The following is a 57307-nucleotide window of genomic DNA, read 5'->3' as shown; positions in this document are numbered from 1 at the left end:
TTTGTTCATTCAATTCGTTAAGTGTCAGTCGGTCACTTGATTGTTGCCTATATTGTGTAATAAGCTGATTTAATTTTAGAAAAGAGCGATGAAGAGTTTGAAATTCATACTTGCATAAGATAAGTTTAGTTTCATTATTATTGATATTTTGAAAATAGGGGGCAATTTGCGGACTTGCATGCTCACTTTTGATCATCGCATATGCTTTGTCGCTCATAATTTTTAAGAATTCAGCTATTGCGTTTTTCTTACATGCCTCTAATACAGCTTTATATTTTTCAAGATCAAGATAATCAAGATATTGGTTAATCATAAGATAATCCAAATTATTAACGCGCTGTCATTGTAAGTGATAATACTTAAGTTAACCTTAAGAAGACAGTTTTTGATCAACTATTTTGATAGAAAGCTCAAGGATAAACTCTGCTACCTTATTGGTTTGCCCTGGATAATCGGTATAGGCATCGATACGAATAGGGTTATTTACACGCATCTTGGTCTTTTGGGTTTCTTGAATCATTGCTTTAACTACATCGCCCTCAGAGCAAACAAAATATACATCTGATTCTGGACGGCGTAAAAATTGGGCTTGGAAGGATTTAAATACCAGGGAAATCTTGCACTTTGCTAAATCTGCATGATAAAAGCCATGTAACCCAGCGGCTAAATCGGCGCCAACTGATAAAGCACCAAAATACATAGAGTTTAAATGATTCCGGCTACGTCTTTTTAAAGGTAGACGAACGACAAAGCGTTGTTCAGATAATTCAATTAATTGTGGTTTTAAATAGCCGATCATCACTACCTTAAAATGGCAGAAGTACCAGAAAAACAGTTTAAAGCGAAACATTGAACTCATGGATTCACCTGTGGATTTAGGGTTATGCTATGAACGAGATAAGGATCTTTAGGGGATGATTTAGTGGCGAGAACAATAAGAGAAAAAAACACTTTTTTGTTAATTTCAGGGAGTATGATTTCTGCATTAATACGCCAAAAAGGGATATTGGCGGCTGTTCCTGAGTCCACTATTTTAGGCCCAATAAGAAAAGCAGGGTGAAGTGTTAATTGTTTGTCGCGCATTTGGGGCAAATAGTTTTCTATAAAAGCAGCGACACTACTCCAAGCAGCGGGGGTTAGACCAATGCTATGTTGCTCATTATCCGTACTGGTATCGTTATAACGGATGGCTAAAGTGTTTAACAAGGTTTTTTTGGTCCAGTGCGTGACTTTAGTTGTATCGTCAGCATGGGTTACAGTAGAAAAAATTAAGAAGAGTCCCAAAAGAAAAGCGCTCATTATTAAAATCCTTTTTAATTAATAGGTTATCTTTATTATTGTAACAGAGTCTATTGAGGTTCTCTAATTCGGAGAAAAAAATGTCTATACGACCTGCTCTTTTAAGTTCATAATTCGCCTATAATTAAAAATTTACTGCCCTATTTTGTGCGCAGTGTAAGCTAGTTATCGAGTTTTATGCATACTATTAGTATTCGTGGAGCCAGAACCCACAATTTAAAAAATCTTGATTTGGATTTACCTCGGGAACAACTCATTGTGATCACCGGTTTGTCTGGGTCTGGGAAGTCTTCGTTAGCTTTTGATACCTTATATGCTGAGGGCCAACGACGCTATGTTGAATCTTTGTCTGCTTATGCCCGTCAGTTCTTATCAATGATGGAGAAGCCCGATGTGGATTCTATTGAAGGTTTATCACCAGCAATTTCAATTGAACAAAAAGCGACTTCTCACAACCCGCGCTCAACAGTGGGAACTATTACCGAAATTTATGACTATTTACGATTGCTTTATGCACGCGTGGGGGAGCCTCGTTGTCCAACACACCATATCAGTTTGCATGCACAAACAGTCAGCCAGATGGTGGATCAAGTTTTAGCGTTACCTGCGGATGCGAAGGTTATGATTCTAGCCCCTGTGGTGCGTGAGCGTAAAGGCGAACAAGTGCACTTGTTGCAGCAATTGCAGGCTAAAGGATATGTGCGCGCACGTATTGATGGTGCACTTTATGAATTAGATTCGCCTCCTAAATTAGGGTTACGTACCAAGCATACCATTGAAGTAGTCGTCGATCGCTTTAAAGTACGGCCTGATATTGCCCAACGCTTAAGTGAGTCATTTGAAAATGCTCTAAATCTTGCAGAGGGGCTGGCGGTAGTTGCTTCAATGGATGGAAACTTTGCTGATTTGATTTTTTCTTCAAAATTTGCTTGTCCTGAATGTGGCTATAGTTTAAGTGAATTAGAGCCTCGACTCTTCTCTTTTAATAATCCAGTAGGTGCTTGTCCTGGATGTGATGGTTTGGGCGTGGATCAGTTTTTTGACCCTGAACGGGTAGTTCATGATGCTACTGCAAGTCTTGCCGAAGGGGCAATTCGCGGTTGGGATCGTAAAACCAATTATTATTTTTCGATGCTGGAATCCTTGGCAAAGCATTACGGTTTTGACGTCGATACGCCATTTTGCGATTTACCTAAGGACATGCAAAAAGTTATTTTATACGGAAGTGGGCGCGAATCAATAGAATTTCACTACCATCGTCCAAGCGGTGGATATATGGTAAAGCAGCATGCATTTGAAGGAGTGATTCCTAATATGCAACGCCGTTATCGCGAATCAGAGTCAGGCATGATGCGCGAAGAGTTAGCTAAATATTTATCTTCACGTCCCTGTGAGGCCTGCCAAGGTGCACGTTTGCGCGAAGAAGCACGCCATGTTTTTGTTGATGATAAAAATTTACCTGAGATTACCGCGTATTCAATTGAAAAAGCTTATGAATTTTTTAGAAATTTACGCTTGACAGGCTATCGTGGAGAAATTGCGGCTAAGATTAACAAAGAAATTGTCGAGCGCCTTGGTTTTCTAGTCAATGTAGGTTTAGATTATCTTTCTTTAGCACGTAGCGCAGAAACTTTATCAGGTGGAGAAGCACAAAGAATTCGTTTGGCAAGCCAAATTGGTTCAGGACTCGTTGGCGTCATGTATATTTTGGATGAACCTTCTATTGGATTGCACCAACGCGATAATGATCGTTTATTGAAGACGTTGATGCACTTACGAAATCTTGGAAATACTGTGATTGTGGTTGAGCATGATGAAGATGCGATTCGTAGTGCTGATTTTGTGCTGGATATTGGCCCTGGTGCGGGAGTTCATGGTGGTAAAGTGGTTGCTTATGGTACGCCTGAAGAAATCATGAATAATTCTGCTTCGCTTACAGGGCAATATCTATCTGGAAAGCAAGCAATTCAGGTTCCTAAAGAGCGTTTGCCCATTAATCAAGAACGCATGATTCATTTAAAAGGAGTAACTTGTAATAATTTAAACCAAGTGGATGTCAGTATTCCTTTAGGTGTTATGACGTGTGTTACTGGTGTTTCTGGTTCTGGAAAATCCAGTTTAATCAATGACACTCTGTTTCCTATTGCCGCCAATATGCTCAATAGAGCAAGCTTATTTACCGCGGGTCAAGTAAAAGAGATTCAAGGCTTAAACTGGTGTGATAAGGTGATTGATATAGATCAAAGCCCGATTGGGCGTACGCCACGCTCAAATCCTGCAACCTATACTGGTTTATTTACGCATATCCGCGAGTTATTCTCCAGTACTCCCGAAGCGCGTGCCCGTGGTTATCTGCCTGGGCGTTTTAGTTTTAATGTTCGCGGGGGGCGCTGCGAAGCATGCCAAGGCGATGGCATGATTAAAGTGGAAATGCATTTCTTGCCGGATATCTATGTTGCTTGCGATGTGTGTCACGGCAAACGTTATAATCGAGAAACTTTAGACATTCAATATAAGGGCAAAAATATTCATGAAGTTTTAGACATGACAGTTGAAGAGGCATGTAATTTTTTTGCGGCAATTCCTGTTTTGGCGAGGAAATGTCAAACCCTCATGGATGTAGGTTTGGCTTATATTAAGCTTGGGCAAAGCGCGACCACCTTATCAGGAGGAGAGGCACAACGAATTAAATTAGCCCGTGAGTTATCAAAGCGTGGTACAGGTTGCACCTTATATATTCTCGATGAGCCGACAACAGGGTTGCATTTTCATGATACGCGCCAATTATTGTCAGTCTTATATCGCTTACGGGAACAAGGAAATACCATTGTCATCATTGAGCATAATTTAGATGTCATTAAGACCGCTGATTGGATTATTGACCTAGGCCCTGAGGGTGGAAGTAAAGGTGGACAAATTATTGCTGTGGGTACTCCAGAGCAAGTTGCACAAAACAAACATTCTTACACTGGACAATTTTTACGTCCCATGCTCAAGCCCCACCGGCCATAAGCAGGAAGCAATCCTGGTTTAGGATTATTTTTTGTCATCAGCGGCTTTGTTTACCTGTTTTTTTTATCATTTTCAGCTATAACTAATGTTAAGGCATCTTTCAGAGGACGAAAAAACATGGGTAAATTCTTGTTAGTGCTTTTAATTATTGTGGTGGTCTTAGGATTATGGGCTGTTGGAGTCTACAACCAGCTCATTCAATTGATTGAGACGATTAATAACGATAAAAAACAAATCGATATTCAATTGGACCGGCGTTTTAAAGTATTTGAATCCTTGATTGACACAGTCAAAAAATACATGGACTACGAACAAACTACATTAAAAGATGTAGTTGCTTTACGTAATCAAGCTCAAGCTGCTAAAGCTTCAGGTGATGAACAAACCCGCATGGCAGCGGAAAATGGTATTTCTAAAATTGCTTCAAATCTTAATGTAGTGTTTGAAAACTATCCTGATTTAAAAGCAAACCAAAACGTCCTGCAATTGCAGGAAGAAATTGTGAATACGGAAAATAAGTTAGCATACGCCAAGCAAGCTTATAATGATGCTATAGAGCGTTATAATGCAACGAAGAAATCGTTTTTTCAATCCATGATTGTGAAGTACTTCTCTGCTGCATTAGATAAAGAGTTTGTGTATTGGGGGCTACCTGAAGAGCAAATTCAGGCTAAAGAAGACTATACTGTAAAACTTTGAGATAAATTATGAGTCTTGCAGACTATCATGGCAGTGCGGGTGACTGGCGTGAGCAAATAAAGAAAAATCAACGCAAGACCCGTATGGTAATTGCGTTCTTTATCGGCGTTTATTTTGTTGTGGGTTTTATTGCGGATGTGGTGGTGTTGCAAGCACGATATCCGCATATTACCATAGAACAAAGTGTCTACGCACTTACTCACTTATTAGTTACTCCGTATGCCACCTTAATCATGGTAAGCATTGCTGCTTTGTCTTTATTCATTACTTATGCGATGTATGACCGCATTATGTTGTTAGGGACGGAGTATCATGAAATTACTCCGCAAACCGCACAAAACGTGCAAGAGCAGCAATTGTATAATGTAGTTGAAGAAATGACCGTTGCTGCTGGCCTGCAGTATGTGCCTAGGGTATTTATTATCGAAGCAGATTATATGAATGCTTTTGCCAGTGGTTACAGCGAAAAATCGGCGATGGTAGCAATTACTCGTGGTTTAATTGATAAATTGGACCGTGCTGAGCTGCAGGCGGTTATGGCTCATGAATTAAGCCATATTCGTCATTATGATATTAAATTAACGCTTACCGTTGCGGTTTTAAGTAATATTTTATTAATCGTAGTGGATATGCTCTTTTACACCATGCTCTTTCGTCGTAATGACGACCGTCGGGATGATAATCGTTTAGCGATGGTGATCATGATTTTACGTTATGTTTTGCCCTTATTAACCGTTTTATTAACATTGTTTTTGAGTCGGACACGTGAACTTATGGCGGATGCTGGTTGCGTTGAATTAATGCGTGATAATGAACCTTTAGCACGTGCGCTGTTAAAAATTAATTCAGATCATGAGCAAAATGCAACTTATTATGCAGCAGAGTATGGTAATACGCCGCATGAGCAAGTACGACAAGCTTCCTATCTTTTTGACCCTTCAGATATAGACCCTGTTAAATCATTAAGTAGTGCCTTTGATACCCATCCATCAATTGAGCAACGCTTAAAAGCGTTAGGGTTTATCCATAAATAATAAGCATTCTTTTCTTGTTTAAATCCCTGTTTTTTGTTTATGATAATGAATAATTTTAATACCGTTGATTTATACAACAGGGAATTTAGGTGCAATGAAAATTAAATGGATTTTTTTATCAATTGCTCTTCTATACAACGGACAAATAGCATGTGCTGATGCATTTTCTCGAATCAGAAATGAAAATGTACGCGCAGTCAACGGACATTTTGGCTTTTTCCATAAAATAACGCCGGAAATGATGTATGGTTATACGGATTTCGATTTTAACTCAGTACAAACAGAGAATTTTAACCGTTTTAAAGGTCATTCAAATCTTTATTCTGCAGGCGCCGATCACCTTTCTTTAGGGGCAAATATGATGGTTGGTGTTTATTACTTTAGAATAGATACCGCTTTAGCTTCACAATTTTCTTTTTTACCATCGCCGATTATCACTTCTGGGCAAACGATTAAAAACAATACGATCTTCACTCATTTGTTAAAGATTTTTACTCCACAACTATATGTAGATGTTGCGGGTGGTTATGGCTACAACCAATTTGATACTTATACAAAACTTATGATCGAACCCGATGCGTTGTTTGCACATGCACGTAACAACAATGATAACTGGTTTGTGAGCGTGAATGGAATTTATAGAAAAAACTGGCAAAAATTTTTATTGCGTATGAATTTGGGTGTTTTATACAGCCAAATTGATACGCCACGTTATAATTATCTATTTCCAGCATCCAATATATTCCTGGTTGTTGAACCATTAACCAACAAAGCAACGTTATTATTAGAAAATGCTGAATTTGGTTATTTTATTAATCCCAAACTCATGGCATTTATCAATGGTGGTTTAATCCAAGTCGCTCAATTTACCAATAGCCGCCCACTTCTTAATCAAGCAATTGTGATTAATGGCTCCTTACCGCAATTGAATATGAATAAGGATGGTTTTCGTTTAGGTGCTGGTGTGACTTATTCTTATAAAAATGTCACCGTGAGGGTTGAAGAGAAATATTATAACGCCAGTTCTACGTTCCACAGTTATCAAACACTTGCGGCATTAGAATATCAGTTTACTTAAATTAAGAATTAATCACTCGGATGAAGCTTGTTTTCATCCAATATGATCGCTATTTTACTGAGTGTGCAGGGACTATATGAAAACAATAATTTGGATAGGATTTTTACTTGCAACGAATCAAGTGTTTGCTGAAGCAGCAAAAGTGTTATACACCCAAAATAAGGTTACGCTCATTCATAATGACAGTGTGAGAATACTAAGTCGTGGTGCTACTGTTGATGCGGGTGATCAAATCCATACAGGAGATGGTGGTGTAGCTCATATCCAATATACTAATGGGACATTAGTGAACATAGGGTCTAATTCATCATATAAAATTTTGACCTACTCTCCTAAATCTGACATCCAAATTAATGCAGAAGTACATCACGGAAAGGTTGAGATTGAGAACCTTGGTAAAATCAAAGAAACGTTAAAAACTCCCATCGTTTCTTTAGCTATTTTAGGTACTCACATCAATGTGTATGTCCCTTCAGCCAAAATGACCTATATTCGAGTCATTAAAGGTTTGGTTTTAGTACGTAATGAGTATTTGCGTCCTGGAGATAGTGTCCGTGTTACTGCAGATAGTATTAAGAATGCTCCATTCCCGAAAGATGGTCTTGTGATTTCTCCTGTGAACGCTCCTGGCAAAATTGAGGATATAACAGCAGGAGTTACTCTTGATTTAGGAGCTGGTGGTCTCATCGGAGCGCAAATTGTGACTTATGTTTCGACAAATCAAAATATTGGTATGGGAACAACGGTCAGCATGGAAGCACTTACTAGCGCTACTGCTACAGCTGAGATCAGTTTAATTTGTGATGGCACATTTTAAAAGAATATGCGCGAAATTTTATTCGCGCAAGCCTACGCCTTTCTTTAATAAAATCATATTAGTTATCGTTAATAAAACTAACATGATGCTAATAATACTCATGGTCAGACCTAAACTTACTTCACTTTGACCAATCATTGCCTGCCTTAAGGCATTCACCATATATAAGATGGGGTTTAACCAGGATATTTTTTGCCAGAAGTTTGGTAACATGCTGGTACTGTAAAAGACACCACCTAAATAGGTTAAAGGAGTGAGTACAAAGGTTGGAACAATCATAATGTCATCAAAATTGCGTGCGACCATTGCATTGGTAAAGCCAGCTAATGAGAAGATGGCAGCAACCAGCAATACGACGAGTAAGGTCATTGGTAAATGATGCAAATCAATAGATAAGAAAAGGCTGGCAATGATAAATACTAAAATGGCAACAATAAATCCACGCAAGACTCCGCCAAGTACATAACCCAAAAGCAGCACACCATCACGCATGGGACTAATCAGCATTTCTTCAATACTTTTTTGAAAGCGGACACTAAATAATGAGGTGGATACATTACCATAAGAGTTCACAATAACAGACATCATAATCAAACCAGGAGCAATAAACGTTGGGTAATCTACCCCATCAATTTGGCCAATACGTGGTCCAATCAAGCTACCAAAAATTAAAAAATATAATGTAGTAGTGATGACTGGGGGTAAAAAAACTTGGCTTGCAATGCGAAACATACGTACCATTTCGCGACGTACTAAAGTATAAAGTGCTACAGTTTGTTGTTTAATTGCCATTTTTTATTAGATCCAAAAAGAGTTCTTCTAAACGATTAGTTTTGTTACGTAAGCTATGAATATTAATGCCATATTTAGATAAAGCTGCAAAAAAATCATTTAAGCTTAAATTATTGTCGATGCGAACTTCGATGGTGTTGCAATCGATTAAAGTGGGTGCAAAGGGGCTGAGATCAGGTAAGCGCTCCATTGCTTTTTCCGTATTAAAAACAAAAGTTTGATGGCGTAAGGTGTGCAACAAAGCCTTCATGGATGAATTTTTAATTATTTGTCCTTTATCAATAATGGCAATGTTTTTACAAAGTTGTTCTGCTTCTTCTAAATAATGCGTTGTCAGGATAATCGTAGTACCTTCCATATTGGCACGTGTTAAGAATTCCCACATACTATGGCGAATTTCAATATCTACTCCTGCAGTTGGCTCATCAAGAATTAATACTCGAGGCTGATGTACTAAGGCACGTGCAATCATTAAGCGGCGCTTCATCCCGCCTGATAGATGGCGGACAATAGAATGGCGCTTGTCCCATAAACCTAGCTGTTTTAAAAGCTCATTGGCTTGGAGCAATGCTTTTTTTCGTGGGATACCATAATAGCCTGCTTGACTGAGTAAGATTTGTTCACATGTTTCAAAAATATTCAAGTTGATTTCTTGAGGCACTAAACCAAGGCTAGACTTAGCTTGTTCTGTTTCATGGTCTAAGTCATAACCACAAATTTTAATACTTCCGGAGGTTTTATTAAGTAAGGTGGTAATTAAACCAATAGTCGTTGATTTTCCTGCACCGTTGGCTCCTAGTAAGGCAAAAAAATCACCTGTTTTGATGGTTAAATCAATGTCTTTTAGTGCATGTACTCCATTCGCATAGGTTTTCGATAATTGTTTTATTTCTAAGGCATTCATAGAAGATTTAAGAAGATTAAAAGCTTATTATACACAAAACTATTGCGGTTTCGATAAGGGTTTGTTTTTAACGCCTTTGCCATGGCATCAATTATTTTGATAAGCTTAGCTTCTCATAAAAGAGAAGCTAAACCTTCATTAAAACACAGGAGTGATAAATTATGGTTTGAAATGATTGACTGCTTGGTTATAAAGCTCTGTGCCCTTCACCATCAAGCCAGCAGCCACGGTGGTTGTTACTGCACGTGGAAAACATGCTTTAAAGAAAAATCCTACTCGTGCAGTTTTGGTAGCTTTAGGCTCTTGATTAAAGATATCTTTGGCGTGTTCTAGATAACTTTTGTTTCTGGTCTGTTCCGTTAATCCCTGTTGCTTTTTGAAGCGTAGTTGATTTAATGGTGAGCTAAACAAACCATAAACACCTGCTACCGTCAGCACTGCAAGAAGCTCTGCTTGTTGTTTTTTAACCCCTTGCTTTTGTAACGATGCGGACATCATAGGGATGGCGCTCATATAAACAGTTGACCAAAGTCCTTCGCGCATCATGACCATTGCTCCTCCTTGAAAGAAGGCTTTGTATCCATGAGATACACGCATTTTTTGCGCCGTGTCTTTATACGATGAATTGTTGGTCAATTGTTTATTTTGAGCCAAAGCTTCAAACGGTGTACCTACTAACCCAGAAAAGCTTCCTGCTGCAAATGACGTGAATAATTCATGCCATTGAGAGGTTTTATCTGATTGTTTGTTCAGTAAGGCTTTAAAAGCAAATGTTGCTGCATATCCAGGAACTGCTGATGCAGCATATGATCTTGCACCTGACATGGGGTTGCGAAATGACATTTTCTCGCCATTTAGGCTATGATTCGTCCATTTTATTAAAGGGGTAAGTGATGCCATGAGCCCCGCACCAAGAACAGGACCTTGTACCCAAGGAGTTTCGGCCACTTTAGCCAAAAATGGTGTTGTTTGCTCTGCTTTATTGTTCATGAGTGTATCCTCCAATATGTAATTGAATTAAGTGAGTTCATCTGACAGATGATCAACGCCTGGGAAGGCGCAGATGTAATTCCTACCAGGCGAAATACTCGTAGAGGATAATCACAAGAAGAATAGATAATAGAAGACCAATTACCTGGGAAGGCAAGACAGCGATGTCTTGGTAAAAGGTTGAATTGATCATTTAATATCTTTAATGTTTTTATATAGAGCTTACAGTGTACCATTAGTAGTTTTTTTTGCAATATCACTTAGAATAAGGATAAGGTGCGCGTTTTCATCCAACCGGTAATACTGTATCGAGGATGGTGGGTAATTAATACCTCATGCGGTAAATCACTATTAAAACAAATAAAGCGGTTTTCTTGAGGGAGTACTTGCTGAATTAATTGATCCTCGCTGTTATAGAGGTTTAGCATGCCGCCATATTGTGGTTGCCAATTTTTATTTAAATAATAAACAAAAGAAATACGTCTGGTTTTTTGTGCAGTAAATTGGTCAATATGTTTTTTATAAAAAGTACCCGGTTGGTAATTAGCAAAATGAGTTTCAAATTCATTTAAACCAAGAAAGAGTGTTTGATTTAATGCATGTGCCAATTTTTGAATAGCTGCTAAAAATAATTGAATTGCAAGGTGGTGTTCATTGCCTTCAATCCATAAGATTTTATCTGTACGAATCGTTTTATTTTGATGAGAATCTACCTTAAGTCCAATTTTTGCGCTACGAAATAAATCTTGCTCATAGAGTTCCTGGGCAAGTATTTGTAAGGCTTGGCATGATTCAAGTGCCAACCAGTTATCAATAATATGAAAACCTTGGTGGCAGATGTTTTGAATAAGTAATTCGAAATTCATCGTAGTTTTCGTCCTTCAAGAAGATATTCATATTCGCGCCATTGCGGCATAAAGGTAGTCATTAGCTGATAAAATCGTTGATTATGGCTGGCCTCTAAAAGATGTACTAACTCATGAACGAGTACGTATTCCAGGCAAATCGCGGGTTTTTTCATGAGGTTTAAATTAAGCCAGATGCGTGCTGCCTTGGTATTGCAAGAACCCCAGCGTGTTTTCATTTTTTTTATGCCCCATTCTTTAACCCGCACACCAATAATAGCTTCCCAATGTGTAATTAATTCGGGTAATAAAGAGGTCATTTGTTGTTTATACCAATTATCAATCATTGCTTGTCTTTGTGATTGCGAGCTATTGGGTTTGGTATAACAAAAGAGCATTCCACCTCGTAGTTGTACCTGAGATGGGCCATTATGCTCTTCAATGATTAATAAATAATTTTGTCCTTGAACGGGGATAGCTACTCCTGTGGTGAGGCATGATTCCTGTGGGACACTACGGCGAATTCGTTCTCGTTGTTCATGAATCCATGTTTTCTTTTGTTCTAAAATGTGCCATATGAGCTGTTCGCTGTATTTGAGTGGCACACTTACCTTGACAAGACCATCGGGTGGGTAAATACGTAAGTTCATATTTTTAATCGGCTTTCTTGATAATTTGATGGGAATGCCGTCAAGCTCAATAATCATACAAAAAGATATAAAAAGTAGTTGTTGTTATTCTACTACCTTTCTGCACCGATACAAGGACTGTCTATGTATTCACCATTAATATCCAAAACCATATTTACATTAGCTCGTTGATAGCGCATAAGAATGTCATACTGCTCTTTAGTAATATAGCCATAAGAGTGGTTGCAATAAACCAGAGAATGGGCGGCGGCACTTGGGCTTACTTGTAGAGGCAAATCGCATTCCCAACGAAATTGGGTGAGATCACAGTTCGCCAAAGCACTGTTGAATGGGAGGGATGCATATATAAGAATGAGATATATTCTCTTTTTTATCGTCATGGCTGCCTGCAGTTTATTTTTTCTAAGTATAGGATAATATCCCTAAAAATACAGACACTTCAATGAGGATTTTTATGCGCTCATCGAGTTTTGATTATCTGATGGCTTTACGTGCAGGAGATTATCTTCACAAAAAATTATCCCACTTACTTTTGCGGAAACAACGCTTGGTTTGGAATACTATAAGCCGAGGTTTACATTGACGATTCATTTTTTAATCACATTCATTGAATCATTGTCTTGTTTCGAGGTTTTCTGCTGTTTTTGAGATTTTTGGGATGGAAAAAAATCACAACGATCCATACTTTTTCTTTTGGCGTGAATCGGTATTTCGTTTGATTTTGAGAGATTATCTGACAACTCTATTAGAGAATTTTGTGCATCAGCAAGTTTTTTTTCTAACGTAGCAATTTGTTGTAGCTGGCCAGCCATTAATTGTAAAACGAGCGGTTTATCTCCTGCCTGCAATGCTGCTTCTGTATATAAAAACTTTAATTGCTTTAGTTCTCCTCCAATTGAAGAAAAGCTATGTGGCAAAGAAAATACTTGTAGTGCTTTTCGTAAAAAGATGCCAGGACAATGGGGGGGAATAAATTGTAATAGCAGATGAGCTTTAGATAGCTGAGCATTTTGATAATAGAGGCTATCATTGGGTATTTGTTCAAGCAATATATTATAATGTTGAAGAGCCGACTCTAATAAAGGAAGTACTTTGTTAATGTATATAGTATTCGTGATTAAACTATTTATTGCTATTTCTTCTTTTCTAATTTTTATCCAAGTAATCAACTGCTTAAATCGTAAGTTATGGATATCTTGGTTTTCTAAATTGAGTAAATAGATGTTTGCATCATTTACGTTCATTGACTCCAAATTCTTTTCAACAAATTTTTCAATCAGCTCCCACTGGCCAGAGCATATTAGTAGATTAAGTAGAGTCTGTGACTTATTTGTTTTCTTGAATGCTGCGTTTAAATCAATCGCAGGACTTTTGTCTGCTAATTCATTGAGTAAATCCCATTGGCCATAAACTCCTAGATAGTAGGCAGCTGTGCAGCCATAGTCAGCATATTGTTCTTTGCGTGCCCCTGCGTTTAAATTAATCTTTAAATTTGGGGTCGCTAATTTGCGGATTAAATCCACTTGGTTATTAGCTGCTAGCCAATAAATAATGGTAGTCCCGTAGTCGGAATGCTCTTCATTTTGTGGTCCTGCATTTAAATCAATCTCAATCTTGGGGTGTGAAGTTGCTAATTCATTGAGTAAATCCCATTGCCCATGAGTTACTAACCGATAGGCAACAGTGTTGTCGAAATCAGGATGTTCTTCGTTTTCTGATGTTGATTCAAGAGGGTTCATCATTTTTAAGCAAAATTAATATTGACTAAATTGAATTATTTTGAATCAATTTGTTTAAAAATTCAAGATTACCGCTTATTATTTTAGAGTGGGCAGATTTTCTGTGGCTCATTTCACCTACTTAAAGTTTGCGTTTTAGCACTCGAAAATCTGCTTGTTGAGGTTCGGACTAGCGAAAAGAAAACAGTATCTATCTAATTAATCTGCTTTTTTAGTAGTTAATTTTTCTTTGATGCGTGCAGCACGACCTGCTAAATTACGTAAGTAATACAGTTTGGCGCGACGAACATCACCACGTCTTTTTACAGTAATGCTTTCAACAATCGGACTGTAAGTTTGGAATACACGTTCAACACCCACGTTGTGAGAAATTTTACGGACAGTAAAAGCAGAGTTTAAACCACGATTACGTTTTGCGATTACAATACCTTCAAAAGCCTGTAAGCGCTCACGGTTTCCTTCAATTACTTTTACTTGAACCAGAACAGTATCACCTGGACTGAACTCAGGGATTTCTTTACCTTGCATTTGCTCAGCGTTTAGTTGGTCAATAATATTAGTCATGGACTACTCCTCAAATTGGCTTTTCCTTGTTTAGGAAAGACCGTGTTCATACTTAAATTCAGCAAGTAGTTGCTGGTCTATTTCATTTAATTCTATTTTTGCTAGCAAATCTGGACGCTTAAGCCAGGTTTTACCCAGTGATTGCTTTTTACGCCAACGCTCTATGCTCTTATGGTTACCTCCCAGTAAAACCGGGGGAACATCCAAACCGTTTATAGATGCTGGCCGAGTATAATGCGGGCAATCGAGTAATCCATTCATGAATGAATCTTGCTCCGCAGAACCAAGATGCCCTAAACTGCCGGGTATCAAGCGAATAATCGCATCAATGAACACCGTAGCAGCCAACTCACCACCACTTAAAACAAAATCACCAAGAGACCATTCCTCATCGACATAATGTTGAAGAATGCGTTCATCAATTCCTTCATAACGCCCTGCGATAAACAGCAAAGGTTGCATATCATTTGCCACTTGATTTAAGTCGTGCTGGCGAATTACTTTGCCCTGAGGACTAAGATAAATCGTTTTGCAGTGACTTGGCATCTGACTGCGGGCGTGCATGATTGCACCTTGCAATGGTTCATACATCATCACCATGCCTGGCCCACCACCATAGGGTTTATCATCAACTTGCCTATAAGGTCTTGATGCCCAATCACGTGGGTTCCAGTGGTCAATTCTAGCTAAGCCTTGCTCTAAGGCTCTACCCGTAATGCCGTAATTTAGAGCATTTAATATTTCGGGTATTAATGTGATTACTCCAATATGAAGTGTCACTTAAAAATCCATATCCCAGTCAACTGTAATCAGCTGCTGAGCATTGCTTATATCTAATATAAATTGGCCTGGCAAATAAGGAATTAAATGTCTTTTTTCGCCTTGGACCACCAGCACGTCGTTAGAACCTGTAGGAATGATCTCGGTAACTTTACCAAATGGTTTACCTTGGGTATTTACGACATTCATTCCTATAAGTTGATGCCAGTAATATTCGCCAGGTTTCAGTTCATCAAGCTGTTCTTGAGGAACTGAAATTTCTAAATTAGTAAGACGGGCCGCCGTTTCGCGCTCAGGATAACCTTCAATTTGGGCGATTATCGATTTGTTTTGTACTTCTGCACACAACAGTTTGATAGGCTGCCATTGATTGTTGATTGGAACATGCCAATTTGTATACCGCAAAATGTTATCACGTGGCTCTGTAAAGGAATGAACTGTAACAGAACCTTTAACACCATGAGGTCGACCAAAACGACCAACAACAATCCAGTTATCTTGATTACTCACGTTATTAAGCCGCTGTGTTTTCCTTATTATATTCTTTTACAAGAGCGCTCACACGATCAGATAACTGAGCCCCAATTTTTTGCCATTGACTTAATTTTTCTATATCGATATGTAAACGAATTTCTTCTCCACGTGCAATTGGATTGAAGTAACCAATGCGCTCAATATAATTACCATCACGTCGTTTACGGCTGTCGGTAACTACCATGTGATAAAAAGGACGCTTTTTAGCGCCACCTCGTGATAAACGAATAACGACCATTATGTTCCTCTGCTTTAAAGAGTGTTTACGTAAAAATGCCGTGTATTGTACGAAAATTAACTCGGCATGGGAAGTAATTCTTACGAATTATCTTAAAAAAAATGCTTAGATATAATTTTTCAGTAAATCCAGCCAGTTAATGTACTGGCTTTGATGTTGGTTAGGGTGAGTCCTCATATGATTTTAAGATATTATTGACGTCGATAAGCGCGAGCTCTATCTTATTGAAAATCATCAGGAATAATACCTTTTAACCCAGCCATGCCGCCAAGACCGCGCATTATCTTTTGCATGCCGCCAGGTTTGGTAAATTTTTTCATCATTTTTTGCATTTGTTCAAATTGTTTCAATAACTTATTCACATCCTGGATTTGTGTTCCCGAACCTAAAGCAATACGTTTTTTTCGAGAACCAACAATTAATTTGGGAATGCGGCGTTCTTTAGGCGTCATTGAGTTAATGATTGCAATTGTGCGCGCCATTGCTTTATCACCTGCTTGCTTCATTGCTTGCTGTGGCAGCATTTGAGTCATTCCAGGAAGCTTACTCATCATTCCAGAAATACCACCCATGTTATTCATTTGCAGTAACTGTTGTTTAAAATCTTCCAGATCAAAGCTTTTGCCTTTTTTCAATTTTTTAGCTAATTTTTCACTGGCTTGCTTATCTGCTTTGCGCTCGACCTCTTCAATTAGGGTGAGAATATCGCCCATACCTAGAATTCTTGAGGCAATTCGTTCGGGATGAAAAGGCTCTAGAGCGTCAACTTTTTCACCACTACCAATGAATTTAATTGGTTGTCCGGTAATGTGTTTTACTGACAAGGCAGCCCCACCACGCGCGTCACCATCAGTTTTAGTTAGAATGACCCCGGTCAGTGGTAGTGTCTCATGGAATGCTTTTGCTGTGTTAGCAGCATCTTGTCCGGTCATGCTGTCGACAACAAATAATGTTTCTATAGGTTTTACGGCTTGATGTATGGCTTTAATTTCTGCCATCATTTCAGTATCAACGTGCAAACGACCTGCGGTATCAATGAGGAGTACATCCATATATTGTTTTTTCGCATTTTCTACTGCTTTTTGTGCGATATGTATGGGATTTTCATGCTTTTCTGTGGGAAAGAAAAGCACTCCCACCTGTTCAGCCAGTACTTTTAGCTGCTGAATTGCTGCAGGACGGTACACGTCAACACTGACAACCATTACTTTTTTATTTTCAGTTTCTTTCAAATAACGTGCAAGTTTTGCAGTGCTGGTGGTTTTACCAGAACCTTGCAAACCAGCCATTAAGAATACAGCAGGAGGCTGTGTTTTAAAGTCTAATTCAGCACGCTCACCGCCAAGAATGGTTACCAATTCATCGTGAACAATTTTGATAAAGGCCTGGTCCGGATTTAAATTATTTAAAACTTCTTGTCCAAGTGCTTTATGCTTGACATGGTCAATAAATTCTTTAATTACTGGTAAAGCGACATCAGCTTCAATAAGCGAAAGTCTGACTTCACGCAATACACTTTGTACGTTTTCTTCAGTAAGTCGACCCTGACCGCGTAAATTTTTAAAGGTACGGGTCAATCGTTCAGTTAAGGTATCAAACATGGTGGGGTACCTTGAAAAAAATAGTGACTATAGCATAGAGATATCAAGTTTTACTACTTCTATTAGTATAGAAGAATATACGCACAATTTAGGTTCTCATTGTAGTCGTAAATTTTAAAATCATTAAGAATAATAGAAGCTCTAATAGATTGATTTTATTTCTCATAGAGCTCATTGTTTGCACTAAGAACGATAAAAATGCAGAGATTTTCTATTTAAATCGTGGTATTTTACATGATGTACTTTTATCTGTGGCTTTAAGTGAGAGCAAAAATAACAGAAATCTGTGTATTTATTACGCTATTATTAAGGGTTTCTTAAGCTTGATGTTAGTATAATTAATTTTTGCAAACTCAACACTGCAATGAAGGAATGTGATGAGCAATAACAAACAACCATTAACTATTTTTAGTTTGACAATGATCACTGTTGGTTCCGTAGATAGTATACGTAATTTACCCGCTACTGCTTTATTTGGTAGCCAACTCATCTTTTATTTCGTTTTAGGGGCTTTATTTTTTTTAATTCCCACAGCCTTAGTTTCTGCAGAATTAGCATCGGGATGGGCAAAGCAGGGGGGAATTTACGTTTGGGTGAAGCAGGCTTTTGGAAAAAAAATGGCCTTTCTAGCCATTTGGTTGCAATGGATTGAAAATGTGATTTGGTATCCGACCATTCTTTCTTTTGTTGCTGGAACTATTGGCTATTTACTTAATCCAGCATTAACCAGCAATCCTTATTTTCTATGGGTAGTGATTGTGAGTTGTTTTTGGGGAGCGACATTTCTTAATTTACGTGGTATGAGTTCTTCTGCATTATTTAGCAACTTGTGCTCTTTAGCTGGTTTATTATTGCCTATGTCCTTGATTATCGGTTTAGGTGTGGTATGGATTGTTCAAGGAAATCCCTTGCAAATTCAATTCGATATCCCCAGCATTGTGCCACATCCCTCGGATCAATCCATGTGGGTTTCGTTAACAGCGATTATTATGTCATTTTGTGGAATCGAAATTGCCACCGTGCATGCTAATGATGTGGCTAATCCTCAACATGCCTTTCCTAAAGTTTTAGTTTATTCCGTAGGGATTATTTTAAGTACCTTAATTCTTGGTTCCTTAGCGATTGCTGTAGTATTACCACAAAGCAATATTAATTTAGTTGCAGGAATTATGCAGGCTTTTGAAGCTTTTTTCTCCAGTTATCAAATGCATTGGATGATGCCAGTTGTTGCCGTAATGCTTGTTTTAGGTGGCTTAGGTGGGGTTAGTAACTGGATTATTGCTCCTACTAAAGGCTTATTGGTTGCAGCAGAAGATGGCAACTTGCCTGATTTTTTCCAACGTACTAATGCCAAAGGTGCACCTGTGGTGATGTTGTTTGCGCAGGCCAGCATTGTGACTGTACTGTCTGGATTGTTTTTATTTATGCCAAGCGTGAATGGTTCTTATTGGTTATTAACTGCTTTGGCTGCGCAATTATATATGTTGATGTACTTTATTATGTTTATTGCTGCAATTAAATTACGTTTTTCTGAGCCTAATCATCCACGAACTTTCAAAATTCCTGGTGGCTTACTGGGCATGTGCTTTATTGCTGGTGTAGGAATTGTGGGGGTAATTGCTACGCTTGCAGTAAGCTTTATTCCTCCAGAAGGAATTGATGTGGGTAGTTTGGTGCGTTATGAGTTTACTCTGATCATTGGTCTCGTGCTGATGTGCTCCCCACCGTTCATCAGCTCTTGGTTGCAGAAATCGCCCAATATGGAACCTGCTGTTTAATTGCATTTCATTTGGGATTGTCTCTTTTAGATGTTTACAAAGAATGAGAAGTCATGGAATCCAATCAATTACTCAATGATTTAAGTGCACGTCTTCCGGAGCTTGAATGGAAAATTAATGAGCTGGGGGCTGCTTTTTCAGCATATCGTTTACCTCGGGGCTTATTTCGTACACGCAATGAAACTAATGGTTCCATGTATATTGCTGAAATAAATGCCGATATATATGCTTTATCTCAGCAAACCAATGAGCGTGGCGCCAATTATTTAGCGCAGCGCATTCTGCAAAAGGTGAATGTCTTAGTTTCTTTATGCCAAATATTCAGTAACAAAATACAAACTGGAGAAAAAAACTATTTTGGTGTTAAAATGCTCAGTACACGTCAACAGTGGATACACGATTTGGAAGTGGAAATTCAGACTATGGAAGCTCAACGCCAAGCCATGAATCGTACTCTAGAACAAATGCTGTGTCGTACTCATCATCCTGATGCTGTTTTACAATTAAAAGCGGACATAGGAAAAATTGAACAACGACTTACGCTTGCTCAAGAAACACTTGATCGCGCAATTTCTTAGTTTCCTCACTAAGTATCTTTTTATGAGCATGCGAATGCGATACATTAGATGATGTCATCAAAACTTAGCTGAATAGGAGCACGATAATGTCAAGTAAATTTACTGAGGTAACTAAAGACATTAGTACCCAATTAGCCAAAATGCGTAAAGAAATGCCCGAAGTTATGGCGGGATTTTCTGCTTTGGCACAAGCTGCAACTAAAGACGGTGCTTTAGATAAAAAAACTAAAGAACTTATCGCCATGGCATTAGCTGTTGCTAATCATTGTCCGGGCTGTATTGGTTTTCATTCTCAAGCATTAGTTAAATTGCAAACTTCAAGAGAAGAATTATTAGAAACTTTAGGTATGGCTGTATACATGGGGGGTGGTCCATCTTTGATGTACGCTGCTGAAGCTTTAGAAGCGTTTGAAGAATTTAGTCAATAATCATTCTTACAAGATAGAATTTACGCCGGAAGTTCCTTCACTGAGTGGTACCAATAGCCGCCACTCAGGATGCGCAATGAAGAGGATCTTAACAAGTGAAGATACCTATGAGACCTCTCGTTAATTTATCCTTATTGAGCTTGCCCACCCCAGGCAGCCGCAACATGAGCCATTTCTTGATGAGCAATATTATTTTTGCAAGGATAATTTTTGGTAACACCAACCCAGGCAACTTGCGATACGGTCATTGCATCTTTATCAGTTGCTTCGTTGGTCATTTCTTTGTAAGTTAGTTGAATTAAATCATTTAGTTGTAGTGAATTGAGCTGTACACCAGGAGGCAGACAAAAAATAGGATTTCCCTGTTTTTTCGCTATTTCATTTGCTTGAATTATGGTTTCTGCAATACTTTCACTAGTAATTGTCAATACATGGCGTGCCGAACGCGCCCAGGCTTGGGCTTGTGGGTCAGCTTTTACTTCCATTTGCGGAATTTGATTCGCGATTCCCATATAGCTACGGATAGTATCTGCATGCCCATAGTGAGCAATGAGAATAAAAAAAGTTAAGAATATTCGCATCATAATAAATCCTTAAATATTTAAAGACCATGTGGCTTTATTAATCCAAGTTTAAAAGCAATTAATAAAAATATAAATAAACTCAACGAGATAGCGATTCTAATTGTTAATGCTTTAACGGTGCGTTTCGTGTTTCCCGTATCTCGAATTAGAAAAAATAAACCACTGGCTAAGGAGCCAGCAATAATAATCATGGTAAAGATGATGATGAGTTTGGTGATCATTTGTTATACTCCACAATTGCAGATTGATACAGAAAAAAATTGAGCAATTAGTAAACTATGCCTAGTGTAACCTTTTTTAAATTTCGTTTCACCCCAAGTTGGATAATGCTGGTGCTTACTGCAGTCTTTTTTGCATTATTTGTACGCTTGGGTTTTTGGCAAATACATCGTGCTGATGAAAAAGCCAATATGTTGGCTGCGCAAAAAATGCGTAAGCAATTAAATCCAGTGCCTTGGAACTCTAAGTGCCCATTGCCGGTGCAATATGAACGTATTCAACTTGAAGGCCTCTACTTGTCGCAAGTTTTTTTATTGGATAATCAACATTATCAACACCAATTTGGTTATGATGTGCTCTCGCCCTTAGAACTTGCTGATGGCTCTATAGTCATGATTGATAGGGGATGGTTGCATGGCGATAATACGCGACGCATTTTCCCTAAGATTAAAAATCCCGAACATTTAGTTAAATTACAGGGTACAGCTTATTTTCCTAATAAAAATCAATGGGTTTTAGGCGCGATTTTTGAAAAAAAAGGTGGAAAAACAGTTATTCTTGAGCGTTTTGAAGAACAATTAGTAAGTCAACTTTTGCAAAAAACAGTCTATCCGTTTATTATTCGCCTCGACAAGCAAGACACACATGGATTTGTGCGTGAATGGGAAACTGTATCCATGCCTGCGCAACGACATTTGGGCTACGCGCTGCAATGGTTTGCAATGGCTGTGGTGGTCCTGATTATATTTGTTGCATTAAATCTGAAGAAGAGAAATGAAGAAACAGTCCTCTAAGTATTATATTTTACTGTTATTGATTGTGATGTTTGCGACTCCAGGCATTGCTGCGTACGTATTTTATCAACATCCGAATTGGTTAGGCGCTAAAAAGATAAATAAAGGAACCTTACTCACGCCACCTGTTGCGATAAATATCTTTACAGGGAAGGCAACATGGCGGGTGGTCTTTTGGGCACCCACCGCGTGTGAAGCTTCTTGCATGCAACAATTAGAAACTTTAGCCAGAATGCGCTTGGCTTTAGGGCGTAAACTTTATCAAGTGGATCAATGGTTAATTATTGCTAACAAGACCAAAGCAATTGCCCCTGAGATACAAATTGTACTCAAAGAACTTGATTTCCATGTTGCACCATTGGCTTCTATCGATACTAATGTACAAGAAATTTTATCTTCTGAACCCAAAGTATTTTTGGTAGATCCCAATAATTACTTAATCCTTAGCTATAAGGCTCCTGTGAATCCTAACGATATCTATAAGGATTTGAAATTATTACTTAATACAACAGAAAAAAATGGTTGATTAGAATGCAGAACAAATTAATTCGCTATCAGGCTACTGCTGCTTTACTTTTATCATTATTGGTTGTCATGTTAGGTGCTTATACTCGTCTGACTGATGCAGGTTTAGGCTGTCCTGATTGGCCTGGTTGTTATGGGCATATGGTTTTGCCTAGTGCTCACGATGATTTAATTAATGCGCAGAACACTTATCCGCAAATCCCTATTGAATCGAAAAAAGCTTGGACAGAAATGGTGCATCGTTATGCAGCAGGTACTCTGGCTTTATTAATTTTTTTCATCAGTTTTTTCTTATTGCGTCAGCGTATAAAGAGGATTAATGTGCCTTGGCATTTACCTGTAGCTTTATTGCTGTTGGTTATCTTCCAGGCAGCTTTAGGGATGTGGACTGTTACTTTGAAGCTATTGCCTGTGGTGGTTATGGGGCACCTTTTGGGAGGAATGCTAATCGTAGCTTGTTTGAGTCGATTACGTTTGCAAGTTAGCTCCGTACAAGGTAGGAATTTACCGCAATGGCGTCCCTGGTTGTGTTTAGCAGTAATCATCGTATTTTTGCAAATTGCTTTGGGTGGTTGGGTGAGCTCAAATTATGCAGGTATCTCCTGCATTGGTTTCCCTTTATGTAATGGAGAGTGGCTACCTAAATTATATTTTGCCCAAGGTTTTAATTTATTTTCTCCTGTAGGTGCGAATTATCAAGGTGGTTTGTTAGATCATGATGTGCGTGTCACTATTCAGTTCATTCATCGAGTGGGAGCAGTTATCACGATGTTTTATATTTTAACACTGTCCCTCATCATGCTTGTGAGGGAGCGTTTTAATTATCTAAGAGCAGCAGCAATGGTAATGGGGCTACTCGTTTTATTACAGTTTACTCTTGGAATTTTGAACGTGATTTATCTATTGCCAATTGATGTGGCTGTTGCTCATAACGGAATTGCCGCATTGTTACTGGCTACAGTATTTAGCTCACTTCATTTAACACGCAAGGAGCTGAATAATGCAGGCTAAGCCTATGGAACAAGTGCCAGTGAATTGGCGTGACTATGTTGAATTATGTAAGCCTCGTGTTGTGCTGTTAATGTTACTTACTGTGTTGGTGGGTGCTTATCTTGCCGCACCAGGATGGATTAGCTTATCTTTATTGTCTGCTTCATTAGTAGGGATAGGCTTGTGTGCCAGTAGTGCTGCGGCAGTTAATCATTTAGTAGATCGCCATATTGATTCAATAATGGCTAGAACCAGGAAACGGCCAGTTGCTCATGGCCGGATATCGGTAATGCAAGCAGCAGGATTTGCTTTAGTTATAGGAATTTTAGGACAAGTTGTACTGGTTGTATTTGTAAATAAATTAACCGCCTTACTTACATTTATTACCTTAATTGGTTATGCAGGTATTTATACAGGATATCTTAAACGTGCTACACCACAAAACATCGTCATCGGGGGTTTAGCTGGTGCCGCTCCTCCTTTACTTGGATGGACTGCGGTGACTAATCAGTTAGATCCTCAGGCTTTATTACTGGTTTTAATTATTTTTACTTGGACACCACCGCATTTCTGGGCTCTTGCAATTTATCGCCATGAAGAATATCAAAATGCCGAAATTCCTATGTTGCCGGTAACTCATGGCATTGAATTTACCAAATTGAATGTTTATCTGTACACCATTTTGTTGTTGGTGGTTAGTATTTTACCTTTTGTTGTGGGCATGAGCAGTTTATTTTATTTACTGGGAGCTTTGGTATTAGGTATGCGATTTTTATACTGGGCGCACAAATTATATCGCTCCGATAAGGCAATTGTGGCGATGCAAGCTTTTCGCTTTTCTATTGTTTATTTGATGTTATTGTTTGTATTTTTACTAATTGATCACTATTTGTAAGTGGGAGAGCCAATGAATCTAAAAACTAAAGGAGTTACCTTTACTGTTGTTATTTTACTAGCGTTTGCTGGACTATTTTCGGGAATTTTTGTTGGTCAACATATGCATTTTAAGAAAAAAATCAATGTGGCTAATTTTCATGGTACTTATCTTGAAAATCCACGAACAATAAATCAATTTAGTTTAATTGGCACAGACCAAAAAGTATTTGATAACGCCAGTTTACAGGGACAATGGACTTTAATCTTTTTTGGTTTTACCAATTGCGGTTATTTATGTCCTACGACTATGGCTGAATTAGGAAAAATGTATCGTATTCTGGAAACAAAGAACGTAAAAAATTTACCGCATGTAGTGATGATTTCAATTGATCCAGATCGTGATGTTCAAGAAAAATTAGCAAGCTATGTCACCTCTTTCCATCCCAATTTTTATGGAGCACGAGGAGATGAACGCTCTATTAAAGCAATGACACGAGAGATGGGTATTGCTTATGCGAAAATTTTGGATAAAAACAACCCTGAGCTTAAAAATTATGATATTCAACACAGTGGGGCAGTGATGTTATTCAATACACAAGGTGAGTTGAATGCATTTTTTACCACGCCGCACCGTGCTGACTTGTTAGCAAAAGATTATATGTTACTGGTTTCATAAACCGCTTAGATCAAGCGCTGTCACTGATGAAAGCAGTAAATTCATTGGCCCTTATTTTTAGGTGATTTTTAGATTTATGGGCTAGGCTTTAGTTAGTACTTTTCGAAAAGTATAAAAATAATTGAGGAACACTTTATTCATGAAAATCGCAATCTTGGCCACTAACCCACAATTATATTCACATAAACGCTTAAAAGCAGAAGGGGAAGCTGCTGGCCATGAGATTAAAATTATTAATCCATTATATTGCTATATGAATGTAGCTGCTTCTTGTCCTAAAGTTCATTATCGTGGGGGTGCTCCTTTGCCCCATTTTGATGCGGTAATTCCACGTATAGGTGCGTCAATGACATACTATGGTACTGCTGTTTTACGCCATCTAGAAACAATGGGGATGTATACAATCAATGAATCTATTGCCATTGCTCGTTCACGCGATAAATTTCGTTCTTTGCAAGTATTGGCACGTAAAGGAATTCCTATGCCATTGACCAGTTTTGCGCAATCACCTGATGATACGGAAGATTTAATTCGTATGGTTGGTGGCGCGCCTTTGGTCATTAAGTTGTTGGAAGGAACTCAAGGAAAAGGAGTAATTTTAGCAGACAGTCATCAATCTGCAGTGAGTATTATTAATGCATTTAAAGAAATGCATGCCAATATTTTGGTCCAGGAATTTATTGAAGAATCGCGAGGCACGGATATTCGTTGTTTTGTTGTTGGTGAAAAGGTCGTCGGTGCTGTAAAACGTCAGGCCAAAGAAGGGGAGTTTCGTGCTAATGTGCATCAAGGTGGTAAAGCCATGAAGGTTAAATTGACCCCACAGGAACGTGCAATTGCTGTAAGCGCAGCTAAAACTATGGGACTCAAAGTTGCAGGAGTAGATTTGATTCGTTCAAATCATGGTCCCTTAATTTTAGAAATTAATTCTTCGCCAGGTCTGGAAGCTATTGAAAAAGCAACAGGCGTGAATATTGCTGGTAAGATCATTGAATATATTGAAAAACATGCGAAACCCATGAATTTAAGCCATCGTTTTCATGGGTAATGCAATAACCTTCTTAAAAAAACACATGACAACTTAGATGAAATGTCTAGGTTGTGTCATGTAACTGTTTCAAATTTAATTTTTTCTTCCAATTTAAGAATTAATATTGATTTATGGTTTCTATTAATGAGCAGATTCATCCTTGCCTACTAACCAATCAGTACTGACTTCAAATTCTTGTGCCAGTTGGTTTAATAGTTTTTCATCAGGATGGGTTGCTCCATTCAATAATGCTTCTGCTTTAAACTTAGGAATTTTAATTAATTTTGATAATATTTCGATGCGTTCATGATTCGATTCAGGGACACCTATATTATCTAATTCTCTATTTAGTCGTTCTGAAAATCTTTTGCTCGCCATTTATTGCTCCTAATAAATGAAAAAGGGAAACTGATCTTCTTAATTTGATATAGCATAAAAATTTAGATTTGCAATTAAGATGGGCTAATGTCTTTAATTCAGGTTGATCTAGCTTATCTTTCAATTTAGTATTAATGCTCCATGAGACAAGAGGAGGTTGGGATAATATAATATGATTGAAGATGTCGCAGTAAAGGATCCTTGTGATTTAATTGTGTTTGGAGCTTTAGGAGATCTCTCTTGTCGTAAATTGCTCCCAGCATTGTATCAGCTTGAACGTGCTTATCTGCTACATCCAGGAACACGTATTATTGGATGTGCTCGTGAAGAGTTATCATTATCGGCTTATCTTGCGCTGACGAAGAGTAAAATCCAAACTTTTATTGGTGAGGATTTAGAAGAGCTTGTCTGGTCACGTCTAGAACAACGACTTGCTTATTGTTATTTGGATCTAAGTCAGCGTGAGGCTTATGCCAAGTTAATGGAGTTTGTTCAACCTCATGAACGGATAACAATTTCCTATTTTGCAATACCACCTTCATTATATTCTCAAGCCTGTCAAGGTTTGCATCATATTGGACTTACTGCTAAACCTGCACGAGTGGTGCTTGAAAAACCCATAGGCCATGATCTTCCTTCCTCTATTGCAATTAATAATGAAGTAGCACATTTTTTTTCCGAGGAACAGATCTATCGTATTGACCACTATTTAGGTAAAGAAACTGTATTAAATCTCTTGGTTTTACGCTTTGCTAACGCGATTTTTTCCTTGAATTGGGATCAACGAGTTATTGATAAAGTCGAAATTTCTGTCGCAGAAGAGGTGGGAGTTGAAGGACGTTGGTCTTACTATGATAAGTCTGGCCAAGTAAGAGATATGTTGCAAAACCATTTGCTGCAAATCGTTGCTTTAGTGGCGATGGATCCGCCTATGAGTCTCTCTGCAGATTGCATTCGCTCCGAAAAATTAAAAGTTTTAAGATCACTGCGATTTATTGATGATGCGAATGTACATGATCAAACGATACGAGCCCAATATGTGGGCAATGTTATCAACGGACAAAAAGTACCAGGGTATCTGGATGAAGAAGGAGCCAATAAAGGCTCTACCACCGAAACCTTTGTGGCCATTAAGGCTTTTATTGATAACTGGCGTTGGGCCGGAGTACCTTTTTATTTATTAACTGGAAAGCGCTTATACAAGAAACAAAGTGAGGTAGTGATTTATTTCAAGCCTCAACCTTATAATGTGTTTAATGAGTTAAAACAGGAATTATTACCAAACCAATTGATTATTCGTTTACAACCCGAAGAAGGTGTTGAGTTGCGTATGATGAATAAGGTGCCTGGTTTAAGTGATTGCATGCAGTTACGTGACAGCAAATTAGATTTAAACTTTAATACTCATCGCATTGCCGATGCCTATGAGCGTTTGTTGCTGGAAGTGATGTTGGGCAACCAATACTTATTTGTTAGCCGTGAAGAGGTCGAGCAAGCATGGAAATGGATTGATGCCATTAAAAATGCTTGGGAAAAGCAAGAAACACCTTTATATACTTATCCCTCAGGTACTTGGGGGCCTTTGGAACTTATTCATTTGTATAATGGCAAGGCGCATGTATGGGGCGAGCAAAATGCAGTTACATAGTTTTGATAATGCCAGTTTATTGACTCAGGATTTAACGACGCGTTTAGTAGGAATTCTAAAGCAAGCTATTGCTCAACGAGGACGTGCCTATTTGGTTGTTTCCGGAGGTAAAACTCCTATCGATTTGTTTAAATCCTTAGCGCAGACTGAATTACCCTGGGATAAGGTAACTATTACTTTAGCAGATGAACGTTGTGTGCCTTTGCAGGATGAAAATCGCAATGAGCGTTTAGTAAAGCAATTTTTAGTGCAACACCATGCTGCCCACGTCCATTTTTTAAGTTTATTTGATGAGCACTTGCAAAGTGTAGCATCAATCGAACACGAAATTGCCTCTTTACCTAGTTTTGATGCTGTAATTTTGGGGATGGGAGAGGATGGACATACCGCGTCTTTATTTCCTGATGCGAGTGAATTGCGCATGGGCTTAGATGATAATGCGGCATCCGTACTTTTTGTGACACCAAGAACCACCCGATATCAACGTGTTAGTTTATCAAAAAAACGATTATTAAATAGTCGAGTTATTTTTTTACATTTATTGGGGCAAAAGAAGTTGGCAGTATTGCACCAAGCGATGGCGCAGCCTGATCCAATGATTATGCCTGTGAGTGCTTTCTTACATAATCAGCAGGTTAATGTACAAGTAATGTACGCACCATAAGGAATTAAAATGCATTCAGTGGTTGAACAAGTAACCGAGCGTATCCGCGAACGAAGTATATCCAGACGGGCAGCGTATCTAGAACATATAGAGCAAGCCAGAGTAAAAGGACCGCAACGCAGCCTGTTGCATTGTGGCAATTTAGCACATGGTTTTGCCGCTTGTCTTCGTCAAGACAAAGCAAATTTAAGTGGAGTGACTAAAGCCAATATTGCTATTATTTCTGCGTATAATGACATGCTTTCCGCGCACCAACCTTATTTAGAGTATCCGACATTAATCAAAGAGGCTGTTGCGGCTGCAGGTGGAGTTGCCCAATTTGCTGCTGGAGTTCCTGCCATGTGTGATGGCATTACTCAAGGGCAACCGGGTATGGATTTAAGTCTCTTAAGTCGTGATGTGATTGCGATGTCTGCTGCAATAGGCCTGTCTCATAATATGTTTGATGGTGGCTTAATGTTGGGCATTTGCGATAAAATTGTCCCCGGTTTATTGATGGCGGCATTAAGTTTTGGCCATTTACCCTTTGTTTTTGTGCCAGCAGGGCCAATGCCTTCAGGTATTTCTAATCAGGAAAAAGCACGTATTCGCCAATTATATGCGGAAGGAAAGGTTGAGAAAAGTGCTTTATTAGAAGCAGAAGCAGCTTCATATCATTCTCCGGGGACCTGCACTTTTTATGGTACCGCTAATTCAAATCAAATGATTGTTGAGGTGATGGGATTACAGTTGCCAGGAGCTTCATTTGTTAATCCAGGAACACCATTACGTGATGCGTTAACGAAAGCAGCGGCAGAGCAAGTGCTCACTTTAACTGATTTAGGTGAGAGTTACTTGCCGATAGGTCAGTTGATGGATGTGAAAAATATAGTTAATGGCATCGTTGCTTTGCTTGCTTCAGGTGGTTCGACAAATCATACTATGCATTTGATTGCGATTGCTTCTATGGCTGGTTATCAAGTCAATTGGGATGATTTCTCGCAATTATCAGCAGTGACTCCCTTGATTGCCAAGATTTATCCCAATGGCTATGCTGATGTGAACTCTTTTCAACGTGCAGGCGGAGTAGCTTATTTCATCAGTACCTTATTGGATGCGCGGTTAGTTCATCAAGATGTATTAACCGTGATGGGATATGGTTTAGAGCGATATACGCAACAAGCGTCTTTAGATAATGATACGCTTATTTGGCGTCCAGGCCCAACTGCATCCAGCGATGAGTCAGTTTTGACTTCAGCAGCCACACCTTTTAAACTTCAAGGTGGTTTGCAAGTGCTCAGTGGTAATATTGGGCGCGCAGTGATTAAAACTTCTGGGCTTGCGGTTGGTAAAAGTAAAATTAAAGCACCTGCTATTGTTTTTGAAAGTCAGGAAGCGTTTGAGCATGCTTTTGAGTTAGGATATTTAAACCGGGATTGCGTGATTGTGGTTCGCTTTCAAGGGCCTAAAGCCTGCGGTATGCCTGAATTGCATCAGCTAACGCCTAAATTGGGAGTATTAATGGATAGAGGCTACCAAGTTGCTTTAGTAACAGATGGCCGAATGTCCGGAGCCTCGGGTAAAGTACCTGCTGCAATTCATGTGACTCCAGAAGCATTAGATAATAAGGTCTTAGCATCTATTGAAACTGGAGACATTATTGCCATTGATGCAGAACAAGGATGGTTGAAGCTTTTGGTTTCTGAGGATGCGTTAAATCGACGTAAAGCAGCAAAATTCGATGCAAAAGGAGTTCATTTAGGTACAGGGCGTGAACTTTTTGGTAGTTTAAGAGCGCAATTTACGGGAGCAGAGCAGGGGGCTTGCAGTTTATTTCAGGGAAATGAGTCTTGTTATGATGTTTGATGATTTGAGTCCATATGCAATTGTTGCCGATATTGGTGGTACTTTTGCACGTTTTGGCCGTGTCAATTTAGATACGTTGTTAATTGATAAGATAGCAGTTTATGCCTGTGCAGAATACCGTAGTTTAGAGGATGCTTTATTGGTTTATCGCTCCCACCACCTACTTACAACAATTAATAAAGTAGCCATTGCAATTGCATGCCCAGTATTAGATGACTTAATCTGCATGACAAATACACATTGGCGTTTTTCAATTAAGGAATTAAAACAAAAATTAGGTTTATCCGAACTTCGAGTTTTAAATGATTTTAATGCCATTGCGATGAGTCTTCCCGTACTTTCTGAACTGGAATTAGTTCAAGTAGGTAAGGGCATTACCGAGCATAATAAAGCTCGAGTAGTTTTGGGAGCAGGCACTGGTTTAGGAGTTGCCTCATTAATAATTCATAATCATGGTTATTGTGCTCAGGCTGGTGAAGGTGGGCATGTTAGCTGGGGAGCAAAAACAGAGCAAGAATGGTTTATTTCTTGTTATCTAAAAAAAATGTATGCTCATATTTCTTATGAGCGTTTGCTTTCAGGACATGGTTTGGAAAATTTATACCGTGCTTTTGTCGCATTTTATCAGAAAGAAGACATTCCATTGTCTGCTGCACAAATTATTGCTTTGGCTTTAGCGCAGCAATCTGAAGTTGCCGAAGCAGCAGTTGCCCAGTTTTTTTCTATTTTGGGGGCTTATGCCGGAGATTTAGCGTTGATTTTTGCTGCTTTTGGTGGTGTTTATATTGCTGGTGGTATTGTGCCGCGTTTGCTTCCTTTGCTGCATCGTAGTAATTTTCGGGCAAACTTTGAAGAAAAAGGGCGTTTTAGTGGGTTTAATGCTCAGATTCCTACTTATGTAATTACTGCAGAGCAGCCAGGTATTTTAGGCGCAGCAGTTTATTTAAAACAATGTTTACAAGCTCAGGTTGAGCGTGTTGGATCGTAAAACAAGGAGAAGTCAATGTCATTTTCTAATTGGATCTTACAGCCAGAAACGGTGTTATGTGCTTCACCAGTAATGCCTGTAGTACAAATTAAAGAAATCAACCACGCAATTCCTTTAGCAACGGCAATACTTGCTGGTGGCATCAATACACTTGAAATTACTTTAAGAACACCTATGGCTTTAGAAGCGATCAAATTGCTCAGACAGACCTTCCCTGAGGCATTGATTGGTGTTGGTACTATTGTAACCCCAGAGCAATTAGAAGCTTCCATTACTGCAGGTGCTCAATTTGCTTTTAGCCCAGGAACAACAAGTGCCTTGTTGACTGCTGGGCGAGATTTCAATATTCCCTTTATTCCTGGTGTGAGCAATGTTTCTGATCTTATGGAAGGCATTGCTATAGGCTATACCCATTTTAAATTTTTCCCTGCAGTTGCTGCTGGTGGTATCTCTCTATTGCAGGCTTTGTATGGGCCTTTTCCGCAAGCACGATTTTGTGCTACTGGTGGTTTGAATGAACGAAATTATCGTGAGTTTTTGGCATTGCCTAATGTGATGTGTATTGGTGGTTCCTGGATTATTCCTGAGGATTCTGTTAAAAAGGGCGACTGGGCAGAAATTACGAAATTATGTCGTGCTGCCTGTCAAAATGTAGTGAGTTGGGGGTTCCCAAATGGAACAGCACGGCAGTTAAGATAGTATTTTCAAGGAGTATATAATGACGTGGATCGTTGCAATTATTGGATCTATTGCAGGTTTTTTATTTGGCTATGATGAAGGGATCATTGCTGGTTCATTAGAATTAGTTAAAGGACATTTTGATCTTAATCCTACTCATATTGGGGTTATAGCCTCTGCTTTGCCCTTCGGTGCCTTATTTGGTTCTATGCTTATTGGTGCGGTGATGGCCTCCAGAGGTCTCAAACGTTTTGGCCGGCGTTCCTTACTTGCGGTTTCAGGGCTCTTATTTTTCTGTGGCGCTTTAGGTGCAGGATTTGCAGATTCCATTGCGATTTTAGTTTTATCGCGCATAATTCTTGGATTAGCAATCGGCGTGGCTTCAGTGATGGCACCTTTATATTTAGCAGAAACGGCAACCATGCAAGCACGTGGAGCGGTAGTGGCAATTTATCAGTTGGCATTGACCATAGGGATTGTGTGTTCATATTCTGTAAATTACTTATTGCTGGAAAGTCACGCTTGGCGATTAATGTTTGCTTCAAGCGCAATACCTGCTTTAATTCTAGGTATTGGTATTTTATTTATGCCGGAGTCACCACGCTGGTTATGCAGTGTTGGTCGGCGTGATGCGGCAATTAATGCTTTAAAGAAATTGCGTCAAAACCAATCCATTCAGCATGAATTGGAGGAAATTGAAATCACTTTAGCACATGAACCTAAACGAGGAAACGGGCGTTTACTGTTTAAAAAGCCTTTAGTTCCTGTATTGCTTCTTGGAACAATGCTCTTCTGCTTGCAGCAGCTTAGTGGTATTAATGTGATTATTTACTTTGCTCCTGAGATTTTTAAAAATTTGGGATTAAGCAGTACTACTGGTCAAATATTGGCAACTATTGGCATTGGGATGGTGAATCTATTAGTGACCATTCTCGCTATTCTTTTTGTTGATAAAATTGGTCGGCGCAAGCTTTTATTATTTGGTTTTGCGGGGACTTGCTTGAGTTTATTGGCACTTAGCTTCTTTTCACTGAATCATGTGGTATGGCTTCCTTTGTTATCGGTGCTATGTCTGATTTTGTATATTTTTTCATTTGCGATCAGTGTAGGACCTATACCGCATATTGCAATGGCGGAGATTTTCCCCTTACATGTACGTGGAGCAGGGATGGGTTTATCAGCCATGAGCAATTGGACGTTTAACACGTTGGTTATTTTTAGCTTTCCATTACTGGAGAAAGGCTTGGGGATAGAATATACTTTTGCCCTGTATGGGTTAATTTGCTTTTTAGGGCTAATTTATACTTATTTCTATATGCCAGAAACCAAGAATATGAGTTTAGAACACATTGAAAATTATATTATGACAGGTAAACCTTTACGTTACTTGGATCAGAATGGAATTGTACTCTCTACAGATGAGCCAGCATTATCTAAAGCAAAGGGTGTTGGGCCATTAAGAATAGCCCAATAGTAGTGTTTCTTATACGTCTACCTCAGAAATGATTCATTGGGCTTGATATAAGTCCAAGTGCTTTTATTTGCTGTTCATTAAATTACGGATCAAACCGACCACAGCAGTTAAAACACCGCCACTGACAAGACCTGTTCCTGCTTGGCCGATGAGACTACCAATAGTTGAGTCTGCCAAACCTAGATTATTTAGTAGGTTTACACCTTGTAAAATGTATCCCCCTAAAGCCCCACCTACAACACCAGCTATGGTATTACCCAGCGTACCAAGACTAAGGTTTTTTAAACCAGCACCGGTAGCAGCACCACCAACACCACCACCTATTAAGTTTGTTATTAGTCCAATGATATCCATAATAAGCACTCCTGTTAGGTCCTTTCTCTAAATAAATTAGCAAATGAATTTAATTTAATCAAGTTATTGTTTTTGTATCTGTTTATGGAGAGCTAATTAAGCAACCTAGTAGGATGTGATTAATGCCAGTTTCATTGCCTGTCAAAGCAGTTATAGAAATTTTGCCTGCTTTATTATTTCAGTAATCGCGTTTATCCAGACAGGATGGTCGTTTAAACAAGGAACCAAGGTGAATTGTTCTCCACCAAGCGCCAACCACTGTTGTTTAGCGCGTATGCCAATTTCTTCAAGGGTTTCTAAGCAATCAGCAACAAACGAAGGACAAACAATGACTAGTTTTTTTATACCTTGAGCGGTTAACTGAATAAGCATTTCATCGGTATAAGGTCTTATCCATGGAGTTCTGCCTAAACGTGATTGAAATGCTGTACTGTATTGCGTTGGCTTGAGGTGTAATTCTTGCGCTAATAAAAGACTGCTTTGATGGCATTGTGCTTTATAACAATTTTTATTTTGTTCATTAAATATTGGGCATTCATTGAGACAGACGATGTTACATTCATTCTTAGTGATTTGTCGTTGAGGAATGCCATGATAACTAAAGAGGACATGTCCTTGATTTTGTAAATATTCCTTGATCAAGCCAGCTTGCGCTTTAATATATGCTGGATGTTGAAAAAATTGACTGATAATCGTTATTGAAGGGATAATGTTCCAAGTACATATGATGCGCATAGCTTCTTCAATAGAAGAGCCATTGGCTGCTGAAGAATATTGCGGATACAGTGGTAGAATAGTAATTGATTCGCAGTGTTTTAATTGCTCTAATGCAGAGGCAATAGAGGGCTCGCCATAACGCATTCCTAATGCGATTGAATGTTCATTGCTAAGTTTTTTTTGCATCGCCAACATAAGATTTTGGCTGTGATGCAATAGAGGAGAACCATGCTCTGTCCAAATTGCTTGATAGGCAAGTGCAGAACGTTTGGCACGAAAAGGCAAAATAAAAACATATACGAGGATGTAACGAAGCAAAGCGGGTAAATCAATCACTCGCTTGTCGGTGAGAAATGCACGCAAATAATTCCTAACTTCAGGAATAGTAGCGCTCTTGGGTGTACCAAGATTAATGAATAAAAAACCTCGTCTCATCAGTCTTGACCTTTAAAATAAAATGCAGGCAGATCATACCTGAAGACGGTTTTGAATTCAGCATCTAGGCAAAATTTAGTTTTTGGGTCGCGGCGTTATAACACAATGGTTTTAAAGCCGCGTTAACTTAAATTAGGCCGTTTCTGCTTCGGTATTTTCAGTGGTTACAACCACATTAGCAGCGTGTAATCCTTTTTCGCTTTGTCCTACGTCATAGGTGACTAGTTGGCCAGGAACTAACGTTTTATAGCCTGTGCCATGTATTGATGAGAAATGAACAAAAATATCATCACCGCCCTGTGCAGGAATAATGAATCCCCAGCCTTTGGCATTATTAAACCACTTAACTTCGCCACGAGCCATATCTTTCTCCTTGTCCTCAAGTTTTCAACTGCTAAAATCATGTTTAAACAGTTGCATTTATCCTTAAATGAAACCTATTATAATAGGTAAGATTAACATAACGTAAAATGGACTCATTACTCAATAGAATTTTGTTAAAAAGATGCATTCTCTTAATATTTCCTTAAGTTGTTTATGTTAACTTGGAGTCATAGTGTCATGACAGGGGTAAAAATGGTTACAAGTACTTCTTTAATGTTAGGGAAATTAGGTCAAAAAGCTGATAAGAATGAGCCTATTGATTCTGAAGAACTCCCCGCTGAAATGATTGTGCCGCCACGTCTGACGCCCTCTATGAGAAAAAGCAAAAAAGATATGTATAACGCTTTGCAAGAGGCTTTAAGTTACTTACATTCTCCTCAACCTACTATAACCGATAAGCGTTAATCTTTTCTAGCCTAGATTTTCTTTGTGACCTAGATGCTAAAGGGCCGTTTTAAGTATATACTTTTTTTATGTTGGTTTTATTAAGGTATTGATATGGCTAGTGGAGGATTTGCAGAAACTGCACACTGGCGTGATTCTGCGCGAAGTGCTCGTTTTCTCTTGGTCGATGCTCGAGCAGCCTTTCCTCTCTTTTTATTTCTAATGCATATTAGAGTATGGACTGGGGTATTGGTTTTAGTTTCTGCTGTGTTTTTCGGTATTATTGAACACTATGGTTTTACAGTACCTGTTTTTTTGCGCTGGATAAGAAGTTCTTTGGCTGGCAATCTTAAATCTGCACAACCCTGGTGGCGATAATAATGGAGCGAGATATTAGTAAGTGCATGAGCATTATTGCAGCAAGCATGAATGCCAAATTTTATTTAAATGATCGATTTGTAAGTTTTGATGAAGTTTTTGCTGATACGGGTTTATTGCCTGCAATTGCCAAAAGAGCAGATCAATTATGTTCTCTTTGTTTAGGTTATGGGCTTGGTGCCACTTTTGATGAAGCAGAAGGTGCTTTATTAGGTCTTCGTGTTGTATTTGATGAGGTAACGCCTAATGTATTACGTTTGCTTTGTATGACCGATGTTTTAAATGAATTAATCCAAGGTGGACCAAGTAAAGATTATACGCCTTTGGATGAATTAATGTACGATTAAAAGGCAATTGTTAAATAAATTGTAAAGAATTCGAAAGTAATGTCCCATTTAGATTTTTTTTTAAAATCTTTTGTTAAACTTTGTACATAAAGGTTATAAAAGTTTTAGGAGCTGTAAGATATGGCAAATGATATAGCGTTTTTTAATCGTAATGTTGTAGCAGCGATGGAGCTTATGACGCCACAAAAAGCACATGAAACTGTGAGCAGACCATTAGAAAAATTATCTGAGCCACTGCATAAAGCCGCGCAAATCGGAGCAAATGCTGCTAATAAAGAAGCTGCTGAAATTGTAAAAAAATGTAGCGATACTATTTTGGAAATCATTGGAGTAAAAGCTGAAGCAAAACAGACTGCAGAAAAGCAAGTGCTTAATGAATCTAATGAGCAAAATGGCTATACTCCTGGTTCTTCATTTGGAAGATAGTACAAGTCCTGATGTTTTATCCATATAATAATCTGTGAGCATAAAAATGCTCACAGATTATTGATTAATTTATTCTAACGATGGTATATGCTTATAAAATAATGTCTATTTACTGTTATACTTCTTAATATTCATTGTTTAATTTTGGATATTAATCCTTAAAGCTAGTGTGCAAATGCTATGAAAGAAATACTCTCAGATCAGCAAAACGAAGCAATTCTAAAAGCTTTGGATGAGGCAATCAAAAATGGACCTTGGGATCAATCTAATTTCCTTCGTGCCATCGGTAAAAGTTTAAATGAAATCCGCGAAAATTTTATCACACAGCTTGGAGCGCGTACTCAAGAGCAGCTTAAAAAAGATACTTATTTTGCCAACCGTATGGCTTTAAGAAGTGGACAAAAAGAAGTTTTTGTTTCCTTATATTCTTCTGATGGCACAAATCTACAATCTTGGGAACGTATCATTACTAATTTACCACGGCAAATGATTTCTCGTCCTATTTATGGTAATGAAGAGCATGTGAAAAACATTATTAAAACCAAAGAAAATAAGCAAAACGAAGCATATGTAGGCATTTTTATTAACCAAACAGATATTATTTTTTTACCGCCTGACAAAGCGTTAAGCGATAAATTAGGTAATGCCTTATTAACTTTAAAAGATAGAATTTTAAATTTAGAAAATATCAGCAGCTTTGTGCATGTTTCTGGTGTTTATCAATATGCCCGCGGCCGCCTGATAAAAGAATCGTAACATTCATATTTAAGGGCTGACTTTACTTTAAATTCTCGCAAAAATGTTTAAGTGCAGTATATACTTGAAGTTAAATAAACTATTTTAGAAGTTAGTATTAATGGCTCAGCAACCACAACAACCAGGTAATAGTGGCGATAACAGCATGGCGATCGTATGGATTATGGTGCTGCTTGCTATTACAGGGTATTTAATTTGGAGAACAGGGCACCAATATATCGTGATGGTTGTTTTTCAGATCAATATTTGGCAAGCGCGCTTAATTAATCTCTTTATCCATAATGATCAGTTGAGCAATCTTATCTATTTAATGCAAACAGTAGATCCCAATGCTGTGGAATGGCAGCAGTTACTCGATACCACGCGGATTGTTGGTGATTTTATGCGTTATCCTGTGATCCTTACATTGCTTGTGCTGGCGATGATTCTGTATCGCTCTAATATTAGTTTAAAATTCCGCAAAGCTCATGATATGAAAAGCTTAAGAACACAAGAGCAATTTAACTGGCCAGCAATTATGCCCGTAATTAAAGAAGACTTAGTAAGTCTAGATATTAATACAGGGCCATGGGCAATGGCTTTATCGCCAATGGAGTTTGCGCGTAAATACAATCTCTTACGCAAGGATGATGCTTTGCTTGATAATCCTCTACCAGGCATGGAAATGACGGCAGGGATCCGCCGTGGGGACGCAAAACGTGTATTTACCTTACAATTAGGTCCATACTGGGATGGTTTTGAACATTGTTCACCTCAAGCTTATGCGCTTGCTGCTGTATTTATTGCGCGTATAAATCGTGATAGAGATGCTGCAAATAATATTTTATCAGTATTGGATAAAACCTTTGTTACTGGAAAGCCTGATTTCTCAATAGCTAAACCGGTAATGGAAAAATATAAGAACAGTGAATTAGTGCAGGAAATTGTAGCAAAACATGCCTATACTTTAACTGTAATGGCTTCATTGCTTGAAGCTGCTCGAGACGATGGTGTGGTGCCTAGTTCCGAGTTTTTATGGCTAAAGCCAATAGATAGAAGACTATGGTATATGCTTAATTGTGTCGGTAGACAAACACCGTTTTCAGAAGTTGCTGGATCCTTTGCCCATTGGCGCGCAGAGAAAGAAATGGGGCGTCGTTCTTTAGTACCAATGATTGATGAAGCAATTAAAGCCTTGGAAATCGCTGTGAAAGAAGTGAAGTTAACACCCCGTCAAATGCAGGAGTTAGAGCCATGATGCGCGGTATTGAATCTCGTCATGAGTTAGACCCAACGCTTTTACTGAGGGATACACGAACATTAACCCAAAGATTAGCGGATTTTTGTGCTGATCCTACCAACATATCCGTTATTTTGGTCACCTTGGCAGCAATGTCTTATTATCTTTCCGAAGCAGTCACTTTATTCATGAGTGTGGGAGCAGGTATTTTTTTATATTGTGTTACTCGCAAACAAAAACTACCTTTCCGTCTGCCATTAATTGCTCGGGTAAAAGATTATAACGATATGAAGCCTGGCATAAATAAGCCTAATGTTGCTCGGGGTATCGCTTTTTTCGGAAATGACCGCAAAAGTGGTGAAGAGCTTTGGTTTGCCAATGATGACATGCGTACACATGCTTTGATTTTTGGCTCAACAGGTAGCGGTAAAACAGAAGCGCTTGTGTCACTTGCTTATAATGCTTTGGTCCAAGGCAGTGGTTTTATCTATGTGGATGGAAAAGGGGATAACTCATTATATGCTAAGGTATTCTCTATGGTTCGCAGTATGGGGCGTGAGGATGATTTACTTTTAATTAACTTCATGACTGGTGCGCGTGATATTGTTGGCCCTCAAGAAAAAAGGCTTTCCAATACGTTAAATCCATTTTGCCAAGGCTCTTCCAGTATGTTGACGCAGCTGGTTGTTAGTCTTATGGGTTCTTCTCAACAAAGTGGTGATGGAGACATGTGGAAAGGCCGTGCGATCGCGTTTGTTGAAGCTTTAATGCGTTTACTAGTGTATATGCGTGATGAAGGCGCAATTCTACTTGATGCAAATACTATTCGTAACTATTTTGACTTAAACCGTTTGGAATCCATTGTAATCGATAAGGTATTTCCACGTGATGACATGGAAAGTATTAATATCGAACAAATACCTAAATTGGTTACTGACCCTTTACGTAACTATTTAAATACGCTTCCTGGTTATAATAAAGAGAAAAAAGGAAAGCAAGTATCACAAGTACTGGAGCAGCATGGTTTTATTACTATGCAGCTCGTGCGTAGCTTCTCATCTTTGGCAGATACCTATGGCCATATTATTCGTACTAACTTGGCTGAGGTAGATTTTAAAGACGTAGTGTTAAATCGCCGGATTTTAGTTGTACTTTTACCAGCATTAGAGAAATCTCCCGATGAGTTATCCAACTTAGGTAAGATTATTGTGTCTTCATTGAAGGCCATGATGGCAGCAGGCTTGGGAGAAGAGGTTGAAGGGGATTATCGCGACGTTATTTTAAGAAAGCCAACGAATGCTCCTACTCCGTACATGTGTATTCTTGATGAGTATGGTTATTATGCAGTACAAGGTTTTGCCGTAGTACCAGCACAGGCACGTTCTTTAGGATTTTCTGCAATTTTTGCTGGACAAGATTTACCTGCATTCCAAAAAGCATCTAAAGAAGAAGCAGCTTCAATCGGTGCGAATACTAACATTAAAATTTGTATGAAACTGGAAGATCCTACCGAAACGTGGGATTTCTTTACGAAAACAGCGGGCGAAGCTTATGTAACCAAGGTTGATTCGTTCCAAGCGAAAGATAATACAGTAACCAACAGTTATATGGACAGTAAGAGTTCTTCATTTGAGAAAAGAGCCCGAGTTGACTTATTAGATTTGAAAGAGCAAACCGAAGGTGAAGCTCACATTTTCTTTAAATCCAAAATCGTGCGTGCTCGCATGTTTTATGCGAACCCTAAGCCAGTCAAACAATTAAAAATTAATCAATTTTTAAAAGTAGAACCCCCTCCAGATGATTATTTAATGAAGTTACAAAAACAATTAACTTCATTTCAAGGTATTTTAGACAGTGGGAGCTTGTCAATTGATAAAATGGTGGAAAATGAGGAAATTACCCTTATTTCTAATCTATTACATGAATCAACTGTTCAAGAGCCTATAGAGCGCGGTGTCTCCGCTTTAATTGCCTTCCATAGCCATAATGAACCTGAGCCTGTGGAAGAGTTGGTTGAAGAAGAAGTTGAAGGAGCATTAACTATCTTCAATCCATTAAGAGTGAATTCAGGGGAGCCTCCAATTTTAGTGAGTGATAAAGTAGCCTTCTCTGAAGCTTTATTACCAATTAATGAAACTAGAAATCAAATGATGAATATTGAGCGTTTAGCTGGAGCTAAAGATAAATACGCAGGCACTGTTGCTAATGAATTGATCAAAGACTTCCAATTAGCTACCAGTTATCCGCCAGATGAACGTGATGATATTGATCCCGACTCATTGACCAATATCGTTAAAGACTTAGCAGCGCGTTTAGCCACTGAACGGGAAAAAGCAAATCAGAAAAGTGAAGATGAGTTAAGCTAAGTAGTTTGTTAGGGGGTGAATTTTTACTTCAATTTTGCTGTTGAGTTTCCATAGCTCAGCAGTTCATTCAAGTATGCTAAAGAGAGCATACAATCTAAATCATGTATATGATAAAAAAATAAACTGAAAAATATAAAAAAACAGTAAAGTCTTAAATAAATTTTTAAAAAAATAGCAATTTCATTAAATTCATTGTAACGTAATAATTTGTATCTCTTTTGATTAAGATTAAGTACGCAAAGTGCGAAACAGTCAAAACCAGTTTATGATGATATTTTGGGGTTACATGAGGGCTCAACAGTGAGATCAGTGCTTACTCGTTACAAGGTCTTGTTAATTCGAGCTGTCGGTCTGATTGCCGTTTGTTTGATTGTTTCATGCAATAGGGATTATTGGGCGTTAGATCCAGAATTGCCCAAATGGCCTTGCAAGGTTACTGGTGCCTGTGATTCGAGCATCGTAAAATACATGAGAAAATTTCGCAAGAAAGGGGTTAGAGTAATTACTATAGGTCAAGATTATCTAATTAGTATTCCTGCAATCTATTTATTTGAACCACAAACCCCCCATATTAAATGGAGGTCTTATGCATTACTTAACGATGTAGCTACATTTTTAAAACAATTTCATAAAATCTCGATTTATGTAACCAGTTACAGTAGCAAATACGTCTCTCCACAAAGAGAGCGAGCATTGACCTTAGCGAGATCGAGAGTTGTAGGTGAATACTTATGGTCTCAAGGGGTTGATAGTCGTTTTATCTTTACACAAGGATTAGGTAGTGATAAACCTATGATGGCATATACACTTGGCGGTGATTACTCTACCAATGCACGTGTAGAAATTACATTCAGAATGGCTGTTGCATAGGAAACACTATGAACCGTGAAAGTTGGAACCTAATAAAAAGCAACAAAAATTTTGATGTGAATGTTTATAGGCGTGGTTTGATAGTATTAATTCTTTCTTTGATATTAAACACTATTTTAGGATTATTATTGTTTTATATATACATTACCGTGCCTGAAAGAGATTATTATGCAACCAATGGAGTAACTCCACCAGTGAAATTAACGCCTATGGCAAGTGCAAATATGTCCTCGACGGCACTACTTGCTCCTGAGCCACCACCAGATAATGTAGAAAAAATGATACCGCAATAAGAATAAAATAGAGGATATTATGGCTGAAGATGCTCTAACGGTTGTGACATTAAGAAACAAATTTTATAAAGACAGCCAGCGTAAGGTGATGCTCGCTTTGATGGTTTCGTTAATTGTAAATTTAGTATCAGCCTTTATGCTGATCTATATGATAACGCATCCACCTCTCCCTAAATATTTTGCAACAAGTATTAATGGAAGGATTACCCCTTTATTCCCCTTAAATGAACCGAATCAGTCCGATTCTGCAGTGTTGCAGTGGGCAAACCAAGCTGCGATTGCGGCATTTACCTATAACTTTGTTAACTATAGAGACGAATTACAAGCTTCATCAGGTTTCTTTACAGCAGAAGGTTGGGATCAGTTTTTAAATGCATTACAGCAATCGAACAACTTAGACGCAGTTAAGGCTAAAAAATTGATTGTTTCGGCGGTGGCAACACGTGCTCCAATTATTTTACAAAAAGGGGTGTTAAATGGTAGTTACTCATGGCGCGTACAAATGCCTATTTTAGTAACTTATCAATCTGCAAGTGAATTCACACAACAAAATAACGTAGTAACTATGTTGATTACACGTGTATCCACGTTGAATTCACCCAGAGGCATAGGTATATCGCAGTTTGTTGTTGGGCCTGCCAGTGGTGGTATTTCTTAATGAAAAAGTTGAATTCATTTTTTAAAATTTGTGTTCTTTGTAGCATGGCAACAATGTCTGTGGCTATTTCTGCAGCCCCACCGCAACAAGATAATGCCCAACAAGCATTACAGCAGTTGCGTATGCTGCAGCAGCGTTTAGCAAATAATCAGCAAGGCCCAGGCCCTGCTGCTCAAGGAGCTCAGCCACAAAAACAAAATGGAGCGGAAATTCCAATTCCTTTGGCAAATGATTTATATCAGGCACCTGCTACAAAGCCACAAGCCCAAGCGGTGAATCCTAATGATCAAGTTGTTAGTGAAGGTGATACTGAATTGATTGAAAATAAAGCATTTAAAGACATGACTCGTACTTTGTATCCACTAACACCCGAGCAAATTGTACAACTCAAACAAATGCAGCATACGGTTGAGTATGCTAAGTCTTCCACTCCAGGAGTACCACCAAAGCCTACGGCAACATCACAATTTGTTAACTTATCACCGGGCTCAACTCCTCCCGTAATTCGACTGGCTCAGGGATTTGTGTCTTCATTAGTTTTTTTAGATTCAACCGGCGCTCCATGGCCTATTTCGGCTTATGATCTTGGCGATCCGGGCTCATTTAATATTCAATGGGATAAAACCAGCAATACTATTATGATTCAAGCATTGAAATTATATAACTACGGCAACTTAGCGGTGCGTTTAAAGGGCTTAAACACACCAGTAATGCTGACGCTTATTCCGGGACAAAAAGCGGTTGATTATCGTGTGGATTTACGGGTTCAGGGTTTAGGTCCTAATGCTAAGAATATGCCTTTAGAAGAAGGGATTCCTCCTTCTGCAAGCGAATTGCTGTTACATGTTTTAGATGGAGTACCACCTCCAGGGAGTCAACGTTTATCAGTTAGTGGTGGAGATGCTCGTGCCTGGCTTTCTAATGACAAAATGTATATAAGAACAAATCTTACGATTTTGTCACCAGGCTGGTTAGCAAGTATGACCAGTGCAGATGGGACGCATGCTTATGAAATGCAAAAGTCTCCAGTATTATTAGTATCCTGGCATGGGAAAGTCATGCAACTTAAGGTAGAAGGGTTATAAATGGCTGGCAGAAAAGAAAATCTTAAATCGCTTTTTTCAAATACTCGTTCGCGAGTGATTATCGTTTTTACCGCGGCCTTATTAATATTGGCTGTAGTGATTGGCTATTTTAAGCTAAGAGCCATTAATACTGGGCCTCAAGCTTCGGCGAATTTAAGTAGTGCACCAGGTGCAATTCAATCCATTCCTGGGGTATTGAATCCAACGGCGCAGTATGCCAAATTGCAAGAAGAGCAAAATGTTAATCAGGCATTGACTGCAGAAAAAACGGGTGGGAGTGCAATTCCTACGATTATTCGTACCCAAGCCCTTGGTCAGGGTGTTGGCGCTATTGGCTCACAAAATGGGCAGTCAGAAGGGGTAGGGTTTACAACTTTGGCTCGTGAAAATCAGGAAGGAGCACAACGTAGCCTATGGATTCAAAATTTACAAAATAGCGGTTGTTCTAAATCAGTAATGAATCAAGTGTTAAGTCAGGGTGGACAGTTATCTGACTTGAAAGCAGGTTGTAGCTGTGTGCAGTTAAAGGATAATGGTTATAATTTGCATGATCTAAATCAGATTTGTGCATGTAAAGAATTAAGGGCCGCTGGTTTTAATGCAAGACAATTAAAAGATGCTGGCTATACTGCTGCACGATTAAGGGATTGTGAATATAGTGCTTGTGAATTACGGGAAGCTGGATTTACTATCCAAGAAATGAAAGATGCTGGTTTTTCTGATGGAGAATTAAAAGGAGCAGGCTTTTCCGATGACGAAATTAATGGGACCACTGGTTTACCAGAAGGCATTTCCACAGCAGACGTATTAAAAGCTGGATGCAGTCCCGATGCCTTAAGTGCATTACGCAAAGAAGGCGTTAGTGCCTCTGCGCTTAGACGGATTAGTGGTTGTAGTGCTGAGCAACTTAAAGCGGCAGGTTATGCTGCAAAAGACTTAATGGATGCAGGATTTAATGCGGCAGATGTATTAAAAGCTGGATGCAGTCCCGATGCCTTAAGCGCATTACGCAAAGAAGGCGTTAGTGCCTCTGCGATTAGACGCATTAGTGGTTGCAGTGCGGCACAACTTAAAGCGGCAGGTTATACGGCAAAAGACTTAAAAGATGCGGGATTTAGTGCGGCGGATTTAAAAAAGGCTGGTTATACCCCTGACGAGTTAAAAGCAGCAGGTTATACTGCTCGAGATTTATTAAATGCTGGATTCACTCCTGAGGATCTTGCTAAAGCAGGTTATACAGCTGGAGAGATCAAAGATGCAGAAGCAGAATTACCGCCAGGTATTACCCCAGCGGATGTGAGAAAAGCAGGTTGTGATCCTGATGCTTTGCGTCACGAAAGAGAAGCTGGTGTGAGTGCTACATTAATCAAGCAGTATGCCGGGTGTAGTGCTCAGGCGCTGAAAGCAGCTGGGTTTACCAATAATGATTTAGCCAATGCAGGCTTTACACCACAAGACATCAGTGCCGCAACTCCGTTAACGGATGCGCAGATTAAAGCTGCTGGTTGTGATCCCACGCAATTAAAGAAATTATTTGCAGCGGGTGTGACTGCCAAACAGATTAAGAACTTAAATGGCTGTAGTGCTGATGCTTTAAAGAATGCAGGCTATGATGCCAAGTCACTGCTTGATGCGGGGTACACACCAGCACAATTATTGGCTGCAGGTTTTAGCCCCCAAAATTTAGAGAATGCGGGAGTAAGCCCAGCAGATATTTTGGCCGCAGGTCGTGTTTCAAATTGCAGTGTGGATTCTCTTAAGGAAGCTCGTGCTGCCGGAGTAAGTGCGGCGACAATTAAAAAGACATTAGGTTGTTCTGCCAAAGCACTAAAAGATGCTGGTTATACCGCTAAAGAATTAAAAGATGCAGGTTTTACCGCAGGAGAATTAAAAAATGCGGGCTTTAGTGCTAAAGACCTTAAGGATGCAGGTTTTACTGCAGGCCAGCTTAAAGATGCAGGTTTTAGTGCCAAAGATCTTAAGGATGCAGGCTTTACGGCGGGCCAGCTTAAAGATGCAGGTTTTAGTGCCAAAGATCTTAAGGATGCAGGTTTTACGGCGGGTCAGCTTAAAGATGCAGGTTTTAGTGCCAAAGATCTTAAGGATGCAGGCTTTACCGCGGGAGAATTAAAAAATGCGGGCTTTAGTGCTAAAGACCTTAAGGATGCAGGTTTTACTGCGGACCAGCTTAATGGCGCAGGCTTTAGTGCCAAAGATCTTAAGGATGCGGGTTTTACTGCGGCTCAACTGAAAGATGCAGGTTTTACTGCGGGTGAGCTTAAAGCGGCAGGTTATAGCTCAGCAGATCTTACCAATGCGGGATTTTCTCCTGATCAATTTCAAGTAGCTGGTTTAGGAAATCCTAACTTACCGCAGCAAGGAACTTTTAGTATCAGTGGTGTACCAGGAGCTCCAGGCAATATTTCTGCTCAGGCAGCCAATTCAAATCAGCAACTGCAAACTATTTTAAATCGGCAAAGTCAACAAATGGCGGAACAAAAATACCAGCAAAAAATTCAACAAAAAACAGCGGATATGCTTTCTTCTGCAAATCAACTCTTAGCCGAGTGGAAAAATGTGCCTACACAAACTTATACTTCTGGCCAGGATGAAAAATCTGGAGTTGCTGCAGCTAGTAATGCAAGTACTAGCAGTGCAAACCAAGATCTTGTTGGCCCTAATCCAGCCAATCAACCTGCGATTCTAAAAACAGGAGATGTTTTATTCGCAGTTATGGATACATCTGTTAATAGTGATGAGCCAGGCCCTATCCTAGCAACGATTGTTTCAGGAAAATTGAAAGGCTCTAAACTGATAGGAAGTTTTAATTTGCCATCCAATGCAAATAAGATGGTTATTACTTTTAATACCCTATCGATTCCTGGAGCTTCTAAAACAACATCCATTTCAGCTTATGCTATTGATCCTAATACCGCAAGAACAGCGATTTCCAGTAAAACAAATCATCATTATTTGATGCGTTACGGTTCTCTGTTTGCCTCTTCGTTCTTAGAAGGATTTGGTAATGCATTCCAGTCTGCAAATACTACAGTAACTATTGGGGGTACGGGCGGTGGAAACAACGTTACTGTTTCTAACGGCATAGGGCGCTCTACTTTAGAAAACGCAGTTATTGGTTTAGCAACAGTGGGTAAAACGTGGGGGCAACAAGCACAGCAATTATTTAATACGCCAACAACTGTTGAGGTATATGCAGGTACGCCTGTAGGAATTTTATTTACACAAGATGTGAGAACTATTTAATTTGATGGCAGAAAATAATGGCAGATAATGATCAAAATGATGAATATAAATTTGCTGAGTTGGATTCTTATGAAGATGACTCAATGGATAATGGTGATTTCGGCTCTTCTGAGCATATGCCTTCTGACATGGAGCCTAAGCCACCAAAAACAGATGTGAGGCGTAACGCCATGATTACTATTGGTCTCGTGGTTTTTGCGATGATCATGTATAAAATATTAGGTGGGTTATTTTCAGGTAAAAACAATAATACAGCCAAGGGAAATATTCCTTCTGTACCGGTGACTGCGCAAATGAATCAGCAGCCACAACCGCCTCAGCCAGTTCAGGCTGAAATTACGCCACAACCGGTACAGCCAGTACAGCAGGTGATTCGCGAAAATGATCCTGCCTTAACACAAAAAGTAAATTCCATTGAAACAAATCAACAAAATATGCAGTCCCAAGTCACTTCAATCAATACACAAGTAGGTAATGTCAATACTAATATGACGAACTTAGCTGAGCAGATTACCAAGCTAAATCAGACCATTAGTGATTTGGCTACGCAACTAAATAGACAGTCAGAAGAAATTAATCTGCTTATGGAGCGTGCAAGACCTAAGCAGCCTATTTTTCATCATCATGTGCGACGTTATCCTTATATTCCACGAAATATTTACTATATTAATGCAGTAATTCCTGGTCGCGCTTGGCTAATTGGCACAAATGGTTCTACACTTACTGTAAGAGAAGGAACAAAAATTGCAGGATATGGGGTAGTTAAATTAATTGACTCCATGGAAGGCCGAATTTTAACTAGTTCAGGACGAGTAATTAGATTTAGTCAAGAAGATAGTTGAGGTGTCTATGGCTGATACAACATGCACAGGCGGAACCGTCGAGTGCTGGATAGCAAATCAGGCAAATGTATTAACTAATGTTGCAAACTCGCTAGTTCCTGTACAACACTTAATCACTGGCGCTGCGTATCTTATTGGATGTGCTTTTTTGTTTAAAGCAATTTATAGCTTAAAGGTATATGGGGAGTCGCGAACAATGATGTCAAGCAATACCAGTATCAAAGAACCCGTGGTTTATTTGATGGTAGGTGCAATATTTATTTATTTTCCTTCTGCATTTGAAACATTAATGTCGTCGACTTTTGGCTACCAAAATGTTCTTCAATATGCTCCTGTCAATAGCAGTAATCAATCGCTTGATTTTCTCTTTGGCACTGGTAGTGTGGTTGGAAAACCGCTTACAATCATCATCCAAGTTATTGGCTTGGTTGCATTTGTAAGAGGATGGGTTTTGATTGCTCGTTCTGCCTCGCAAGGGCAGCCACCAGGAGGTACAGGCAAAGGGTTGATGCATGTTGTTGGTGGGATTCTAGCAATCAATATTGTAGGTACTCTATATATGATTAATAATACCTTATATGGCACATGATGAGGAATCTGTGTATTTTTATTTACTTTGAAAATTAGGAGACATAGCGTGAAAAGTAAAATCATAAGTAAAGCCGGTTACAAGCATTGGCTAAGTGGTGTTGTGTGCCTAAGCTTGTTGGCCTTAGTGTGCCAGGATGCAGCTGCTGGTAATATGACAGTGGGCTCAATGGCGTCATCAATTTATGGGTCATTTACTAACCTGACTAAGTTAATTACTGCAGGTTCTTATTTGGCGGGTTTGGGTTTTTCTATTGGTGCTATTATGAAGTTTAAACAGCATAAAGATAACCCAACACAAATTCCTATTGGTACGCCGATTGCTTTAGTGTTTATCGCTGCAGCATTATTGTTCTTACCTACAATTCTAGGAATTACTGGGGCAACAATGTTTGGATCTGAAGGCGGTAAAACAGCTGGCCCTACTGGTACTGTTTATACAACCCAATAATAGTCCAACGTTTTTTAAAGCTGGGTAAGAATGTTCTTACCCAGCTTTATTAATTTAAGGTAATGAACTTTAATTTTGTTCCTTATTGTGTTAAGAAGTTAAAAATTTTTAAATTCAAGAATCTATAATTTACTATATTTATTGCTATTTATTATTTAAAAGCAACGAGAACCTAAAAATATGGCAGAGAATCCACACCAAAATAAGCTAAAATTAATGGCTACCCCTGGTTCATGGCGTTTATATTCTGCTAGAAAAGTAGACGAGCGATTTAAGTCATATGAGCAAAAGATTTATCAACGAGACCGTTATACTTGCCAATTTTGCGGATTCCAAGCGCGATTATTTCAAGAAGTGGTAAATTTAGATAATGATTACACTAATAATAAATTAACTAATTTAGTCACTGCATGTTGTTTTTGTGCACAATGTTTTTTTATTGAATCTGTGGGTGTAGGTGGATATGGTGGTGGAACGCTTATTTATTTACCAGAAATGACCCAAGCAGAGTTAAATAGTCTATGTCATGTGTTATTTTGCGCAATTACTAATGATACGGGGTATAAAAGCAGTGCGCAAAATATTTATCGTAGTTTTAAGTTCCGCTCCCAAATAGTTGAAGATAAATTTGGTGAAGGAACAAGTGACCCAGCAATCTTTGGTCAATTAATGATTGATGCTGGAGTTAATGACGAAGAACGACGAGCACAGTTATTTAAAAACGTGCTTTTATTGCCTTCAAGAGCAAAATTTCGTAAGCAAATAGAAAAATGGGCTGCGAGTGCTTTAGAAGAAATTTCAATTTAGAATTTTAAAGCAGGCTTAGGGGAGCAAATAGAGCAACCCGGCATAAACATTAGGTAATGGGGAGCAGGATGGCGCATTGGTCAGAATCTTTTTTTGAAGGGGTCGATACCTTCTTTGCCTGGCTAAGTACTTCGCTTAAGCAAACGACAGAATCATACATCGACTTGGAAACCGCCGATAGTCCAACTGTTTTGGTAAATCATGACGGTTCTTTATTATCCATAATCAAAGTTGAAGGTACTTCAGCACTTGCGGGTGCTGCTGAGTTTGAGCGATTAGTTTCAGGGTTAACAAATGCATTCCAAGGTGCAATGGGGCGACCTGGGCATGCATTGCAAGTCTATTTCAGCCATGATAAGCAAAGTATAAGAAAATTGATTCATGATATCTATGCACCTGCAACAGCCACTGCAGAACGATTAGAATTGAATCTGACAGACTTATTCGAAGAGCGTACGGATTATATGACGCAATACTGTGCTGAAGAACGCGTATTTTTTGTATTAATTACTCGTCCATTTAATCTAACTACTGAGCAATTAAAGGCAGCCAACAAAGCTAAAATGAAAATGCTCAAGGACATGAAAGCACCGCCATTTAAAAACAGCCAAACTATTTATGCTGCAATTCCTGAATTACGTGACACACATGATGCATACGTACGTGCGGTGATAAATGATTTGGACGCTTTACAGATTATTGCTAAATTGTTGGAAGTACATGATGCGGTTCATGCCATTCGTATGACCGCGGATCCTGATTACACTGCGGATGAGTGGCGTGCCAGTTTACCCGGTGATAGGGTTTCAGTACGAGAACTTAATAGTTTCGAGGGCGATGCTTCAGATCTACTTTGGCCTTCATTGGCAAAGCAAGTGTTTCCACGAGACGCTGAAACGATGGATTTGCGTACGATTCGTGTAGGTGACAAGATTTATTCATCAACCTATATCGATTTATTCCCTAAAGATGTGCGACCATTTGTGTATCTTTTTGCACGTATTCTTCCAGCCCATGTTCCTTGGCGAATTTCATTTTTAGTCGAAAGTGAAGGCTTAGGTACGATTAAACTCAAAGGGCTTTTAGCAGCTATTTTAAGCTTTAGCTCCGCACAAAATCGCTTAATTAGTGACTCAGTAAATTTATTAAAATATTTGCAGTTAAATACGGACGAATCCATTGTTCGTTTACGTGTAGTTGCTACTACTTGGGCACCCGAGGGCCGCTTGCCTTTATTGCGCCAAAGAAGCTCTGAATTAGTGAAAGCAATTCAAGGTTGGGGCTCTACAGATGTTTCTGAAATTTGTGGTGATCCTTTCGGTGGTTTTGTTTCAAGCATGCTTGCGACAACCTTAAACAGTACTGCAGTTCCTACTATTGCACCATTAAGTGCAGTTGTCTCCATGCTCCCTATTACGCGGCCTGCATCGCCTTGGAATCAAGGAGCTTTACTGTTTCGCTCTCCTGACGGTAAGCCTTGGCCTTTTCAGCCTGGATCTACGGAGCAAACTACATGGATTGATCTTGTTTACGCTCGCCCAGGTTCTGGTAAATCTGTATTATCAAATGCAATTAATTTGGCCTTATGTCTTTCAGGTGGTTTATTACGTCTTCCACGTATTGCGATCATTGATATTGGTCCTTCAAGTAGTGGACTTATTTCCTTGTTGCAAGAAGCATTACCTGCTGCAAAGCGGCATTTAGTAGCTTATCACCGCTTGCGTATGACGCCAGATTATGCAATTAACCCCTTTGATACTCAATTGGGCTGTCGTTATCCTACAGCTTTAGAGCGTGCATTTTTGGTTAATTTTATTACTTTGTTGACCACGCCGTTAGGTGCAGAAAAGCCTTATGATGGGATGCCAGATCTTGCAGGTATGGTGGTTGATGAATTATACAAAAGTATGGCTGATGAGTTTAACCCAACACCTTATGCACCTGGTGTTGAAGTATTCCTCGACAGTATCTTGGAAGAAATTGGCTTTGTTCGTGATTCAAAATCAACATGGTGGGAAGTTACCGATTCATTATATTCTGCAGGGTTTGTGCATGAAGCAATGCTAGCTCAACGGTATGCAATGCCTTTATTGGCAGATGCGGCATCGATTTGCCGTACGCCCTCTATTGAAGATTTATATGAAAAAATTACAGCTCCCACGGGTGAATCATTAATTAACGCGTTCTCACGTATGATTTCTGCAGCTGTTCGTGAATACCCCATTTTGTCACGTGTCACCGCGTTTGATATTGGGGATGCTCGCGTAGTATCTCTTGACTTGGATGAGGTGGCTAAAAGTGGTGGGGATGCGGCAGACCGGCAAACGGCAGTGATGTATATGCTGGCACGCTATGTATTGGCAAGACATTACTACCTCACAGATGAGAGCTTAAATAATATCCCTGAACAGTATAATGAATATCATAAAGATCGCATTCATGAAATTCGTGAAGATCACAAACGTATTGTTTATGACGAATTCCACCGTACTTCGAAATCTGCTGCAGTGCGTGAACAAGTCATTATTGATATGCGTGAGGGGCGTAAATGGAAAGTACAAATTGCTTTGCTATCACAATCAGTAGATGACTTTGATCCAGTCATGATTGATTTTGCGACCTCAATTTATATTATGGATGCAGGTCCTTCACAAGCCATTGAAAAGACAACATCTATTTTTGGTCTTTCAGACACCGCAAAAGCAGCTTTACGTAATCGTGTACATGGACCACGGCAAGGTGGTGCTACTTTCTTGGCGCAATTTGCTACCAAAGCAGGAGTAAACGTACAATTATTGACGTTAACTCTCGGACCTGTAGAATTATGGGCATTTAGTACTACTGCAGAAGATGCAACCGTACGAAACCATTTATATCGCCACCTTGGCCCAGGAGAGGCACGTCGTGTCTTGGCTGCTTTATTTCCTAATGGTTCGGTTGCAAAAGAACTTGAAGTCCGTTTTTCAGGTATGAAAGAAAAAGTAGGATTAATTGAAGAGGATATGAAAGAAAGTATCGTTGAGCAATTAATTAACGATATTCTTGATGCATACTCAAAAAATCCTGATGTGAAAAGCTTACCTTCTAAAATTACTTAATGTGTTATTAAGACAGCTATCATATAATTACCTCGTCTTACATAATAGATGAGAATGGATTCACAAAGAGGAAGGTTTAGTGGCATCTTCTGAGAATTCATCGATAGGATAATACGAACTCCCATTAACTTTTTTAGCAGAATACATCGCTAAATCGGCTTGTACAATTAAGTCCGGAGCTGTTTGTGCGCCATGCGGATAAGAAGCCAGTCCGATGCTTAGTGAATAATGATATTCAATGCCATTTTCAAGTATAAGAATCTGGTCGAATTCACGAATAATACGTTGTGCAATGACTGCTGGAATTTGTTTATTTGGTGCATGAATAACGGTTGCAGTAAATTCATCCCCTCCGAGGCGGGCAATGAAATCTTCTTCACGAAAGCATAGCTGTAAGCGTCTTGAGGTTTCCAATAATAGTTGATCACCAATATTATGACCATAATGGTCATTAACCATTTTAAAATTATCAAGGTCAATAAAAAAGACAGTAATGCAGTAATTAGGGTGATGAGCATCAATAATTTCGTGTAAATGCTGAATAAAATAACGACGATTAGGCAGATTAGTTAAGTGATCAAAACGTGCCAAATAGTGGTATTTATCCTTTTCTTCCTGCAATAAATAATTTTTATGATATAACTCTTTTTTAAAACAGTGATTTTCATGAATTAAGTTGGCTAATGTGGTGACAATGATGATATAGGAAAATACGTGATTTACGCTTTCTATCAACATAAATTGATAAGCGTGAAGATCATAAACGGGAGGAATCGCCATTTGGCTAAATAGAATGAGAATAGCCATAGAGGCTGCTGCATAGATAAATAAACTGGCCATTCCTGAAAGCGAAGCAGCGAGTAAGGGCATTACATAAAACCATTGCGAATGCAGCGGGCCAATACCCCAAACTAAATAATTAGTAATGATAATCGCCAGAAAAATAAGAAAAGTAAGAATATGACAGCATAAGGGGGTATTGCGTGTTTTCTTAAGCACCCATAAATTAAGTAATGCTATGCTTACCGCGATAGCTATAGTTAAAGAAAGATACCATAGTTTAGAAAAGGTATATAAAGTTGTAAGAACTGCGCATACAATGATCAATTCCCAAGTGATGTAATGAATCAATCGATATTGGTGACTGTATTTCTCATGATCTCCTTGATAAGTAAGATGATTGAGAATTTTTTGTAACAAGCGCATTCCAATCCTTTGTTTATTGCAATAAGTCGTTGATATGAATGGTTATCATAGACGGAAATTGTTTTCAAATCATCGAATTGTGTTATTTTAGTACAAAAAAATGATATGCTCAACCAAATTTATAACGTATGGATTTTTTGAGGTTTTTTGACTAAATATAAGATGAACAATCTCAACTCGGGCTGTTTGAGTTGTATTTTTTATGTTTATTGCCAATCAACGGGCTCTAAAGGTACTAAAAGCCACATAAGCAGATAAATTAGTAATGCACTACCGCCTAAGAAAAGAAAGATAACAAAGGCAACTCTTATCCATACTGGATCCACTTTAAAATATTCGCCTAAGCCACCACAAACACCAGCGATTTTTCGATCTTTACGGGAACGCCAAAGTCGTTTATAAGATTTTGAGTTAGATAAATCGTTCATTAATACACCTGATACTTATCGTTTAACCATTTTTTTCCTTCAACTAATCGCGCTACCAACATGCTACTTACGCTATTACACGTAACATTAATCAGAGTTGCCAGTGGATCAATAAGGATACTGATTGCGGCAATTGCAATTAACACTGAGGGAGGAAATCCATAAACACTCAATATTAGCAATTCACCAAGCATTCCACCACTAGGAATAGCCCCCATAACGGTACCCACTAGTATTGAAACTCCAAGTGCTGTAAGCAATATAGAGGCTCCAGAAAAATCCCAATGAAATACGCCAAAGAGAAAAGCAATTTTAAACATGCCACCAATTACTGAGCCATCTTTATGAATAATAGACCCAAGTGGAATAACGGTTTCATAAATTTCTGGGGAAACACGCATTTTTTGAGTAGCGACTAAGTTTGCCGGAATACAAGCAGCACTACTGCACGTAGCAATAGCAGTAATCGCAGGGAGAAAAATATGAGACCAAAATAATTTAACTCCCTTCATTTTGCCAGCCAGATAAGCGTATAAGCTAAAGGCAAAGATAAAATAAACAATAGAACAGCTATAATAAAGCAAGGTTACACGCAAGTAGTGATGCATTAATTGTGGTCCTAGTTCCTGGACCAGTACTGCAAAATAAGCAAAAAATCCAATAGGGGCGTAATACATAATTAAAGTAAAGACACGCATGAAGACTTCTTCGCTGGCGTGAAGAACGTCAATAAATGATTTACTTTTTTCTTTAGTGTTTGCTGCGGCAATACCTACTAAAATGGAAAAGACAATCAAAGCAAGAATATGTTTGTGAGTGAGTAATTGACTGAAATTACTGACGGTAAAAATGCCTGCGATTTGGTTGAGCACATTGCCTGCTGTAATTTCTTTTGTGGTAGTTATAGGTAAAGAAACATCAAGTGCTGGAGGAAAAATCATGATTACAGCCAAGCTGTAAATTGCAGCAATTGCGCCTGTGAATAAAAAGACCAGTGCCATATATAAAATAATTTTAGCCAATTTAGTCATGGAGCTCACACGAGTGATCGCTGAGGTAATACTGAAAAAAATCAAGGGAACAATCGCTGTAAAAATCAGATTTAGAAAGATTTCTCCCAAGGGTTTTAGATAGAGGGTGAGTTTGCCGAAGTAATAACCAGTAACACCTCCTAATAGAATCGAAGCAATTAAAATACTGGAAAAAAAATAGTTGCCTAAAGCTTTTTTTACCGCAGTCATCAAGCCGGTTTCCTTTTAAAAAATGCAGGACTATTGTAGCGGTTTATAGGCTTCGATCCTACTGAAAAAAACTAGGTAACATCCCGGAAGTTTTTTTAGACAACATTTAATCTTGAATTGCTCACATATTTTTCAATTTCACTTCGATCTACCCCTCTCCCGCGCTAGGAGCTTTAATAGTATGATGATGCCTTTCGCGGGAGAAGGTTGGGGAGAGGGAATGTCACGGATGGTCATTGATGATGAGATGTGGTCTGGTTTAGAAAAATTACTTCCAAAGCCTAAAGGTCGTCATGGTAAAGATGATCGCTTATTTATGGAAGCACTATGCTGGATGCTTCGTACTGGTGCTGCATAGCAAGATTTTCCGCCTGATTATGGTCACTGGTCGAAAAAGGGTTATATCATCGCAATATTGGCGGAATTAAAAAAAAGATAGCGCTCACGAATGACACATGCTTGATGGCTCTATTATAAAAGTACATCAAGATGCGATGAGAAGCAGTTATGACAAAGCTGCAGAAGCAATTGGCTCTGGTATTGGTGGGCTTAGCACAAAAATTCATGCCAAAGTCGATTCATTCGGTCAACTCGCCAATATATTATTAACACCTGGTCAGGTATGAGAGTCAAGTCGCGCATGAAGTTTGGGCGCATGAGTATTGTGAGTTCTTTTTGGCAGATAAAGCTTACGATATTGATGGTTTTCGCCAGGCCTTAACAGATGACGAAGTAAAAGCGGTTATCCCAACTAAAAAGAATCGCCTGAATCCAACGACCCATGATCGTGATATTTATAAAGAAAGGAATATTGTTGAGCGCTTTTTTCAGAAGATTATGCGTTTTAGAAGAGTTGTTACAAGATAGGATAAAACAGCCAAGATGTACCTCACTGGTGTAATGTTTGTAAGCATACTATTGGCTTTAAAGTAGCGCAGACGTGATAATTTCGAGAACAGAAGGTGTTTGCTGAAAAACCTC

General features: G+C 38.8%; 64 protein-coding genes (1 of these 64 cut by a window edge). 40 read left to right on the top strand and 24 right to left on the bottom strand.

The annotated features are described in order from the left end of the window. The 3 genes in view from QM652_RS04075 to QM652_RS04065 are tightly spaced (at most 57 nt apart) and all read right to left on the bottom strand, a layout consistent with a single transcriptional unit that may run on beyond the window. On the bottom strand, positions 1–313 hold the 5' end (the start) of the coding sequence (locus QM652_RS04075; RefSeq protein WP_415073117.1) for a hypothetical protein. 4934 nt of this gene lie to the left of the window's left edge; the window shows 313 of its 5247 coding nt (coding positions 1–313); the start codon lies at positions 311–313; its stop codon lies off the left edge, out of view. Between the two features lie 57 nt (positions 314–370). After that, positions 371–859, bottom strand: coding sequence for a PaaI family thioesterase (locus QM652_RS04070; protein ID WP_415073116.1), 489 nt, complete (start codon positions 857–859; stop codon positions 371–373). Then, positions 856–1299, bottom strand: a complete 444-nt coding sequence (locus QM652_RS04065) for a hypothetical protein (RefSeq protein ID WP_415073115.1) — start codon at positions 1297–1299, stop codon at positions 856–858. The genes QM652_RS04070 and QM652_RS04065 overlap by 4 nt, the downstream gene beginning before the upstream one ends. Before the next feature lie 177 nt (positions 1300–1476). On the opposite strand from QM652_RS04065, the gene uvrA reads away from it, so the two are divergent. The 5 genes from uvrA to QM652_RS04040 all read left to right on the top strand — a co-directional run bounded on the left by uvrA (position 1477) and on the right by QM652_RS04040 (position 7939). Further along, positions 1477–4311 carry an excinuclease ABC subunit UvrA gene (gene uvrA, locus QM652_RS04060; protein ID WP_415073114.1) on the top strand — a complete coding sequence of 945 codons (2835 nt, stop codon included), beginning with the start codon at positions 1477–1479 and terminating at the stop codon, positions 4309–4311. A gap of 117 nt (positions 4312–4428) precedes the next feature. Then, entirely contained in the window at positions 4429–5010 is a 582-nt protein-coding gene (locus QM652_RS04055; RefSeq protein WP_415073113.1) for a LemA family protein, read from the top strand. An 8-nt stretch (positions 5011–5018) separates the two neighbouring features. Then, complete coding sequence (htpX, locus tag QM652_RS04050; RefSeq protein ID WP_415073112.1) at positions 5019–6044, top strand: zinc metalloprotease HtpX; 1026 nt, start codon at positions 5019–5021, stop codon at positions 6042–6044. A gap of 94 nt (positions 6045–6138) precedes the next feature. Next, on the top strand, positions 6139–7122 hold the full coding sequence (locus QM652_RS04045; RefSeq protein ID WP_415073111.1) for an autotransporter outer membrane beta-barrel domain-containing protein: 984 nt from the start codon (positions 6139–6141) through the stop codon (positions 7120–7122). A 76-nt stretch (positions 7123–7198) separates the two neighbouring features. Beyond that, complete coding sequence (locus QM652_RS04040) at positions 7199–7939, top strand: FecR domain-containing protein (RefSeq protein ID WP_415073110.1); 741 nt, start codon at positions 7199–7201, stop codon at positions 7937–7939. Between the two features lie 18 nt (positions 7940–7957). On the opposite strand, the gene QM652_RS04035 is transcribed toward QM652_RS04040, so the two are convergent. From QM652_RS04035 to ffh, 12 genes are all read right to left on the bottom strand, one after another. Further along, complete coding sequence (locus QM652_RS04035; RefSeq protein WP_415073109.1) at positions 7958–8731, bottom strand: ABC transporter permease; 774 nt, start codon at positions 8729–8731, stop codon at positions 7958–7960. Beyond that, complete coding sequence (locus QM652_RS04030) at positions 8721–9635, bottom strand: ABC transporter ATP-binding protein (RefSeq protein ID WP_415073108.1); 915 nt, start codon at positions 9633–9635, stop codon at positions 8721–8723. Before QM652_RS04030 ends, QM652_RS04035 begins: the two co-directional genes overlap by 11 nt. 159 nt (positions 9636–9794) lie before the next feature. Then, the gene (locus QM652_RS04025; RefSeq protein WP_415073107.1) at positions 9795–10625 is read right to left on the bottom strand and encodes an MC/SLC25 family protein; all 831 of its coding nucleotides are present in this window, start codon (positions 10623–10625) and stop codon (positions 9795–9797) included. A gap of 260 nt (positions 10626–10885) precedes the next feature. After that, positions 10886–11491: a 2OG-Fe(II) oxygenase gene (locus tag QM652_RS04020; protein ID WP_415073106.1), complete on the bottom strand. Its 606-nt coding sequence runs from the start codon at positions 11489–11491 to the stop codon at positions 10886–10888. Then, positions 11488–12177, bottom strand: a complete 690-nt coding sequence (locus tag QM652_RS04015) for a M48 family metallopeptidase (protein ID WP_415073105.1) — start codon at positions 12175–12177, stop codon at positions 11488–11490. The genes QM652_RS04020 and QM652_RS04015 overlap by 4 nt, the downstream gene beginning before the upstream one ends. Before the next feature lie 35 nt (positions 12178–12212). Next, entirely contained in the window at positions 12213–12500 is a 288-nt protein-coding gene (locus QM652_RS04010; protein ID WP_415073104.1) for a hypothetical protein, read from the bottom strand. Positions 12501–12707: 207 nt separating this feature from the next. Next, on the bottom strand, positions 12708–13862 hold the full coding sequence (locus QM652_RS04005; protein WP_415073103.1) for a hypothetical protein: 1155 nt from the start codon (positions 13860–13862) through the stop codon (positions 12708–12710). A 195-nt stretch (positions 13863–14057) separates the two neighbouring features. Next, entirely contained in the window at positions 14058–14423 is a 366-nt protein-coding gene (rplS, locus tag QM652_RS04000) for a 50S ribosomal protein L19 (protein ID WP_415073102.1), read from the bottom strand. Between the two features lie 30 nt (positions 14424–14453). Further along, positions 14454–15203, bottom strand: a complete 750-nt coding sequence (gene trmD, locus QM652_RS03995; protein WP_415073101.1) for a tRNA (guanosine(37)-N1)-methyltransferase TrmD — start codon at positions 15201–15203, stop codon at positions 14454–14456. After that, positions 15204–15713 (bottom strand): ribosome maturation factor RimM, encoded by a 510-nt coding sequence (gene rimM / locus QM652_RS03990; protein WP_415073100.1) that lies wholly within the window; start codon positions 15711–15713, stop codon positions 15204–15206. It lies immediately after the preceding gene. 4 nt (positions 15714–15717) lie between these two features. Further along, positions 15718–15975: a 30S ribosomal protein S16 gene (rpsP, locus tag QM652_RS03985; protein ID WP_415073099.1), complete on the bottom strand. Its 258-nt coding sequence runs from the start codon at positions 15973–15975 to the stop codon at positions 15718–15720. Positions 15976–16196: 221 nt separating this feature from the next. After that, positions 16197–17576 (bottom strand): signal recognition particle protein, encoded by a 1380-nt coding sequence (ffh, locus tag QM652_RS03980; protein ID WP_415073098.1) that lies wholly within the window; start codon positions 17574–17576, stop codon positions 16197–16199. Between the two features lie 377 nt (positions 17577–17953). On the opposite strand from ffh, the gene QM652_RS03975 reads away from it, so the two are divergent. The 3 genes from QM652_RS03975 (at position 17954) to QM652_RS03965 (ending at position 20360) form a co-directional block, all read left to right on the top strand. Next, complete coding sequence (locus QM652_RS03975; protein ID WP_415073097.1) at positions 17954–19354, top strand: APC family permease; 1401 nt, start codon at positions 17954–17956, stop codon at positions 19352–19354. A 53-nt stretch (positions 19355–19407) separates the two neighbouring features. Continuing rightward, on the top strand, positions 19408–19932 hold the full coding sequence (locus QM652_RS03970) for a hypothetical protein (RefSeq protein WP_415073096.1): 525 nt from the start codon (positions 19408–19410) through the stop codon (positions 19930–19932). 86 nt (positions 19933–20018) lie between these two features. Next, complete coding sequence (locus tag QM652_RS03965; RefSeq protein WP_415073095.1) at positions 20019–20360, top strand: carboxymuconolactone decarboxylase family protein; 342 nt, start codon at positions 20019–20021, stop codon at positions 20358–20360. A gap of 131 nt (positions 20361–20491) precedes the next feature. Here QM652_RS03965 and QM652_RS03960 read toward each other — a convergent pair whose 3' ends face one another. Both QM652_RS03960 and QM652_RS03955 read right to left on the bottom strand, forming a co-directional pair. After that, complete coding sequence (locus QM652_RS03960; RefSeq protein WP_415073119.1) at positions 20492–20941, bottom strand: phosphatase; 450 nt, start codon at positions 20939–20941, stop codon at positions 20492–20494. Positions 20942–20961: 20 nt separating this feature from the next. Further along, positions 20962–21165: a twin transmembrane helix small protein gene (locus QM652_RS03955; RefSeq protein ID WP_415073094.1), complete on the bottom strand. Its 204-nt coding sequence runs from the start codon at positions 21163–21165 to the stop codon at positions 20962–20964. 57 nt (positions 21166–21222) lie between these two features. Between QM652_RS03955 and QM652_RS03950 the strand changes: the two genes are divergently transcribed. The 6 genes from QM652_RS03950 to rimK all read left to right on the top strand — a co-directional run bounded on the left by QM652_RS03950 (position 21223) and on the right by rimK (position 26072). Next, on the top strand, positions 21223–21957 hold the full coding sequence (locus tag QM652_RS03950; protein ID WP_415073093.1) for an SURF1 family protein: 735 nt from the start codon (positions 21223–21225) through the stop codon (positions 21955–21957). Beyond that, on the top strand, positions 21938–22483 hold the full coding sequence (locus tag QM652_RS03945; RefSeq protein WP_415073092.1) for a hypothetical protein: 546 nt from the start codon (positions 21938–21940) through the stop codon (positions 22481–22483). Before QM652_RS03950 ends, QM652_RS03945 begins: the two co-directional genes overlap by 20 nt. Positions 22484–22488: 5 nt before the next feature. Continuing rightward, entirely contained in the window at positions 22489–23493 is a 1005-nt protein-coding gene (locus QM652_RS03940) for a COX15/CtaA family protein (RefSeq protein ID WP_415073091.1), read from the top strand. Further along, complete coding sequence (gene cyoE, locus QM652_RS03935; RefSeq protein ID WP_415073090.1) at positions 23483–24367, top strand: heme o synthase; 885 nt, start codon at positions 23483–23485, stop codon at positions 24365–24367. Before QM652_RS03940 ends, cyoE begins: the two co-directional genes overlap by 11 nt. 12 nt (positions 24368–24379) lie before the next feature. Next, entirely contained in the window at positions 24380–25024 is a 645-nt protein-coding gene (locus tag QM652_RS03930; protein WP_415073089.1) for an SCO family protein, read from the top strand. A gap of 139 nt (positions 25025–25163) precedes the next feature. Then, positions 25164–26072 carry a 30S ribosomal protein S6--L-glutamate ligase gene (gene rimK, locus QM652_RS03925; protein WP_415073088.1) on the top strand — a complete coding sequence of 303 codons (909 nt, stop codon included), beginning with the start codon at positions 25164–25166 and terminating at the stop codon, positions 26070–26072. 123 nt (positions 26073–26195) lie between these two features. Here rimK and QM652_RS03920 read toward each other — a convergent pair whose 3' ends face one another. Then, positions 26196–26432, bottom strand: a complete 237-nt coding sequence (locus tag QM652_RS03920) for a hypothetical protein (protein ID WP_415073087.1) — start codon at positions 26430–26432, stop codon at positions 26196–26198. Between the two features lie 172 nt (positions 26433–26604). Between QM652_RS03920 and zwf the strand changes: the two genes are divergently transcribed. Genes zwf through QM652_RS03890 form a run of 6 tightly spaced genes read left to right on the top strand, consistent with a single transcriptional unit; the run spans position 26605 to position 33729 of the window. Next, positions 26605–28080, top strand: a complete 1476-nt coding sequence (gene zwf, locus QM652_RS03915) for a glucose-6-phosphate dehydrogenase (protein ID WP_415073085.1) — start codon at positions 26605–26607, stop codon at positions 28078–28080. Continuing rightward, positions 28067–28744 carry a 6-phosphogluconolactonase gene (gene pgl / locus QM652_RS03910; protein WP_415073083.1) on the top strand — a complete coding sequence of 226 codons (678 nt, stop codon included), beginning with the start codon at positions 28067–28069 and terminating at the stop codon, positions 28742–28744. The genes zwf and pgl overlap by 14 nt, the downstream gene beginning before the upstream one ends. A gap of 9 nt (positions 28745–28753) precedes the next feature. Next, complete coding sequence (edd, locus tag QM652_RS03905; RefSeq protein WP_415073081.1) at positions 28754–30589, top strand: phosphogluconate dehydratase; 1836 nt, start codon at positions 28754–28756, stop codon at positions 30587–30589. Next, the gene (glk, locus tag QM652_RS03900) at positions 30579–31577 is read left to right on the top strand and encodes a glucokinase (RefSeq protein WP_415073079.1); all 999 of its coding nucleotides are present in this window, start codon (positions 30579–30581) and stop codon (positions 31575–31577) included. The genes edd and glk overlap by 11 nt, the downstream gene beginning before the upstream one ends. Positions 31578–31592: 15 nt before the next feature. Continuing rightward, positions 31593–32276: a bifunctional 4-hydroxy-2-oxoglutarate aldolase/2-dehydro-3-deoxy-phosphogluconate aldolase gene (locus QM652_RS03895; RefSeq protein ID WP_415073077.1), complete on the top strand. Its 684-nt coding sequence runs from the start codon at positions 31593–31595 to the stop codon at positions 32274–32276. A gap of 19 nt (positions 32277–32295) precedes the next feature. Further along, positions 32296–33729, top strand: coding sequence for a sugar porter family MFS transporter (locus QM652_RS03890; protein ID WP_415073075.1), 1434 nt, complete (start codon positions 32296–32298; stop codon positions 33727–33729). 63 nt (positions 33730–33792) lie between these two features. Here the strand turns inward: QM652_RS03890 and QM652_RS03885 are convergent, their stop codons facing one another. The 3 genes from QM652_RS03885 to QM652_RS03875 all read right to left on the bottom strand — a co-directional run bounded on the left by QM652_RS03885 (position 33793) and on the right by QM652_RS03875 (position 35598). After that, the gene (locus QM652_RS03885) at positions 33793–34083 is read right to left on the bottom strand and encodes a hypothetical protein (RefSeq protein WP_415073073.1); all 291 of its coding nucleotides are present in this window, start codon (positions 34081–34083) and stop codon (positions 33793–33795) included. 150 nt (positions 34084–34233) lie between these two features. Continuing rightward, positions 34234–35235: a ferrochelatase gene (gene hemH, locus QM652_RS03880; protein ID WP_415073071.1), complete on the bottom strand. Its 1002-nt coding sequence runs from the start codon at positions 35233–35235 to the stop codon at positions 34234–34236. Between the two features lie 132 nt (positions 35236–35367). Continuing rightward, positions 35368–35598, bottom strand: a complete 231-nt coding sequence (locus QM652_RS03875) for a cold-shock protein (RefSeq protein WP_415073069.1) — start codon at positions 35596–35598, stop codon at positions 35368–35370. A 198-nt stretch (positions 35599–35796) separates the two neighbouring features. On the opposite strand from QM652_RS03875, the gene QM652_RS03870 reads away from it, so the two are divergent. The 17 genes from QM652_RS03870 to QM652_RS03790 all read left to right on the top strand — a co-directional run bounded on the left by QM652_RS03870 (position 35797) and on the right by QM652_RS03790 (position 53451). After that, complete coding sequence (locus QM652_RS03870; RefSeq protein WP_415073067.1) at positions 35797–36024, top strand: hypothetical protein; 228 nt, start codon at positions 35797–35799, stop codon at positions 36022–36024. A 93-nt stretch (positions 36025–36117) separates the two neighbouring features. Beyond that, positions 36118–36381 (top strand): IcmT/TraK family protein, encoded by a 264-nt coding sequence (gene icmT, locus QM652_RS03865; protein WP_415073065.1) that lies wholly within the window; start codon positions 36118–36120, stop codon positions 36379–36381. Positions 36382–36383: 2 nt separating this feature from the next. Then, entirely contained in the window at positions 36384–36728 is a 345-nt protein-coding gene (locus QM652_RS03860) for a type IV secretion IcmS family protein (protein ID WP_415073063.1), read from the top strand. Positions 36729–36848: 120 nt separating this feature from the next. Continuing rightward, a complete protein-coding gene (locus tag QM652_RS03855; protein ID WP_415073061.1) occupies positions 36849–37154 on the top strand; it encodes a hypothetical protein in 306 nt (101 codons plus the stop codon). Between the two features lie 180 nt (positions 37155–37334). Beyond that, the gene (gene icmQ, locus QM652_RS03850) at positions 37335–37910 is read left to right on the top strand and encodes a Dot/Icm secretion system protein IcmQ (protein WP_415073059.1); all 576 of its coding nucleotides are present in this window, start codon (positions 37335–37337) and stop codon (positions 37908–37910) included. Positions 37911–38010: 100 nt separating this feature from the next. Beyond that, positions 38011–39147: a type IVB secretion system coupling complex protein DotM/IcmP gene (gene icmP / locus QM652_RS03845; RefSeq protein ID WP_415073057.1), complete on the top strand. Its 1137-nt coding sequence runs from the start codon at positions 38011–38013 to the stop codon at positions 39145–39147. Beyond that, positions 39144–41495 (top strand): TraM recognition domain-containing protein, encoded by a 2352-nt coding sequence (locus tag QM652_RS03840; RefSeq protein ID WP_415073055.1) that lies wholly within the window; start codon positions 39144–39146, stop codon positions 41493–41495. The genes icmP and QM652_RS03840 overlap by 4 nt, the downstream gene beginning before the upstream one ends. Positions 41496–41795: 300 nt before the next feature. Next, positions 41796–42365 (top strand): type IVB secretion system protein IcmN/DotK, encoded by a 570-nt coding sequence (gene icmN, locus QM652_RS03835; RefSeq protein ID WP_415073053.1) that lies wholly within the window; start codon positions 41796–41798, stop codon positions 42363–42365. 8 nt (positions 42366–42373) lie between these two features. Further along, entirely contained in the window at positions 42374–42658 is a 285-nt protein-coding gene (gene icmM, locus QM652_RS03830; protein ID WP_415073051.1) for a type IVB secretion system protein IcmM/DotJ, read from the top strand. Positions 42659–42677: 19 nt separating this feature from the next. Continuing rightward, the gene (locus QM652_RS03825; RefSeq protein ID WP_415073049.1) at positions 42678–43316 is read left to right on the top strand and encodes a type IVB secretion system apparatus protein IcmL/DotI; all 639 of its coding nucleotides are present in this window, start codon (positions 42678–42680) and stop codon (positions 43314–43316) included. After that, positions 43316–44401, top strand: coding sequence for a DotH/IcmK family type IV secretion protein (locus tag QM652_RS03820; protein WP_415073047.1), 1086 nt, complete (start codon positions 43316–43318; stop codon positions 44399–44401). Before QM652_RS03825 ends, QM652_RS03820 begins: the two co-directional genes overlap by 1 nt. After that, complete coding sequence (gene dotG / locus QM652_RS03815; RefSeq protein ID WP_415073045.1) at positions 44402–47665, top strand: type IVB secretion system protein DotG/IcmE; 3264 nt, start codon at positions 44402–44404, stop codon at positions 47663–47665. It begins immediately after the preceding gene. Positions 47666–47682: 17 nt separating this feature from the next. Then, on the top strand, positions 47683–48507 hold the full coding sequence (icmG, locus tag QM652_RS03810; protein ID WP_415073043.1) for a type IVB secretion system protein IcmG/DotF: 825 nt from the start codon (positions 47683–47685) through the stop codon (positions 48505–48507). A 7-nt stretch (positions 48508–48514) separates the two neighbouring features. Continuing rightward, positions 48515–49096, top strand: a complete 582-nt coding sequence (locus QM652_RS03805) for a type IV secretion protein IcmC (protein ID WP_415073041.1) — start codon at positions 48515–48517, stop codon at positions 49094–49096. Between the two features lie 48 nt (positions 49097–49144). Further along, complete coding sequence (locus QM652_RS03800; protein ID WP_415073039.1) at positions 49145–49546, top strand: type IV secretion protein IcmD; 402 nt, start codon at positions 49145–49147, stop codon at positions 49544–49546. 180 nt (positions 49547–49726) lie between these two features. After that, on the top strand, positions 49727–50353 hold the full coding sequence (gene icmJ, locus QM652_RS03795; RefSeq protein WP_415073037.1) for a type IVB secretion system protein IcmJDotN: 627 nt from the start codon (positions 49727–49729) through the stop codon (positions 50351–50353). A 68-nt stretch (positions 50354–50421) separates the two neighbouring features. Further along, the gene (locus QM652_RS03790; RefSeq protein ID WP_415073035.1) at positions 50422–53451 is read left to right on the top strand and encodes a type IV secretion protein IcmB; all 3030 of its coding nucleotides are present in this window, start codon (positions 50422–50424) and stop codon (positions 53449–53451) included. Between the two features lie 60 nt (positions 53452–53511). Here QM652_RS03790 and QM652_RS03785 read toward each other — a convergent pair whose 3' ends face one another. The 3 genes from QM652_RS03785 to QM652_RS03775 all read right to left on the bottom strand — a co-directional run bounded on the left by QM652_RS03785 (position 53512) and on the right by QM652_RS03775 (position 56326). Further along, on the bottom strand, positions 53512–54657 hold the full coding sequence (locus QM652_RS03785) for a diguanylate cyclase domain-containing protein (protein WP_415073033.1): 1146 nt from the start codon (positions 54655–54657) through the stop codon (positions 53512–53514). Between the two features lie 206 nt (positions 54658–54863). Further along, complete coding sequence (locus tag QM652_RS03780) at positions 54864–55085, bottom strand: PspC domain-containing protein (protein ID WP_415073031.1); 222 nt, start codon at positions 55083–55085, stop codon at positions 54864–54866. Beyond that, complete coding sequence (locus QM652_RS03775; protein WP_415073029.1) at positions 55085–56326, bottom strand: dicarboxylate/amino acid:cation symporter; 1242 nt, start codon at positions 56324–56326, stop codon at positions 55085–55087. Before QM652_RS03775 ends, QM652_RS03780 begins: the two co-directional genes overlap by 1 nt. 181 nt (positions 56327–56507) lie before the next feature. On the opposite strand from QM652_RS03775, the gene QM652_RS03770 reads away from it, so the two are divergent. The 3 genes from QM652_RS03770 to QM652_RS03760 all read left to right on the top strand — a co-directional run bounded on the left by QM652_RS03770 (position 56508) and on the right by QM652_RS03760 (position 57193). Beyond that, complete coding sequence (locus QM652_RS03770) at positions 56508–56684, top strand: transposase (RefSeq protein ID WP_415073027.1); 177 nt, start codon at positions 56508–56510, stop codon at positions 56682–56684. A gap of 97 nt (positions 56685–56781) precedes the next feature. Further along, positions 56782–56952, top strand: coding sequence for a hypothetical protein (locus tag QM652_RS03765; RefSeq protein WP_415073025.1), 171 nt, complete (start codon positions 56782–56784; stop codon positions 56950–56952). Then, positions 56939–57193, top strand: a complete 255-nt coding sequence (locus tag QM652_RS03760) for a transposase family protein (protein WP_415073118.1) — start codon at positions 56939–56941, stop codon at positions 57191–57193. The genes QM652_RS03765 and QM652_RS03760 overlap by 14 nt, the downstream gene beginning before the upstream one ends. Positions 57194–57307: the final 114 nt, after the last annotated feature.

Source organism: Legionella sp., from assembly GCF_047605385.1.
GTDB lineage: Bacteria > Pseudomonadota > Gammaproteobacteria > Legionellales > Legionellaceae > Legionella.
The sequence above is the reverse complement of the archived record's forward strand: the minus strand, read 5'-3'. Positions and strand labels throughout refer to the sequence as shown.

Bases quoted from the DNA above. Each gene is read 5' to 3' on its own strand.
- QM652_RS04070 (WP_415073116.1), bottom strand. From the start codon at position 859: ATGAGTTCAATGTTTCGCTTTAAACTGTTTTTCTGGTACTTCTGCCAT.
- QM652_RS04065 (WP_415073115.1), bottom strand. From the start codon at position 1,299: ATGAGCGCTTTTCTTTTGGGACTCTTCTTAATTTTTTCTACTGTAACC.
- uvrA (WP_415073114.1), top strand. From the start codon at position 1,477: ATGCATACTATTAGTATTCGTGGAGCCAGAACCCACAATTTAAAAAAT.
- QM652_RS04055 (WP_415073113.1), top strand. From the start codon at position 4,429: ATGGGTAAATTCTTGTTAGTGCTTTTAATTATTGTGGTGGTCTTAGGA.
- htpX (WP_415073112.1), top strand. From the start codon at position 5,019: ATGAGTCTTGCAGACTATCATGGCAGTGCGGGTGACTGGCGTGAGCAA.
- QM652_RS04045 (WP_415073111.1), top strand. From the start codon at position 6,139: ATGAAAATTAAATGGATTTTTTTATCAATTGCTCTTCTATACAACGGA.
- QM652_RS04040 (WP_415073110.1), top strand. From the start codon at position 7,199: ATGAAAACAATAATTTGGATAGGATTTTTACTTGCAACGAATCAAGTG.
- QM652_RS04035 (WP_415073109.1), bottom strand. From the start codon at position 8,731: ATGGCAATTAAACAACAAACTGTAGCACTTTATACTTTAGTACGTCGC.
- QM652_RS04030 (WP_415073108.1), bottom strand. From the start codon at position 9,635: ATGAATGCCTTAGAAATAAAACAATTATCGAAAACCTATGCGAATGGA.
- QM652_RS04025 (WP_415073107.1), bottom strand. From the start codon at position 10,625: ATGAACAATAAAGCAGAGCAAACAACACCATTTTTGGCTAAAGTGGCC.
- QM652_RS04020 (WP_415073106.1), bottom strand. From the start codon at position 11,491: ATGAATTTCGAATTACTTATTCAAAACATCTGCCACCAAGGTTTTCAT.
- QM652_RS04015 (WP_415073105.1), bottom strand. From the start codon at position 12,177: ATGATTATTGAGCTTGACGGCATTCCCATCAAATTATCAAGAAAGCCG.
- QM652_RS04010 (WP_415073104.1), bottom strand. From the start codon at position 12,500: ATGACGATAAAAAAGAGAATATATCTCATTCTTATATATGCATCCCTC.
- QM652_RS04005 (WP_415073103.1), bottom strand. From the start codon at position 13,862: ATGATGAACCCTCTTGAATCAACATCAGAAAACGAAGAACATCCTGAT.
- rplS (WP_415073102.1), bottom strand. From the start codon at position 14,423: ATGACTAATATTATTGACCAACTAAACGCTGAGCAAATGCAAGGTAAA.
- rpsP (WP_415073099.1), bottom strand. From the start codon at position 15,975: ATGGTCGTTATTCGTTTATCACGAGGTGGCGCTAAAAAGCGTCCTTTT.
- ffh (WP_415073098.1), bottom strand. From the start codon at position 17,576: ATGTTTGATACCTTAACTGAACGATTGACCCGTACCTTTAAAAATTTA.
- QM652_RS03975 (WP_415073097.1), top strand. From the start codon at position 17,954: ATGAGCAATAACAAACAACCATTAACTATTTTTAGTTTGACAATGATC.
- QM652_RS03970 (WP_415073096.1), top strand. From the start codon at position 19,408: ATGGAATCCAATCAATTACTCAATGATTTAAGTGCACGTCTTCCGGAG.
- QM652_RS03965 (WP_415073095.1), top strand. From the start codon at position 20,019: ATGTCAAGTAAATTTACTGAGGTAACTAAAGACATTAGTACCCAATTA.
- QM652_RS03960 (WP_415073119.1), bottom strand. From the start codon at position 20,941: ATGCGAATATTCTTAACTTTTTTTATTCTCATTGCTCACTATGGGCAT.
- QM652_RS03955 (WP_415073094.1), bottom strand. From the start codon at position 21,165: ATGATCACCAAACTCATCATCATCTTTACCATGATTATTATTGCTGGC.
- QM652_RS03950 (WP_415073093.1), top strand. From the start codon at position 21,223: ATGCCTAGTGTAACCTTTTTTAAATTTCGTTTCACCCCAAGTTGGATA.
- QM652_RS03945 (WP_415073092.1), top strand. From the start codon at position 21,938: ATGAAGAAACAGTCCTCTAAGTATTATATTTTACTGTTATTGATTGTG.
- QM652_RS03940 (WP_415073091.1), top strand. From the start codon at position 22,489: ATGCAGAACAAATTAATTCGCTATCAGGCTACTGCTGCTTTACTTTTA.
- cyoE (WP_415073090.1), top strand. From the start codon at position 23,483: ATGCAGGCTAAGCCTATGGAACAAGTGCCAGTGAATTGGCGTGACTAT.
- QM652_RS03930 (WP_415073089.1), top strand. From the start codon at position 24,380: ATGAATCTAAAAACTAAAGGAGTTACCTTTACTGTTGTTATTTTACTA.
- rimK (WP_415073088.1), top strand. From the start codon at position 25,164: ATGAAAATCGCAATCTTGGCCACTAACCCACAATTATATTCACATAAA.
- QM652_RS03920 (WP_415073087.1), bottom strand. From the start codon at position 26,432: ATGGCGAGCAAAAGATTTTCAGAACGACTAAATAGAGAATTAGATAAT.
- zwf (WP_415073085.1), top strand. From the start codon at position 26,605: ATGATTGAAGATGTCGCAGTAAAGGATCCTTGTGATTTAATTGTGTTT.
- pgl (WP_415073083.1), top strand. From the start codon at position 28,067: ATGCAGTTACATAGTTTTGATAATGCCAGTTTATTGACTCAGGATTTA.
- edd (WP_415073081.1), top strand. From the start codon at position 28,754: ATGCATTCAGTGGTTGAACAAGTAACCGAGCGTATCCGCGAACGAAGT.
- glk (WP_415073079.1), top strand. From the start codon at position 30,579: ATGATGTTTGATGATTTGAGTCCATATGCAATTGTTGCCGATATTGGT.
- QM652_RS03895 (WP_415073077.1), top strand. From the start codon at position 31,593: ATGTCATTTTCTAATTGGATCTTACAGCCAGAAACGGTGTTATGTGCT.
- QM652_RS03890 (WP_415073075.1), top strand. From the start codon at position 32,296: ATGACGTGGATCGTTGCAATTATTGGATCTATTGCAGGTTTTTTATTT.
- QM652_RS03885 (WP_415073073.1), bottom strand. From the start codon at position 34,083: ATGGATATCATTGGACTAATAACAAACTTAATAGGTGGTGGTGTTGGT.
- hemH (WP_415073071.1), bottom strand. From the start codon at position 35,235: ATGAGACGAGGTTTTTTATTCATTAATCTTGGTACACCCAAGAGCGCT.
- QM652_RS03875 (WP_415073069.1), bottom strand. From the start codon at position 35,598: ATGGCTCGTGGCGAAGTTAAGTGGTTTAATAATGCCAAAGGCTGGGGA.
- QM652_RS03870 (WP_415073067.1), top strand. From the start codon at position 35,797: ATGACAGGGGTAAAAATGGTTACAAGTACTTCTTTAATGTTAGGGAAA.
- icmT (WP_415073065.1), top strand. From the start codon at position 36,118: ATGGCTAGTGGAGGATTTGCAGAAACTGCACACTGGCGTGATTCTGCG.
- QM652_RS03860 (WP_415073063.1), top strand. From the start codon at position 36,384: ATGGAGCGAGATATTAGTAAGTGCATGAGCATTATTGCAGCAAGCATG.
- QM652_RS03855 (WP_415073061.1), top strand. From the start codon at position 36,849: ATGGCAAATGATATAGCGTTTTTTAATCGTAATGTTGTAGCAGCGATG.
- icmQ (WP_415073059.1), top strand. From the start codon at position 37,335: ATGAAAGAAATACTCTCAGATCAGCAAAACGAAGCAATTCTAAAAGCT.
- icmP (WP_415073057.1), top strand. From the start codon at position 38,011: ATGGCTCAGCAACCACAACAACCAGGTAATAGTGGCGATAACAGCATG.
- QM652_RS03840 (WP_415073055.1), top strand. From the start codon at position 39,144: ATGATGCGCGGTATTGAATCTCGTCATGAGTTAGACCCAACGCTTTTA.
- icmM (WP_415073051.1), top strand. From the start codon at position 42,374: ATGAACCGTGAAAGTTGGAACCTAATAAAAAGCAACAAAAATTTTGAT.
- QM652_RS03825 (WP_415073049.1), top strand. From the start codon at position 42,678: ATGGCTGAAGATGCTCTAACGGTTGTGACATTAAGAAACAAATTTTAT.
- QM652_RS03820 (WP_415073047.1), top strand. From the start codon at position 43,316: ATGAAAAAGTTGAATTCATTTTTTAAAATTTGTGTTCTTTGTAGCATG.
- dotG (WP_415073045.1), top strand. From the start codon at position 44,402: ATGGCTGGCAGAAAAGAAAATCTTAAATCGCTTTTTTCAAATACTCGT.
- icmG (WP_415073043.1), top strand. From the start codon at position 47,683: ATGGCAGATAATGATCAAAATGATGAATATAAATTTGCTGAGTTGGAT.
- QM652_RS03805 (WP_415073041.1), top strand. From the start codon at position 48,515: ATGGCTGATACAACATGCACAGGCGGAACCGTCGAGTGCTGGATAGCA.
- icmJ (WP_415073037.1), top strand. From the start codon at position 49,727: ATGGCAGAGAATCCACACCAAAATAAGCTAAAATTAATGGCTACCCCT.
- QM652_RS03790 (WP_415073035.1), top strand. From the start codon at position 50,422: ATGGCGCATTGGTCAGAATCTTTTTTTGAAGGGGTCGATACCTTCTTT.
- QM652_RS03785 (WP_415073033.1), bottom strand. From the start codon at position 54,657: ATGCGCTTGTTACAAAAAATTCTCAATCATCTTACTTATCAAGGAGAT.
- QM652_RS03780 (WP_415073031.1), bottom strand. From the start codon at position 55,085: ATGAACGATTTATCTAACTCAAAATCTTATAAACGACTTTGGCGTTCC.
- QM652_RS03775 (WP_415073029.1), bottom strand. From the start codon at position 56,326: ATGACTGCGGTAAAAAAAGCTTTAGGCAACTATTTTTTTTCCAGTATT.
- QM652_RS03770 (WP_415073027.1), top strand. From the start codon at position 56,508: ATGATGATGCCTTTCGCGGGAGAAGGTTGGGGAGAGGGAATGTCACGG.
- QM652_RS03765 (WP_415073025.1), top strand. From the start codon at position 56,782: ATGCTTGATGGCTCTATTATAAAAGTACATCAAGATGCGATGAGAAGC.